At 41.0% G+C, this 57,671-nt stretch carries 42 protein-coding genes and 1 other RNA gene (1 of these 43 running past the window's edge); 28 read left to right on the top strand and 15 right to left on the bottom strand.

The window, feature by feature from the left end:
* Window positions 1–91: the 3' end of a CBU_0592 family membrane protein gene (locus tag F1E73_RS07960; protein ID WP_150451611.1), read on the top strand. 158 nt of this gene lie to the left of the window's left edge; only the last 91 of its 249 coding nucleotides appear in the window; its start codon lies off the left edge, out of view; the stop codon is at window positions 89–91.
* Between the two features lie 18 nt (window positions 92–109).
* Here F1E73_RS07960 and F1E73_RS07955 read toward each other — a convergent pair whose 3' ends face one another.
* Window positions 110–706: a TetR family transcriptional regulator gene (locus tag F1E73_RS07955; RefSeq protein WP_150451610.1), complete on the bottom strand. Its 597-nt coding sequence runs from the start codon at window positions 704–706 to the stop codon at window positions 110–112.
* A 161-nt stretch (window positions 707–867) separates the two neighbouring features.
* Between F1E73_RS07955 and F1E73_RS07950 the strand changes: the two genes are divergently transcribed.
* The 5 genes from F1E73_RS07950 (at window position 868) to F1E73_RS18050 (ending at window position 8,741) form a co-directional block, all read left to right on the top strand.
* A complete protein-coding gene (locus tag F1E73_RS07950) occupies window positions 868–4,002 on the top strand; it encodes a SusC/RagA family TonB-linked outer membrane protein (protein WP_150451609.1) in 3,135 nt (1,044 codons plus the stop codon).
* 74 nt (window positions 4,003–4,076) lie between these two features.
* A complete protein-coding gene (locus F1E73_RS07945; RefSeq protein WP_150451608.1) occupies window positions 4,077–5,588 on the top strand; it encodes a SusD/RagB family nutrient-binding outer membrane lipoprotein in 1,512 nt (503 codons plus the stop codon).
* Between the two features lie 24 nt (window positions 5,589–5,612).
* Window positions 5,613–6,437, top strand: a complete 825-nt coding sequence (locus F1E73_RS07940; protein ID WP_150451607.1) for a hypothetical protein — start codon at window positions 5,613–5,615, stop codon at window positions 6,435–6,437.
* Between the two features lie 148 nt (window positions 6,438–6,585).
* The gene (locus F1E73_RS07935; protein WP_223883390.1) at window positions 6,586–7,689 is read left to right on the top strand and encodes an endonuclease/exonuclease/phosphatase family protein; all 1,104 of its coding nucleotides are present in this window, start codon (window positions 6,586–6,588) and stop codon (window positions 7,687–7,689) included.
* A 380-nt stretch (window positions 7,690–8,069) separates the two neighbouring features.
* On the top strand, window positions 8,070–8,741 hold the full coding sequence (locus tag F1E73_RS18050) for a C40 family peptidase (protein ID WP_150451606.1): 672 nt from the start codon (window positions 8,070–8,072) through the stop codon (window positions 8,739–8,741).
* 367 nt (window positions 8,742–9,108) lie between these two features.
* Here F1E73_RS18050 and ssrA read toward each other — a convergent pair.
* Window positions 9,109–9,505, bottom strand: a transfer-messenger RNA (tmRNA) gene (gene ssrA / locus F1E73_RS07925).
* 361 nt (window positions 9,506–9,866) lie between these two features.
* Between ssrA and F1E73_RS07920 the strand changes: the two genes are divergently transcribed.
* Window positions 9,867–11,081, top strand: coding sequence for an NAD(P)-dependent oxidoreductase (locus F1E73_RS07920; RefSeq protein WP_150451605.1), 1,215 nt, complete (start codon window positions 9,867–9,869; stop codon window positions 11,079–11,081).
* Between the two features lie 424 nt (window positions 11,082–11,505).
* On the opposite strand, the gene F1E73_RS07915 is transcribed toward F1E73_RS07920, so the two are convergent.
* From F1E73_RS07915 to kdsA, 3 genes are all read right to left on the bottom strand, one after another.
* Window positions 11,506–13,080, bottom strand: coding sequence for an FAD-binding oxidoreductase (locus F1E73_RS07915; protein ID WP_150451604.1), 1,575 nt, complete (start codon window positions 13,078–13,080; stop codon window positions 11,506–11,508).
* Between the two features lie 11 nt (window positions 13,081–13,091).
* Entirely contained in the window at window positions 13,092–13,451 is a 360-nt protein-coding gene (locus F1E73_RS07910) for a hypothetical protein (protein ID WP_086476312.1), read from the bottom strand.
* Between the two features lie 253 nt (window positions 13,452–13,704).
* Window positions 13,705–14,526, bottom strand: a complete 822-nt coding sequence (gene kdsA / locus F1E73_RS07905) for a 3-deoxy-8-phosphooctulonate synthase (protein WP_086476311.1) — start codon at window positions 14,524–14,526, stop codon at window positions 13,705–13,707.
* 175 nt (window positions 14,527–14,701) lie between these two features.
* Between kdsA and F1E73_RS07900 the strand changes: the two genes are divergently transcribed.
* A complete protein-coding gene (locus F1E73_RS07900) occupies window positions 14,702–15,190 on the top strand; it encodes a DinB family protein (RefSeq protein ID WP_191088997.1) in 489 nt (162 codons plus the stop codon).
* Window positions 15,191–15,412: 222 nt separating this feature from the next.
* A complete protein-coding gene (typA, locus tag F1E73_RS07895; RefSeq protein WP_086476309.1) occupies window positions 15,413–17,212 on the top strand; it encodes a translational GTPase TypA in 1,800 nt (599 codons plus the stop codon).
* A 91-nt stretch (window positions 17,213–17,303) separates the two neighbouring features.
* Here typA and ppgK read toward each other — a convergent pair whose 3' ends face one another.
* Window positions 17,304–18,056 carry a polyphosphate--glucose phosphotransferase gene (gene ppgK, locus F1E73_RS07890; RefSeq protein WP_086476308.1) on the bottom strand — a complete coding sequence of 251 codons (753 nt, stop codon included), beginning with the start codon at window positions 18,054–18,056 and terminating at the stop codon, window positions 17,304–17,306.
* Window positions 18,057–18,123: 67 nt separating this feature from the next.
* Window positions 18,124–18,939 (bottom strand): NUDIX hydrolase, encoded by an 816-nt coding sequence (locus F1E73_RS07885; protein ID WP_150451602.1) that lies wholly within the window; start codon window positions 18,937–18,939, stop codon window positions 18,124–18,126.
* Window positions 18,940–19,313: 374 nt separating this feature from the next.
* Between F1E73_RS07885 and F1E73_RS07880 the strand changes: the two genes are divergently transcribed.
* Window positions 19,314–22,352, top strand: coding sequence for a ThuA domain-containing protein (locus F1E73_RS07880; protein WP_150451601.1), 3,039 nt, complete (start codon window positions 19,314–19,316; stop codon window positions 22,350–22,352).
* 201 nt (window positions 22,353–22,553) lie between these two features.
* On the opposite strand, the gene F1E73_RS07875 is transcribed toward F1E73_RS07880, so the two are convergent.
* The 4 genes from F1E73_RS07875 to F1E73_RS07860 form a co-directional block, all read right to left on the bottom strand.
* Window positions 22,554–23,315: a LytR/AlgR family response regulator transcription factor gene (locus tag F1E73_RS07875; protein ID WP_086476305.1), complete on the bottom strand. Its 762-nt coding sequence runs from the start codon at window positions 23,313–23,315 to the stop codon at window positions 22,554–22,556.
* Window positions 23,312–24,349 carry a sensor histidine kinase gene (locus F1E73_RS07870; protein ID WP_150451600.1) on the bottom strand — a complete coding sequence of 346 codons (1,038 nt, stop codon included), beginning with the start codon at window positions 24,347–24,349 and terminating at the stop codon, window positions 23,312–23,314. The genes F1E73_RS07875 and F1E73_RS07870 overlap by 4 nt, the downstream gene beginning before the upstream one ends.
* A gap of 211 nt (window positions 24,350–24,560) precedes the next feature.
* Window positions 24,561–25,274 carry a hypothetical protein gene (locus F1E73_RS07865; RefSeq protein ID WP_191088996.1) on the bottom strand — a complete coding sequence of 238 codons (714 nt, stop codon included), beginning with the start codon at window positions 25,272–25,274 and terminating at the stop codon, window positions 24,561–24,563.
* A gap of 544 nt (window positions 25,275–25,818) precedes the next feature.
* A complete protein-coding gene (locus F1E73_RS07860) occupies window positions 25,819–26,502 on the bottom strand; it encodes a cell division ATP-binding protein FtsE (protein ID WP_086476368.1) in 684 nt (227 codons plus the stop codon).
* Between the two features lie 146 nt (window positions 26,503–26,648).
* Here F1E73_RS07860 and F1E73_RS07855 point away from each other — a divergent pair, with 146 nt between their 5' ends.
* The 5 genes from F1E73_RS07855 (at window position 26,649) to F1E73_RS07835 (ending at window position 33,664) form a co-directional block, all read left to right on the top strand.
* Window positions 26,649–29,669 carry a tetratricopeptide repeat protein gene (locus tag F1E73_RS07855; protein ID WP_150451598.1) on the top strand — a complete coding sequence of 1,007 codons (3,021 nt, stop codon included), beginning with the start codon at window positions 26,649–26,651 and terminating at the stop codon, window positions 29,667–29,669.
* 25 nt (window positions 29,670–29,694) lie between these two features.
* On the top strand, window positions 29,695–31,449 hold the full coding sequence (locus F1E73_RS07850) for a TonB-dependent receptor (RefSeq protein ID WP_150451597.1): 1,755 nt from the start codon (window positions 29,695–29,697) through the stop codon (window positions 31,447–31,449).
* 305 nt (window positions 31,450–31,754) lie between these two features.
* Window positions 31,755–32,117, top strand: coding sequence for a hypothetical protein (locus F1E73_RS07845; RefSeq protein ID WP_150451596.1), 363 nt, complete (start codon window positions 31,755–31,757; stop codon window positions 32,115–32,117).
* A gap of 312 nt (window positions 32,118–32,429) precedes the next feature.
* Window positions 32,430–32,621, top strand: a complete 192-nt coding sequence (locus F1E73_RS07840; RefSeq protein ID WP_086476299.1) for a cold-shock protein — start codon at window positions 32,430–32,432, stop codon at window positions 32,619–32,621.
* 434 nt (window positions 32,622–33,055) lie between these two features.
* Complete coding sequence (locus F1E73_RS07835) at window positions 33,056–33,664, top strand: YkgJ family cysteine cluster protein (RefSeq protein WP_150451595.1); 609 nt, start codon at window positions 33,056–33,058, stop codon at window positions 33,662–33,664.
* A gap of 70 nt (window positions 33,665–33,734) precedes the next feature.
* Here F1E73_RS07835 and F1E73_RS07830 read toward each other — a convergent pair whose 3' ends face one another.
* Window positions 33,735–35,372, bottom strand: coding sequence for an ABC-F family ATP-binding cassette domain-containing protein (locus F1E73_RS07830; RefSeq protein WP_086476297.1), 1,638 nt, complete (start codon window positions 35,370–35,372; stop codon window positions 33,735–33,737).
* 275 nt (window positions 35,373–35,647) lie between these two features.
* Between F1E73_RS07830 and F1E73_RS07825 the strand changes: the two genes are divergently transcribed.
* From F1E73_RS07825 to F1E73_RS07805, 5 genes are all read left to right on the top strand, one after another.
* Window positions 35,648–36,517, top strand: coding sequence for a BKACE family enzyme (locus F1E73_RS07825; protein WP_086476296.1), 870 nt, complete (start codon window positions 35,648–35,650; stop codon window positions 36,515–36,517).
* Between the two features lie 11 nt (window positions 36,518–36,528).
* Window positions 36,529–37,179, top strand: coding sequence for a hypothetical protein (locus F1E73_RS07820; protein WP_086476295.1), 651 nt, complete (start codon window positions 36,529–36,531; stop codon window positions 37,177–37,179).
* 509 nt (window positions 37,180–37,688) lie between these two features.
* Window positions 37,689–38,117 carry an SRPBCC family protein gene (locus tag F1E73_RS07815; RefSeq protein WP_150451594.1) on the top strand — a complete coding sequence of 143 codons (429 nt, stop codon included), beginning with the start codon at window positions 37,689–37,691 and terminating at the stop codon, window positions 38,115–38,117.
* A gap of 110 nt (window positions 38,118–38,227) precedes the next feature.
* Window positions 38,228–38,728 (top strand): hypothetical protein, encoded by a 501-nt coding sequence (locus tag F1E73_RS07810; protein WP_140157716.1) that lies wholly within the window; start codon window positions 38,228–38,230, stop codon window positions 38,726–38,728.
* Window positions 38,729–38,920: 192 nt separating this feature from the next.
* Entirely contained in the window at window positions 38,921–39,454 is a 534-nt protein-coding gene (locus tag F1E73_RS07805; protein WP_150451593.1) for a GNAT family N-acetyltransferase, read from the top strand.
* An 11-nt stretch (window positions 39,455–39,465) separates the two neighbouring features.
* Here the strand turns inward: F1E73_RS07805 and F1E73_RS07800 are convergent, their stop codons facing one another.
* Window positions 39,466–40,164, bottom strand: coding sequence for a hypothetical protein (locus F1E73_RS07800; protein WP_150451592.1), 699 nt, complete (start codon window positions 40,162–40,164; stop codon window positions 39,466–39,468).
* A gap of 208 nt (window positions 40,165–40,372) precedes the next feature.
* Between F1E73_RS07800 and F1E73_RS07795 the strand changes: the two genes are divergently transcribed.
* A complete protein-coding gene (locus F1E73_RS07795) occupies window positions 40,373–41,992 on the top strand; it encodes an amidohydrolase (RefSeq protein WP_150451591.1) in 1,620 nt (539 codons plus the stop codon).
* A gap of 25 nt (window positions 41,993–42,017) precedes the next feature.
* Here the strand turns inward: F1E73_RS07795 and F1E73_RS07790 are convergent, their stop codons facing one another.
* Together F1E73_RS07790 and F1E73_RS07785 are read right to left on the bottom strand one after the other, a co-directional pair.
* A complete protein-coding gene (locus F1E73_RS07790; RefSeq protein WP_223883389.1) occupies window positions 42,018–44,192 on the bottom strand; it encodes an FUSC family protein in 2,175 nt (724 codons plus the stop codon).
* Window positions 44,193–44,431: 239 nt separating this feature from the next.
* Entirely contained in the window at window positions 44,432–44,971 is a 540-nt protein-coding gene (locus F1E73_RS07785; RefSeq protein ID WP_150451589.1) for a DUF2911 domain-containing protein, read from the bottom strand.
* A gap of 240 nt (window positions 44,972–45,211) precedes the next feature.
* On the opposite strand from F1E73_RS07785, the gene asnB reads away from it, so the two are divergent.
* The 7 genes from asnB (at window position 45,212) to F1E73_RS07750 (ending at window position 57,407) form a co-directional block, all read left to right on the top strand.
* The gene (gene asnB, locus F1E73_RS07780) at window positions 45,212–46,882 is read left to right on the top strand and encodes an asparagine synthase B (protein ID WP_150451588.1); all 1,671 of its coding nucleotides are present in this window, start codon (window positions 45,212–45,214) and stop codon (window positions 46,880–46,882) included.
* Window positions 46,883–47,435: 553 nt separating this feature from the next.
* Window positions 47,436–49,391 carry a DNA topoisomerase (ATP-hydrolyzing) subunit B gene (gyrB, locus tag F1E73_RS07775; RefSeq protein WP_150451587.1) on the top strand — a complete coding sequence of 652 codons (1,956 nt, stop codon included), beginning with the start codon at window positions 47,436–47,438 and terminating at the stop codon, window positions 49,389–49,391.
* A 73-nt stretch (window positions 49,392–49,464) separates the two neighbouring features.
* Window positions 49,465–50,472: a DUF6588 family protein gene (locus F1E73_RS07770; protein WP_150451586.1), complete on the top strand. Its 1,008-nt coding sequence runs from the start codon at window positions 49,465–49,467 to the stop codon at window positions 50,470–50,472.
* Window positions 50,473–51,877: 1,405 nt separating this feature from the next.
* The gene (locus tag F1E73_RS07765) at window positions 51,878–52,666 is read left to right on the top strand and encodes a hypothetical protein (RefSeq protein ID WP_150451585.1); all 789 of its coding nucleotides are present in this window, start codon (window positions 51,878–51,880) and stop codon (window positions 52,664–52,666) included.
* Between the two features lie 375 nt (window positions 52,667–53,041).
* The gene (locus F1E73_RS07760; protein ID WP_150451584.1) at window positions 53,042–53,425 is read left to right on the top strand and encodes a (deoxy)nucleoside triphosphate pyrophosphohydrolase; all 384 of its coding nucleotides are present in this window, start codon (window positions 53,042–53,044) and stop codon (window positions 53,423–53,425) included.
* Entirely contained in the window at window positions 53,425–56,565 is a 3,141-nt protein-coding gene (locus F1E73_RS07755) for a DUF3427 domain-containing protein (protein WP_150451583.1), read from the top strand. The genes F1E73_RS07760 and F1E73_RS07755 overlap by 1 nt, the downstream gene beginning before the upstream one ends.
* Window positions 56,566–56,792: 227 nt before the next feature.
* A complete protein-coding gene (locus tag F1E73_RS07750) occupies window positions 56,793–57,407 on the top strand; it encodes an HPP family protein (RefSeq protein WP_223883388.1) in 615 nt (204 codons plus the stop codon).
* The last annotated feature ends 264 nt before the right edge of the window (window positions 57,408–57,671 follow it).

The following is a 57,671-nucleotide window of genomic DNA, read 5'->3' as shown; positions in this document are numbered from 1 at the left end:
ATCATGGCCCAATTTATACACCAATCTTATTTGGATGCTAATTGGATTCTACGCAATTTTTCTGATTGTTCGAAAGAAAAAAAAGACCTAAGGCCATTACGTTACCTGCTTATTCCTTGAATCTTAAGATCTCGATGGCAGCATTCTTATATTTCTCTAACTTTCGTTGGTAGTCCGCATCAATGTCTACCAACGAAAGGTAATAATACGCACCCTCTACCAATATAAAAATAATATCCGCTGCTTCCCTCGGATTCTCCACATCTACCTCTCCAGCATCCTTAGCCTCTTGTATGGCCTTAGTTAAAAGAATCCTCAGCTCATCATGAAGCTCTTTGTACGCCGCTTTGATTTTTTCGTTTCTAAATACCAAAGTGAAACAGCCGTAGAAAACCCCATCGTCTACTAAATCGTTCCATTCCCTAGAGAACAGATTATTCACAATCTCCTTTAGGTGGGACTCTTTACTGTTTACTTCACTTTTGGTATTGTATAAAACCGAGTAGCGATCCATAATAAAATCGATCAACCCATAAATAAGTTCTTCCTTGGAACCAAAGTAATGAAGTATCAAACTGGTGTTAATTCCCATTTCCTTGGCCACTTTGGCCAAGGAGGCATTTTCGAGACCTTCTCTTTTCGATACGTTATAAAACGCAGCAATTATCTCTTTTTGTCGTACCTCTTTAAGGCTTTTTCTTCCCATATTACAATATTACATCATTCTGGTTAAACACAAAATTAACCTAAAAATAATTTATTGAATGATTGTTCAATCAATTTATTTTTCTACATTCGTATTTATGAAATTTTAACAAGGAATTAACCAATTCAGAAAACTAAAAGAAATCAACTTTAACGATCGTTATGAAAAAGATTCTAAAAAACTACCTGCCAAAAAACAAAAGGATTGCCCGCTACACTTGGGGATTTCTTATGTTTATAGGGTTTATTCAAATTGCTCAAGCCCAGGATATAAAGGTAACGGGTGTTATTACCGATGTGGATAACAATCAACCCCTGCCTGGAGCTAGTATTATTCAGAAAGGCACCGCTACTGGTGTGGTGTCCAATTTTGATGGTGAGTTTAGTATTACGGTACCTAGTACAGCAGTTTTAGAGATAAGCTATATTGGGTACACTACTCAGGCTATTCCTGTAAACAATAGGACTGTCATTGACGTTGCTTTGGAAGTGCAAGCCGCTGCCTTGGATGAGGTTGTGGTTACCGCGCTTGGAATTAAAAAGCAAGAGAAAGCCTTGGGCTATGCGGTTCAAGAGGTGCAGGGAGATATTTTAGAACGGGCTCCTGAAGGGAATGTGTTAAGTAACCTCACAGGGCAAGTTGCTGGTTTAACAGTTTTTAATAGCACAGAATTTTATGATACTCCCTCTATTAGTCTACGGGGAGAATCTCCATTGGTGGTCATAGATGGGGTGCCGGTCTCTACCGATTTTTGGAACGTTAGCCCCAATGACATCGAGAGTATTACCGTATTAAAAGGTGCTACTGCCTCCGCATTATACGGCTCCAAAGGGTCTGGCGGTGCTATAATGATCACCACCAAAAAGGGCGCTACCGGAAAAGTAAGCGTTAATATTAATTCTGCTACGATGTATAAGGCGGGCTATGTGGCAATTCCAAAGCCTCAATCGGTATATGGAACGGGAGATAATGGCCAATACCGGTACGGCGATGGTGCAGGAGGTGGTGTAAATGATGCAGCCACCTATGTATGGGGGCCTAGAATGGATGTTCGCGATCCTTCAACTCCTAGCGGATGGAAAGAAATTGCGCAGTGGGATAGCCCCATCGACCCTGTAACAGGTGAGCGAATCCCTACACCATGGGTGTCTAGAGGAAAGAATAACCTTAAAAACTTTTTGGGGTCGGAGTATATCACCACCAATAATATAAATGTATCCCAAAGCGGGGAAAAGGGTTCTTTTAGGGTGTCTGCTACGCATGTTTACCAAAAAGGACAGGTTCCCAATACCCAGTTAAACAATGCTACTTTTAATTTGGGGGGAACGTTGGAAATTTCCGATAGACTTAATGTGGATGCGTCTTTAACCTACAACAAACAATACTCCCCAAATATACCGACTTCTGGATATACGGGGAATGGGTATGTTTACAACCTTTTGGTATGGTCCGGAACGGATTTTGATATTCGCGATTTTAAGGATTACTGGCTTACCAAAGATGTACAGCAGAAATATTATCAATATACCTCTTTCTACAACAACCCATACTTTTTAGCACATGAAAACCTACAAGGGTACTACCAAGATGGCTCCTATGGGTATATGACATTGAATTACGATATTATGGAGGGATTAACCTTAACCAGCCGTACCGGTCTAAACTCCCGTAGTGTACAACGTACGGTTAATTTCCCCATCAGTCAAGGTCAAGGTAAGGGAGGGTATTCAGAATCTAGTAATTATGATTTTACGGTAAACTCCGATCTATTATTAAACTACGACAAGGAAATTACCCCAGATTTAGACCTGAATGCTTTTGTGGGAGGAACCCTAAATTATAATATGTATAAAAGTCTTTCTGCTAGTACGGACGGACTGAACGTTCCAGGATTCTACTCCCTTTCCAATTCCGCCAATCCCGTGGGCGCTTCTAATTACCTTAGGGAAAAGCAATTGAACAGTGTTTATGGAAAGTTTAGTCTTGCCTATAAAAGCGGACTCTTTTTAGATCTAACTGGTCGTAACGATTGGTCATCGGCCCTGCCAGAAGAAACCCGATCGTATTTTTATCCTTCTGCGGCCTTTAGTGGTGTAATTTCGGAATTTGTAAATATGCCCGAAGCAATTTCTTTTGCAAAACTTCGTGCTTCCTGGACCCTTTCCAAAAAGGATATAGACCCCTATAGTATCCGTCCGGTTTACTCTGTAAACTCGGATGTTTGGGCAGGACAGAGTACCGCTTCCTATCCAGGGTCTATCCGTGGATCCAATTTAAAGCCCGAAGAAAATAGAACGTATGAGTTTGGTGCCGATTTGCGCTTTTTTAAGAGTAGATTAAAACTAGACATGGCTTACTATAATACTTTAAACTATAACTTCATTACCAATGCTGCAGTATCCGATGCTTCCGGTTTTAGTAGTAAAACCACTAATACGGACGAGCAATATGAAAAGAAGGGCTACGAATTAACCCTAGGGGCGCAAATTATAAAAAAGGAACACTTTGCCTGGGATACGCAGGTTAACGGATCTGTATACCACTGGTATTGGAAACAATTGGATCCTGACTTTTCCCCTCAAAAGGCGTGGGTATATCCCGGAGCGAGAACAGATTATATTGTTGCGTACGACTGGGAAAGAGATCCCAATGGAAATGTAATACACAGCAATGGATTTCCGGTGCGTAGCGACTATGAAAGTGCACTAGGCCATTCCGAACCTAATTTTGTGTGGGGATGGAACAACACTATTAGATATAACAGGTTTAGTCTTTCCTTTTCCTTTGATGGAAGAATTGGAGGGGATATGTATTCCAGAACCAATCAGGCAATGTGGAATTCCGGTTCCCATCCAGAATCTGTAAATCAGTATAGGGAAGCGGCCGCCAATGGTATCAATACCTACGTAGGAGATGGAGTGATCGTTACCAGTGGGGAGGTCACTAGGGATGAAAAAGGGAACATAACCAATGATACCCGAGTATTTGCTCCCAATGCGACCGAAGTAAGCTATATCACCTACATGAAAAGGTACAACCCCTATATTGGGAACCTTTCCTCACAAAATATTTTCGATCAGACCTTTGTAAAACTTAGGGAAGCTACCCTAAACTTTAATGTGCCAGAGCATATTTGCGAACAAATAGGAGCCTCAACTGCAAGTTTTGGTCTTGTGGGCAGAAATCTTTGGCTGTGGACCAAAGAAGTAAAACATGTGGATCCGGATTGGGGTGCAGATAATCTCTCTTCGGCCTCACATAGGAATATTGGCTTTAACCTTAAACTTTCATTCTAACCATTTCAAACTATAGGTTTCTTACTTGGCCCGAGGGTAGGGTAGGAAGCCATAAAAAAATAAAATATAAACAGATGAAAACATATAAAATAACAGCAGTTTTGATGTTCTTTTTGATTTTAGGTTCCTGTACCCAGAATTTTGAGGATATCAATCAAAACCCCAATAGTCCGGAAGATGTAGTACCCAGTATGCTATTGACGAATATTATCCTAAGCACTGCACAGCCCTCTTATGGAAAGAACTTCTTTAATTCTGCCTTGGTATCTCGTCAAATTGTTTGGACGGAAACCATAGAGTCTTACCAATACTACCATTTTGATCGGTCTAGTTTTTACGCTTATGGGTCTATGCGAAATGTGCAGAAAATGGTGCAGGAAGCAGAACGAACTGAAGAGCCCGCATATTTGGCACTGGCCCACTTTTTTAATGCATGGTTTGCTTTTGATATGACTATGGTCTTTGGAGATGTTCCTTTTACCGATGCCATAAAAGGGGAAACCGAAGGAGCGTATTTTCCAAAGTATGATACCCAAGAAGAAGTCTTTGTGGGTATTTTGGATCAATTGGAGCAGGCCAATCAATTGCTAGCCAATACCGAGGGTGAATTGCAAGGGGATATCATATATGGCGGCAATTTAGATTCATGGAGAAAGGTGGTAAACACCTTCGCCCTAAAAGTATTGATCAATCTATCCAACAGGGAAGGGGCAAGCAGTATCAATATTGCACAGAAGTTTAAACAGATTGTGGAAAACCCCAGTCAATATCCCATATTCACCTCTAACGAAGATAATATGCAGCTGGTTTTTAGTGATAAAGGGGGCGAGCGGTATCCATTTTGGAACAGCAGCCATAAGCCTTACCCCAATATGGACGAAATGCTGGTGGAATTTTTAAAGGAAAGACAGGATAAGCGTTTATTTTACTATGCTGCTCCTACAGGAAATGCCGTTAGTCAAGGTTTGGCAACCAATGATTTTGACGCTTATGAAGGGGCGGACGGAACGGCTGAGTTTAATGATATTGTAGCTCAAGAGGCGGCAAAGGATCTTTCCAGGATCCACGAAAGATATTATACGGATTTTAATGCAGAACCCTATGTAAGTTTAGGGTTTGTAGAACTCCAATTTAATTTGGCCGAGGCAGCTTATCGCGGTTGGATTAGTGGCGATGCAGAGAATTATTACAATGCAGGTATCCGTGCATCCATGGAATTTTTAAGAAGTCATGCAAGGAGCTACCCAGATGTAAGCATGGATGATAACTATATAACTACTTACCTGCAAGGGGAAGCGGTAGCCTACAATGCAGCAGAAGGGCTAGAGCAGATTATCACTCAAAAATTTATTGCTAGTTTCTTAAATTCTGGTTGGAGCAATTACTATAACTATCGTCGCACAGGCTTTCCAGCCTTAAAGGTGAATCCGGCTACTTCCCTAAATAAAGGCAATGAGAGTAGTATCCCGCTACGATGGAGGTATCCGCAAAAAGAAGTGGACTATAATACTGAAAATGTAGAGGAAGCCATTAAGAGGCAATATGGAGATGATGATATCAATGGTAGAATGTGGTTACTTAATTAAACTTAAAATCTAAAATCAAACCTTATGAAAACATATCACATTTTTAAATATACCCTTGTACTGCTAGCGTTCTTCTTATTGTCCTGTGATTCTCAAGAGGAGCAAGAAGACATCTTCGTCTATTTCAGTAAATCCGAATTAACCCTAAAACCAGGTAGTGAAAATGCCGTAGAAATACCTGTCAATGTTTTTTCTACCTCAGAAATCCATGATGATATTAATATCTCCTATACTTTGGAGGGAGAGGGAGCTAGTCAAGTAGAGGATCTAACCGGGGGCGCTATCGCTATAAAAAAAGGCTTCAAGGCTTATACCACCTATATTAAATTGGCAGCCGTGAGCGATGAGGATGCAGAGGGCGATACGGCTGTGCAAATAAAGTTGCATAGTGATCATCCCAAAGTGATAATGGGGCTTGGAAATGAGAGTAAAAACAATTCCCTACAATTGACGGTGGTAAATGAAAATGCTTCTTGCCTTGCTAGCTTATGGAAAGGATCTGTTGTTTGTAGAGATGATATCTACCCTAGCTATAGTCCTTCTAGCTGTTCGGGAGAAGTGGTTGGGGAAGATTGTCAAAAATTAAGAATTGAGTTTGACTTTTGGGCAGATGCCAACCTACCTACGGTTTTGGACCTAGAATTAAGTGCTGTGAATACCGGTACAAATACCGGTACGGTAACCTTACTGGAAGATTATAATGTAGAAGGAAGTGGTTATAACATTACTTTTTACAAAGGCGATGCAGGGACCTATGATGTGGAATCTGGGGAACTGAATCTTGTTCTTGGCTTTTCAGGATATGATATCGGAGGAGATGGGAAATACAGATTTACCATTAAAAAATAAGAAAACTGTACTGGGATGCGCCAAAAGCTGCATTTTGGCGCCTCTTAATGGATTTAATAGTAACAAATCCAAAAAATTATAGGTTGGTTAATTTTGGAAGGTAGGGGGAGTAGCTCCTCCTGCCTTTTTTATGGACAATATTTGTAAAATGATGAAACGATATTTATTTAACTATATCCTAATTGCCTCACTTGTCTTCCTAGGATGTAACCCCAAGACCAAGAACAATGAAGAAACGATGGTGAATTCTAAGATGGATTCCGTCTCCGAGGCTTCTTTTAATGGCGAGTTAAGGGTGCTTCAATTTAATATTTGGCAGGAGGGTAATGAAGTGCCAGGCGGGTTTGATGCAATTGTAGACGAAATCTTGAATACCAAAGCGGATTTAGTTGCCTTAAGTGAAGTGAGAAATTATAACGATCGGAGTCTTGCAAAGAGATTGGTAGATGCCTTGGAAGAAAAAGGACAGGTGTATTACTCCCAACACAGCGAGGATTCGGGTATTATCTCTAGGTTTCCCATCCTTTTCCAAGAAGCGCTATATCCGCTAAAGGATGATAGAGGAACCATTACCAAGGCCTTGATTGATGTGGCCGGTACTTCCGTAGCATTTTATAGTGCTCATTTGGATTATACCCATTATGCATGTTACCTCCCAAGAGGATATGATGGCATTAACTGGGGCAAGTTGTCCGAACCCGTGTTGAACGTAGAAAAAATATTGGAACAGAACCTTGCCTCCCAACGGGATGAGGCCGTTGCCCTCTTTGTGGAAGATGCCATGAAGGAAAAAGAAAAAGGCAATTTGGTGATTTTGGGGGGCGATTTTAACGAGCCGTCCCATTTGGATTGGGGAGACGATACTAAGGATTTGTTCGATCACAATGGGGTGGTAGTTCCTTGGCAAAATAGTATCACTCTTTATAACAATGGATTGGTAGACGCTTATCGTGTAAAATATCCAAATCCCGTGACACACCCAGGGATTACCTGGCCTGCCAACAACACTCTGGTTGAAGTGGATAAATTGGCATGGACTCTCGAGGCCGATGATAGGGACCGAATAGATTTTATATACTACTACCCCGATCAGGGGTTGGACCTTAAGGAGGTGTCTTTGCTAGGGCCGGTAGGCAGTATTGCTTATGGGAAAAGAGTCCCTACCAATCCTGGGGAAGATGTAATTAAGGAACCAAAAGGAATTTGGCCTTCGGATCATAAAGGGGTTTTGGCTGTATTCCAAGTTAATTGAGCAAGGAGAGGTGCTACTATGGAATGCTTTATTCGGCCTAAGTTGGGCTAAAAGAATCCAGGAGCAAAACTTCGTAAAGCGTATTTTTTTTCTTAAATTTAGGGATCCCTCCCTTTTTTATTAATCCAAACTTTAAGGTATATGCCCGCATGTACCAATAGGTTGCTGGGGTATTCCAAATAAAAAGTTCGATTTCTTGCTGTCAGCCTAATTGTTAGCGGTATGGTATTTCGGTATTTTACTTTTTAAGAACACCAAGGGACCTATAAGTACTGCGCTACCTTTTTGGGATATGCCTCCCAAAAATTCTGACAATAGGATTGGATGGATTCAAAACGGAACATACATTCCTTCTATACCCCATCTATAATTAAAACGATATGAAAAACTTAATCGAAATATTGTCTCAGGAAATAGGTGTCAAGGAAGTTAAGGGAGCAAAGGCTAATACTCAAATTCTGAAGTATGCCAAGGACTGTGGATTTAAGGAGTACACTTCAGACGAAACGGCCTGGTGTAGTTTGTTCGCGAATTGGGTAGCCCTCCAAGCCGGATTGGAACGGTCCAAGAGGTTGGATGCCCGTTCCTGGTTAAATGTAGGCACCCCTATTGACAATCCGGAACCAGGGGATGTTGTGGTCTTTTGGAGGGAGTCTAGGAATTCATGGAAAGGGCATGTAGGATTTTATACGGGCTTTTCGCACGATAAGCAGCGAGTTTATTGCTTGGGGGGTAACCAAGGAAACCAGGTGTCTTTGAGTGCCTACCCCGCAGAGAGAATCCTTCAATTTAGACGGTTGCGCAGTGTATCGGTTCCCAATTTCAGTAGTAGGAACATCAAAATAGGTGACAGCGGGGAGGATGTGGCAAAGCTGCAGGACGCTTTAAAACAGTTGGGGTATAATTGTGGTACTTCAGACGGTATTTTTGGTCCAATGACGGAGCGCTGCCTTAAGGATTTTCAGTCCAGCAACAAGGAACTTCAAAGGAATGGAGTGATGGATAAGGCAACCAGGGAATATTTAGTTGAAATTATAAAAAATAGAAACTAGTAGTTTAATTTCTAGCCGCTATACCTAGCAAAAAGATACCGAAGATTTTTATTAATCCTACCCATCCCATATAGTGGTAGGTTAGGACAGGAGCTGATGCGTTGGCCTTCGAATCCCGAGGGGGAAACGAAACCGCCGTTAGTAGGTTCACGAATACCGATAAAAAAACAACATAAAAAGTAATGAGTAAAAAACCACCCGTAGGTGGTTTTTTGAAGTGGAGCCGGAGGATTGCATATCCCCAGTAGCTTCTGATCTGCAAGTACAACTGCCTGACTTAGAAAGTCAGGTGTCTAAAAACATAAAAACCCAATCAAGTAAACTTGTTGGGTTTTTATGTTTTGATCCACAACGCAGTTGTGGGTGATTGTGGAGCCGGAGGGATTCGAACCCTCGTCCAAACAAGCAATTAAAAAGCTTTCTACATGCGTAGTTCCTACTTAATTTTCGATGTGCACCTGACTAGGAACCGCCTAATACACACTTAGCTTCTTAAGTTTTGGTGATAGTGCCGAAGCCTCACTACCCTTGTGTTGACTTTGCTGGTGCTTCTGAAAGGGACGCCGTCAACAAGGGCTTCCCAGAAACATCTCGCTTCCCTACCTTGTAGGGACGAGGCTAATCCTACTATGATTCAGATTAAGCGGCAAGAGCGTAATTATTTTCGCCAATTAAAAGTGTGGAAAATGAGATTTACGAGCTGTAGCCCAGCGCTCGGCATGCTTACATTCCAATTGGTCTCGCTGTCAAAACCAGTCGGCCCCTTCAATGAGATTCGTACGCCTTGGCGTACCTTTTTATCGGAACCCTGCACCAAATTAATGCATGGGTCGTTCCAATTCTCATGATATTTATCAAAGAACAAATGACCGGTACCATTCCAATGGCCATTTGGGCGTTTCCCTTCGCTAGAATATACACAATCTTTAGCGACTTTGCAACCTATGCTCCGGGTCGGGCTTTCGGCAGTACAAGCCTGCTTTCGGCAGGCAGGGTACTCGCCTCTATCCCTAACGCGGCTGCAAATATAGTGCAAAAACTATTCCTAAAAAAATTTTGACCTCAGCACCTTAAATGTTATATTTACAACGAATCTCCTTTCAGGAGTTATAAAACTATGATTTGATGAAGTTTGGAATAATTAAAGAGCGAAAAAGTCCTCCCGATAGAAGGGCGGTTTTTTCTCCTGAAACCTGTAAAAAATTATTGGCCAAATATGAAGAGGCCCAACTTGTTGTAGAGCCATCGCCCCTTAGAGCGTTTACAGACGCAGAATATAAGGATGCCGGAATAGAGGTAGCCGATGCAATGGAAGAGTGCGACGTACTTTTAGGGGTAAAAGAAGTGCCCATCCAAAGTTTAATCCCCAACAAAAAATACATTTTCTTTTCCCATACCATTAAAAAACAACCCTATAATAGGGCCTTGTTACAAGCCATTCTGGCAAAGAACATTGAGCTGTACGATCACGAGGTGTTTACCGGTGATAAGGGACAGCGGTTGGTAGCCTTTGGGAAATATGCAGGCATTGTTGGTGCCTATAATGGCATTAGGGCGTATGGACTTAAATTTGACCTGTACCAGCTGCCAAAAGCAGAAACCCTAAAAGACCAAAAGGAGCTGATTGAAGCCTTGAATAGCATTGAGCTTCCCAATATTAAAATCCTACTGACCGGTAGGGGAAGGGTTGGTAATGGAGCGGAAGAAATGCTGAAAGCCATGCAGCTTAAAAAGGTAAATGCCACGGATTTTCTCAGTAAGGAGTTTAATCAACCCGTCTATTGCCAAATAGATGCTTCAAAATATAACAAAAGAACGGATGGCAAGCTGGGGAGTAGGCTCGACTTCTTTGAGAATCCGACCGAGTATAAGTCCAATTTCTTTCGCTTTGCCAGGGTAACCGATTTGTATATAGCCGGACATTTTTATGATGAAGATGCCCCCTATCTCTATACCCGTGATGATGTGGCGAAAGACGACTTTAATATAAAAGTAGTAGCCGATATCAGCTGTGATATTGATGGCCCCATAGCTACTACCATACGGGCGAGTACCATTGAAGATCCTATTTATGGATACGATCCCAAAACTGGGACCGAAGTCGATTTTAAGGATCCAAATGCCATCGCGGTGATGGCGGTAGATAACCTGCCATGCGAATTGCCTAGGGATGCCACCGAGGGCTTTGGGAAGGCATTTCTCAAAAATATTATTCCCGCCTTCTTTAATGGGGACGAGGACGGAATCCTAGAACGGGCACGGATGACCAAAAACGGAAAACTCACCCAAAGGTATGCCTATCTCCAAGATTATGTGGAACCTGTGATCAGTAGTCAGTAATCGGTGAGCAGTGAGTAGTTTTTTTCAGTGATCAATTACTTCAGTAATCAGTAGTCAGGTGTCAGTAGTAGGTAAATAGGATTGGAATTTAGATACACTTTTTACCTATCACACACTGCAAGGAATTAGCAAAAGCTCCTCCCTTTAGAAAATGGGAGGTGGTTTGCCTGAAGGAGCAAAGCGGAGGGATTTTTGATAGTATTTAATACAAAGTATGGAATAATGAGAGGGGCTCAGTTGCTAGTTGGCAGTATGTTGCGTCCCTGATAGAAATTGAACTTCTTATGAATCACTTTACCCTATAACTTCATAACCTCTTAACCAAATACCCATCTTGGTAGAATTGAATGGCCCCGCGATTTATCGCGGGGATTTGGGGGTTTATATAGGCAAGGGCTTTAGCCAAAGCTATAAAACTTTAAAGCTATACAATGGCACCATGGACTTTATCCAAGCCGCATTGTTGTAAGAATCCACTGTTAAAAACCTGCATGGTGGCAGGATTCAATAAACTGTTGCGGGCATCTATCCAAGCATCTACTTGTGAGCTGCCGTACATTTGTTTTAGTCGCGTCTCGTTTAAATTAAAATTGATCTTTCCCCAATGCAAGGTATAGGGAATCTGTTCCTGTTCCAATTTCTTCCATACCGCCTGGTAGTAGTCCCGTGCGGATTGACCGTCTACGCCGTCCATTTCCAAAACGCAGGTTTTTGGGAACTTGGTAAAGCCCAGTGTAGCCTTAGTACCGTTCACATAGCGTAGGGAAAGTCCGCCAGGAAAGGGCTTTTGCTTATTTACCTCCACCAACAGTTCTACTGCCCGTGGGGCATCGGCAATGTCTATGGCCATAGCTGCACTGGCCACCTTACCTCTAAATTTTGTGTAATTAAAAATTTCCCTAACGGTCCCTATACGGGGTGGCTCTGGTTTAAATGCTAATCCAAACATCAAATTCACCATCGCGGGAATGGCCAATCCAGACCCGGGTAGCTTATCTAATACCGTTGAAATAATCCCTAACAGGTCGTCCCCATAGGTGAAATCGTTTCCCCTTTGCAAGGGAGTGTGGGGGAGTTGAAAAGGTTTTTTAAACATATATTTTATAAAGGCCCCCTTGTCCGGATTGTTGGTTTCAAAATTGTGAATATTGAACAATACCTCAAAATGATACATTTCCCCATGCTGTCCCACACCCGGTAGGTTCAGCCCTGAGAAGTTTAAGGTGCTCATGGCTGTCTTAAGGGCGCTGTTATAGGGTAAATTCCCTATTCTATGTTCTGTAAGCAGAAACTGTGGTTCGGTCTCTATTAGTACCCCGTGGATAAATCCAAAACTGCCAAAGCTCACCAATGCCGCGTTAAACAGGGCGTCGTCCTGAACCAATTCCGCATCCAGCCAATTTACAAATTGTGGGGAGGCCACGGGATAGGAGGCTCGTTCTAACCAAATATGTTTGTTAGCCCCCGTAATTATATGAAGTCCTACTACAAAATCGGGCACCGCTCCCACATTAAAGGCAGCCCCATGGGTGCAGGTAGACAGGGCACCGGCTATGGTCTGTCCGTTACTTGCTCCAGACGCTTTTAGGGAGCGTTGTGGATTCTTGGAGGTTAGGCGGGTGTTAATCTCGTGAATAATGGCGCCGCATTGTAAAAAGTAAAGGTCTTCAGGCTTTTTAGCATAGCTTGGGTTCACATAATTGGTAGAAATAGGGAAGGAAAAGTTTAGGCCGGCGGTATCTATCAATCCACCTTCTGTAACTCCTACTTTTGTAAAGGACCAGCCGCTGCCCATGGCCCTAATTTTGTGATTTTTGGCAATCGCATTTTCAATCAACCACTGAAAATTCCTGGTCGTGGCCAAGTATCGTTCCCTATAGGTGGCCGCTGGGGGATTCCAAAGCTTAAAGGAGGTATTTGGTACTAGGTTATGGGTGAAATTCTGGTGCTTGTTGGACCATTGTTGTATGGGAAGTGGATCTATTCCTGTAGGAGTCATTTTGTGGGTGTTTAGTTATCCATATTACCATCACCATCGGTGGGTCTTGCGCATCCATAAGTGACGGTACGGTGATTTACGATGCCCAGTGTGATGGAGCTTAGTAGGAAGTCCGTAAAAGATGTCTTGACTACCACCCAGGAAAGGGCCCCTTCTCGGCAGGGGCAAGGGTTGCCAGCTACCTCGGGATTGGCATCGACCCTTTTTTGCTTTAAACCCCAGTAGTAGCTCCAGCTCGATTCTTTTCTGCATTCCAAGTTTTCCACGCTATCCTGGTAGGGACTTGCCTCTACCCGGGTGCTAACACAGGACGTGCTAATCACCATACTTAGAACCATAAAAATAATACAAGGGATATGGATAGTCTTCATAAGCTTCCGTTGTTAAAGTCGCATGCACCTTTTATTGGGGATTGCAATAGTCAGCTAGGCACCATGGTCTCTTTAAGTTAAGGAATTTAGATTATTCTGGAGTGCTGGTTGTATGGATGGATGGGGAAACCGTATAAATGGTAGAAATGTAGGGGGAGAGGGGTGAAAATTAATAGCCCTATTGCCATTATTATAGGCAATAGGGCTATGAGATAAGTCCTAGGCTTGTAGTCTAATAATAAGCCAAGGAAATTTATTTCAATTCGTTCACTGTTTTCCGAAGGGCCACTAGGTTGGTCAGCAACTTTTCCAAATGATCCAAGTGCAACATATTAGCACCATCACTCTTGGCAGAAGCGGGATCAAAATGGGTTTCCATAAAAATTCCGTCTACCCCAGTAGCAATTCCAGCTCTAGAAATGGTTTCTATCATATCTGGTCTTCCCCCAGTTACCCCTGAAGCCTGATTGGGCTGTTGTAGGGAGTGGGTTACATCCAATACCACGGGTGCAAATTGTTTCATGGTGGGTATGCCGCGGAAGTCTACAATCATGTCCTGATACCCAAACATGGTACCCCTATCGGTCACCATAACCTGACTATTGTTACTGTCCAGTACCTTTTGTGCGGCATGCTTCATGCTTTCCGGACTCATAAACTGTCCCTTTTTAAGGTTGATGGTCTTTCCAGTCTCAGCGGCGGCAACCACCAAATCTGTCTGTCGTACCAAAAAAGCGGGAATCTGAAGAATGTCTACATATTCTGCTGCCATATGGGCATCGGATACTTCATGGATATCCGTAATGGTGGGCACTTTAAAGGTTTCGGAAACTTTTCTAAGAATCTTTAATGCCTTCTCATCGCCTATGCCCGTAAAAGAATCTACCCTACTACGGTTAGCTTTCTTAAAACTCCCCTTAAAAACATAGGGTATTTTTAGTTTATCGGTAATGCTCACCACCTGCTCTGCAATTCGCATGGCCATATCTTCCCCTTCAATGGCACAGGGGCCGCAGAGAAGGAAAAAATTATTGCTTTGGTGGTGTTTTATTTGTGGTATTAACGCTAAATCCATCAGTTATTATTTTGTTGCAAAGATAGGGATTTGATTGCGTTATTTATTCCAAATTCGCCCGGATCGCATTGGAGTGAGAAATGCAGTGGTCTCCTAGGTCTTTTTTAATCCCCATAGGGGCTTTAATCTCACCTAAAAATCGTAAATTAATAGGATAACCTTAAATTATATAATCATGGAAATACATAAATTATTGGTTCCGGAATTAAAACACGAAGTCGCTTTAACAGAAAAGTTCCTAAAGCGTATCCCAAAGGATAAGTTGGACTGGCGACCACACGAAAAATCCATGACGCTTAAACAATTGGGGAGCCATTTGGCGGAAATTCCGAGTTGGGTTATTGGTACCATGGACCAGGATGAAATGTCAATGGATAACTATGTGCCGCCTATTAACGATTCTGTGGACGATATGGTCAATACGCTTAGGGCCACTACCGAAAAGGCCATAGACTCCCTCCGAGTGCCGAATGAAGAATACGATAAAAACTGGAAAATGCTTCAAGGCGGGACAACGGTGATGGAAATGCCCAAGTATCAGGTGTTGAGGGGGATGGTGCTCAACCAAATTCCACACCATAGAGCGCAATTGGGGGTGTACCTCAGATTATTGGGGCAATCCGTTCCTGCAACCTATGGGCCTTCCGCAGATGAACAAGATTAAAAAAGAGTGGTTGTTTTTAAATATTTGACACACAGTGATTTGGGATTAATTTTGCACGAAAAATCTGACTCTAACTCCAAGCTGGAAAATAAGAGGAGAAAGGTGCTTAAACATATTCAGTATCAATCAGATAAGAAAAATAAACCTTTTCTAGTCAGCGGAAAAAAAATGCGTATCTTTGCGCCCGCATTTAATAGAATTAAGTGCAAATAAAAATCATTTATGTCAGCAACAAAAAACATAGCTATTATTGCCCACGTAGACCACGGTAAAACCACCTTGGTAGACAAGATTATGCACCATTGCCAATTGTTCAGGGAAAACCAGATCACTGGCGATCTAATACTAGATAACAACGATCTGGAACGTGAAAGAGGGATAACCATTACCTCTAAAAACGTTGCAGTAAACTACAAAGGGACCAAGATCAATATCATTGATACCCCTGGTCACGCCGATTTTGGTGGTGAAGTAGAGCGTGTATTGAATATGGCCGATGGGGTGCTCCTATTAGTGGATGCCTTTGAAGGCCCAATGCCACAGACAAGATTTGTGCTTCAAAAAGCGATAGACTTAGGTCTTAAGCCTTGTGTAGTAGTAAATAAAGTGGATAAGGAGAACTGTACTCCTGATGAAGTTCATGAAAAAGTATTCGACCTAATGTTCGAACTAGGTGCCGAGGAATGGCAGTTAGATTTTCCAACGGTATATGGTTCTGCAAAGAACAATTGGATGAGTACGGATTGGCAGAAGCCAACTGAAAATTTAGAGCCCTTATTGGATATGGTTATAGAGCATATTCCAACTTTTAAGGCCGAAGAAGGAAATACCCAAATGTTGATCACTTCATTGGATTACTCTTCCTTTACCGGGAGGGTTGCCATCGGTAGACTGCAAAGAGGTGGTTTAAAAGAAGGTCAGCAAGTATCCTTGGTAAAAAGGGACGGAACCATAGTGAAGTCTAAAATAAAGGAGTTATTTACCTTTGAAGGTGTTGGTAGATTAAGAGTGAAGGAAGTAGCTGTTGGGGATATCTGTGCTATCGTAGGCCTAGAAGGTTTCGATATTGGAGATACCGTTGCCGATATAGAAAACCCGGAGAAATTAACTACTATTTCCATTGATGAACCTACTATGAGTATGTTGTTCACCATTAATGATAGTCCCTTCTTTGGAAAAGATGGAAAATATGTTACTTCTAGGCATATCAATGATCGTTTACAACGTGAATTGGAGAAGAACTTAGCACTACGGGTAAATGCAACCGACAGTGCAGATAAGTTCTTGGTTTTTGGTAGAGGGGTATTGCACCTTTCAGTTCTTATAGAAACTATGAGAAGAGAAGGTTATGAGCTTCAAATTGGCCAGCCACAGGTAATTATCAAGGAAATAGATGGAGTTAAATGTGAGCCTATTGAGCAGCTTACGATAGATCTTCCAGAAGGGGTTTCCGGGAAAGCAGTAGAAATGGTATCTATCCGAAAAGGGGAGATGACCAGTATGGAAGCAAGGGGCGACCGTATGCTCTGTGAGTTTATCATTCCATCCCGTGGTATTATTGGCTTAAGAAACCAATTGCTTACCGCTACCGCTGGAGAGGCTATTGTAACGCACCGTTTCTTGGAATATCAACCAATGAAGGGCGAAATTCCACAGAGACAGAATGGATCATTGGTTTCCATGGAGACCGGTAAAGCCATTCCTTACTCTATTGATAAACTACAGGAAAGAGGTAAATTCTTTGTAGATCCAGGTGAAGATATTTACGAAGGTCAGGTGATTGGGGAAAACTCCAGACAAGATGATATGACGGTTAATATCACCAAATCTAAAAAGCACTCTAACGTTCGTTCCGCAGGAGCAGACGATAAGGCAAAGATTGTACCTGCTATTAAGTTTTCTTTGGAAGAGGCTTTAGAATATATCCAGAAGGACGAATATGTAGAGGTTACTCCTAACCATTTGCGTATTAGGAAAATATACTTAACCGAGAATGAGCGTAAGCGTAATAAGATCGACTAAGTAGATAATACTATTCAAAAGTAAAAATCCCCAAAACCATGGTTTTGGGGATTTTTTTATCTCAATGGGATTGGATGCTAAAGCACCACTCCTAAAGTTTAAACTGTTCTTTCTCATAGGCTGCGGCTGCAGCTCCTATAATTCCTGCGTGGTTTCGTAAAAGGGAGGGAACTACAGGGGTGCTTATGGTGATGTACTCCTTAAATTGATCCCAATCTTTGGAGGTGCCTCCGCCCAAAATAATTAGGTCTGGGGAGATAATTAAATCCACGTATTCTAGAAAGGTATTAAAGCGCTTGCCCCATTTTTTATAGCTGAGGTTTTCGCGTTCCTTGGCCGAGGCTGCTGCCCACAATTCTATTTTTTCATATTTCTTATAAGGTATCTGGCCCAATTCGAAGTTGGGGATTAGCTTTCCATTTAAAAAAGCCCCACTCCCTAGTCCAGTGCCTATAGTGATCATTACCACCAAACCTTCTTTTCCTTTGCCTACTCCGTAATTAAGGGCGGCGTAACCAGCAGCGTCCGCATCGTTTACCACGGTTACTGGTAAGCCCGTAGCCTCGCTAAAGAGTTCGTCTACTTTTGTTCCCTGCCATTTTGGGTGCAGGTTTCCGGGGGTTTTGCACACCCCTTTTTTTATTACCGTTGGAAAACCACAACCTATGGGACCTTCATAATTGAAGTGGGAAACAATTTTTGCAACCACCTTTGCCATTGCCTTGGGTTTGCGCGATTTTGGGGTGGGGATCCTAAACCGTTCCGAAACCATTTCACCCGTTTCCATATTCACCAAAGCTCCTTTTATGCCTGAGCCACCGACATCTATTCCGAGGATTTCCATGTATTTGTCTATTGTGTTTTGGGCAAAATAACAAAAAAAATGAATTATAACACTATCGAGTTTCTTCTCAGTGTATGGATTCGCTTTCTTTTAAATGATCCAAAATGAGTTTGTCAACTTCACTCAGCTTATTCCTATCTTCATAGGTGAACCAAAACACTTTCCAATTTGCGGGATTGGGAGCAATAATTCCAGTGTAGTCAGTGGTATAACAGTTCTTTCGTTCCAAGATTATTGGCTTGGGAAAGGATGTCTGTGCTTCAAAAACACCTAAATAGGTAAGACTGGGAATAATCAACTCTATACCCAAAAGTTCTCGCATATGGCTTTGCAATACCTTGGCATCCGAGGTTCTTTTAACTTTGTAGCCTCCTGGAATACTAAAGGCATCAGTTTTTTTATTGTAGAGCACCAATACCCTAAAATCTACAATGCATAGCCAACTAACTAGATCCAAGATCTCCGGTGTGGGTTCTATGTAATAATCTATGGAGTTTAAGGAGTGGTCCCTGTCTATTAGATTTAAAAAATTATCGATAAACCTCCCTAGCCCGGTCAACGTATCTAGCTTATTGTTTCTTCCCAAGGCACTGGAAATGGTCTCGTCCCTATTGCCAAATTTATAACCACCTTTTTTTACCCAGGCCAGGTTTAATAGGTGTTGCATGGCCACATTCCCCAATTGGTCTATGGAGACTGCCATTTTCAATAGGTACTCCCCAATGCCCACCAATCCTTTTTGTAACAGGGAGTGGAAAATGCCGTAAACAAATCCAAAGGGAACCGTAATAATGAACAGCAAAATGGAAATTAAAAATAAAAGAATCCCTATGAGGGGGTTAACGCTCTTATCTGGGGTATGGTGTTGTTTTTTGATGATCATCGGTTGCTGGTTTTTTGGTTTGTTGATGTCTTTTAAGAGAGGTGCCTTAGATTTATTCAATTTTTCTTACCAAGCTGTCTATAGTGGCTTTGGTCTAATTATTATTCCTAATAATAGTGGGACCCAAGGTAGATGTGTTGCCTAGGGAGACTTTTGTCTTCCCAGTAGGTATGCCCAGATGCGATTTTTAAAATAAGAAAGTCTGGGCTTCAAAGAATTGAAATTAATATTATATTTGGTGGGTTTCATAAAAAACACAGTCTTTGCTGTAGTTACAGAAGGGTTTTCCCTAAAATTTCAGTTAAGATACCAAATCTGTTTTAGAACTACAGAAATATCACAATCACCTAAATATTCAACTAAATACCATTTAAATGAAAAACTATTTTGCCTTATTTCTTTCTATTACTGTGCTGCTATTTATGGGGTGCGACAGTAAAAAACGCGAGGGAGCACCCAAAGTCTTGGTGTTTTCCAAAACCATGGGATTTAAGCATTCCTCCATTCCAGCTGGAATCGCGGCCATTCAAAAATTGGGCGAAGAAAACCAGTTTGAGGTGGATACCACAAAAAACGCAGCAATATTTACCGATGAGGGGCTAAAGAAATATTCGGCCATTATTTTTTTAAGTACTACCGGTAATATTTTAGATGCCAAACAGGAAGCGGCATTTGAAAGGTATATACAGGCGGGTGGCGGATTTGTAGGTGTGCATGCTGCCGCCGATACCGAGTACGATTGGAACTGGTATGGGAAATTAGTAGGGGCCTATTTCCATAGTCATCCTCCGGGAGCGCCAGAGGCCGATTTTATTATAAAAGACCCCCAGTTTATGGCAACCAATATGTTTACAGATACCGTTTGGCGCCGATCGGATGAGCTTTATAACTTTAAGAAGATCAATCCGGATATCCAGGTGGTGATGACGGTAGATGAGGGTAGTTACGAAGGGGGGCAAAATGGGGATTTCCACCCTATGAGCTGGTACCATGAATACGATGGAGGGAGAGCTTTTTATACTGCCCTAGGGCATACAGAAGAGAGCTTTTCTGAAGATCTTTTTCTTAAACATCTTTTGGGTGGTATTAACTATGTCATAGGGAAAAATGAAATGCTCAATTACGACAAGGTTACTTCCCAGTACCCCCCAGATGCTGATCGTTTTAGGAAGGTGCCTTTACATGTAGGCGAATTTTTTGAGCCTACGGAAATGGCCATTCTTCCCAATATGGATGTATTGGTATCCCAGAGAAGGGGAGAGGTAATGTTGTACAAACATGCCACTGGAGAATTAAGTCAGGTAGGTTTTTTGGATGTGTATCATAAAACATTGGAAACCCCAGGAGTAAATGCCGAAGAAGGGTTGATGGGCCTGCAAAAGGATCCCGATTTTGCCTATAACCGTTGGATTTATCTTTTTTATAGTCCTGCCGGGGATCACTGGGTAAATAGGCTATCGCGATTTAAATTTGAAAACGATGTACTTCAGATGGATACCGAGCAGATTATCTTGGAAGTGGAGAGTCAACGAGAAATTTGCTGTCATACCGGAGGGTCCATCGCCTTTGGTCCCGATAATTTATTATACCTGTCCACAGGAGATAATAGTACTCCCTTTAATGAAAAAGGCGTAAAATATATAAATAGCGGATTTGCTCCCTTGAACGATCTTCCGGGAAAAGAGCAGTACGACGCTCAGCGTTCCTCTGGGAATACCAATGACCTGCGCGGTAAGATATTGCGAATAAAAGTGAATGAAGATGGGAGCTATAGTATCCCAGAAGGAAACCTGTTTCCTGAGGGAACTCCTAAAACTCGTCCAGAGATTTATACCATGGGGCATAGAAATCCCTATAGAATCTCTGTAGATCCCAAGAAGGGGTATGTGTATTGGGGCGATGTGGGTCCAGATGCGCAAAAGGACAGTTTGCAGACTAGGGGACCTAGAGGTTATGACGAGATGAATCAGGCTAGGGAAGCAGGGAACTTTGGATGGCCTTTTTTTATAGCCGATAATCAGCCGTATCGCAGTTACGACTATGCGACTGGGGAAAATGGGGAGTTTTTCGACCCCGAAAAGCCCATCAATAATTCTAGGAACAATACCGGACTTAAAGAGCTTCCCAAGGCTATGCCCGCCTTTGCTTATTATCCCTATGTAGTCTCCCAAGAGTTTCCACAAATGGGAACCGGAGGAAGAAACGCCATGGCCGGACCGGTGTATTACTCGGATATTTACAACGGGGAAAATGCCTTGCCCGAATACTATGATGGAAAGGTGTTTGTGTACGATTGGATTCGAGGCTGGATGAAAGCCGTTAGCCTGTTCCCCAACGGAGAGTTCAATAAAATGGAGCCCTTTGCAGATCAGATTAAATTAAACAACCTTATAGATATGGAGGTGGCACCGGATGGGAGAATTTACCTGTTGGAATACGGAAGCGGCTGGTTCTCTAAGAACGACAATTCTGCCCTGAGTTATATTGAATACAACGGAGGGAACAGACCGCCCTTGGTAGAAAATATGGAGGTAGACAAGACCTCTGGAGCACTTCCCTTAAAAATTGTTGCCAAAGTAGAAGCTATGGACCGCGAGCAGGATGAAATGACCTACTTATGGAATTTAGGAAATGGGGAAACCAAGGAGACTAGCGAACCCCAAATCACTTATGAGTATACGGAAGCAGGAGACTACTTTGTTTCCGTAGAAGTAAGGGATAGTAAGGGAGCTGCTGCCAAAAGTAATGCCGTCTCCGTAGTGGCAGGTAACTCTAGGCCTGTGGTCGCTATAGCATTAACAAATGGGGATCCTTCCTTCTTTACGCCAGGTGTTCCGGTAAACTATACCGTTTCTGTAAGCGATCCGGATGGATCGGAGATATTGGAAGACAATATATTTGTCTCCGTAGATTATTTGGAGAGTATGGATGAAGTGTCGCTATCCTTGGGCCACCAAGAAGTGTCTGCCGCGGTAACCGGAAAAGCACTTACCCAATCTATGGATTGTAGAACCTGTCATAAGGAATTAGGGAAATCTATTGGTCCCGCCTATACCGACATTGCTGCCAAATATAAGTCGGATAAAAATGCGGCTTCCTACCTCCAAGGAGTTATAATTTCTGGTGGTGGCGGAGTTTGGGGAGAGGTGACCATGCCGGCACATCCCAATATGTCCCAAGACGAAGCGCGACAAATTACCGCCTATATTCAGTCGTTGGCTGATACTGGCCAAAAGCAAAAATCGCTACCTACTTCTGGAACCATTAGACCTTCTAATGAAGATAAGGGAAAGGTGATGGTGATTTCGGCCTCGTATACGGATCAGGGGAATAATAACGTTAAACCGCTTACAGGCACTAATTCGGTAATGTTGAAAAGTAATTCTGATTCTGCCGATGCAGCGCAAGATTAATTCTATTAAGTAAAAGGCTGGCTAAAATTAGTTTTATCCTTAAGTCAATTACCAATACTGGACAACTCAATGGCAACATTGCCGAACAAAGTGGTGGTTGAATTAATAAGTTAATCAGCATTTATTCTTTAAACAGTTCCGGCCCAATAGAACTTAAAAATCTATTGGGCCGGTTGTGTTTTGTGGATGCTTCTGGCAGAATTACTGGTTCATCCAGTTTTTAAACTCGGGTGCTTTGGCTCTACTAACAACTATCCTTTCTTCGGAAGGAGGGGTAACGCTTAGGATGAGCTTACCATTAAAGTATTGCTTAATGCCTGTTATGGCGTCCTTCTTTACAATAAACTGCCTGTTAGCCCTATAGAAAATAGAGGGGTCTAGATCGTTTTCCATATCCTCCAAATTTTGCTCCATGGTATAGGTCTGATTCTCATCTGTCACGGCTTTAACAATGCCGGTTTCTATATATAAATAGGCAATGTTTTCGGTTTTTACGGGAACCAGTTGGTCCCTGTAATGGACCAGATACATAGATTTATAGGTGGTTTTATTAGTGCTTATCAAGTTTAATAAACCTTCCACTTGCTCGGCATAAAGTCCCTTTTCCTTAAATTGGCCTTTGTATTGTGCCAGGCTATCTGCCAGCTCATCCTCGTCTATAGGTTTTAATAGATAGTCTATGCTGTTTAGTTTAAAAGCCTGTAGTGCATATTGATCATAGGCAGTAGTGAAAATAATGGGAGTATCTATTTTTACGGAGTCGAAGATCTCAAAAGAAAGACCATCGGCTAAATGGATATCCATAAATATAAGTTCCGCCTCCTTATTTTTGGAGAAATACGCTACGGATTCCTTCACAGAATCCAAAACGGCCAAAATCTCTATGGAGTCTTCTATGTTTTTTAGAATATAAGCAAGGTGTTCGCTTGCTGCAACCTCGTCTTCTACAATTACAACCTTCATGTCATTTTATTCAATGGGAGTTTAACACGGAAAAATTCATTGTTCCTATCAATCACTATTTGCTGCTTTCTTATCATATAATAGCGTTTGTACAAGTTAAGGAGTCCGCTTCCCGTTCCTTCGGCCAGCGAAGACCTTGCTCTCACCTTGTTTTCTACAAACAGCGAATCATTGTCCGAATATATATGCACCTTTAACGGATTGGAGGTAGAGATCTCATTGTGTTTTACCGCATTTTCTACCAGTAATTGAAGGGCTAAAGGAGGAATTCTTCGCTCCAAGTAGGTCTCATCAATATTGATTTCTATGAGAAAACGGTTGCGATACCGTGTTTTAATTAAATAGGTATAGCTCTCTAAAAATTTAAGCTCCTCTTTTAATAATACCAGATTCCGATCTCCGCTCTGTAAAATATATCGGTACATAAAGGATAGCTTCTTTACAAAAAGGGAAGCCTCCTTGTTATCTCGAATAAGATAATTGAGCGAATTTAAGGAATTAAATAGAAAATGTGGGTTGATCTGATTCTTTAGCGCGGTGAGTTCATTCTCTAGGTTCTGTTGTTTTAAATGTTCGTTTTCCAAGATACTTTGCCGCTGAATAATTTGAAGGCGGAGGATGCGGGAAATAAAGAGGATAATGATATGGACTACAATAAAGATAGAAGTCACAAAGCCCGCTTCCCTTTCGGAAATGGTCTTGTCTACAAAATAGGGATTTATTTTGTTGAACAAGGCGGTGGTAACTAGTAGAATGGCCAAATTCCCTATGAAGCGCAGCCCTAGATCAATAAATCTGCTTTCTTTTGGAATTCTATAGATCCAATTGGTATTGTACTGAAGGGCCACCCATGAAAACAGGAAGAAAAAAATCAGTTTTAAAATAAAATCCTTGAACAGGTCTTGGGTATATAGCTCCTCCGTAAACCAAACCGATTTAAATAGGCTTAAGGTTAAGGGGAGTGTTACCAATATAGCGATTAGTGTCGCTATCTTTAATATCTCCTGTAATTTTACCTGTTTTACACCCTGCATTTTATTATAGTATTAATAACTCCTTTTAACTTCAAAGGTCAGAAATTGGTTTGGTCTATGCTATTTTTAGGAGGAAATTAGAGGGGCTTTTGTGGAAACGGTTATGTTCTTGTCTAAGAATAGGCCGTATCAGCTCATCTAAAAAAATGATAGGCCCCTAGCAAAAATGCCAAAGGCCTACCCCAACCAACTAACCAAAAAACTACCATAATTACTTAGCGTACGGATTAAATCCTTTGGGTAGGTAATCCATTACTTCTTTGCTAAGTTCAATTTCTTCTTCCTCTTTTTCGATGACTAAATCGTTGAGGTCTAACTCCATTCCTGCATAAGCGTTAAAGCCAATAGGAAGGTATTTCGCGGTGTTAAACCCTAGTTCAATGTCTTCTTCTACTTCCACTACCTCAAGATCTGTCAAATTTAGCTCCTTACCAGCATGGGCGTTAAAGCCAATGGGTAGGTATTCTGCAGTGTTAAAATCTAGTTCAATTTCTTCTTGCACTTCTACTACCTCAAGATCGGCCAAGTTTAATTCTTTACTCGCATAAGCGTTAAAGCCAATGGGTAGGTATTCTGCAGTGTTGAAATCTAGTTCAATTTCTTCTTCCACTTCTACTACCTTAAGTTCGGCTAGGTCCAAATCATTACTAGCGTAAGCGTTAAAGCCAATGGGTAGGTATTCTGCGGTATTAAAATCGAGCTCAATTTCCTCCTGAGCTTCTACTACCTTAATCTCTTCTGGACGTAGGTTTGCTGCTCTATTATCGTCTAATAACACGTCCTCAAAAAGACAGGAAGCCTCATTTATATTGAGGAATTGGCCACTGTAATCAGTGGATAATATACATTCACTGGTATCGTTAAAGGAGAGTAGCAATACAGATATCATTCCTACTCCTAATACTGTACTTAATCTTTTCTTCAAACTCATATGCTGTTTAATACTCTTTTTTGTTTTGTTATGCACTCTTTTCTGTATGAATCTTTAATTTTTACAAGTACAAAGATAGCAACCAAATAGACTGTTTTAGGGAGGTTTTGGGTGAAGCGTACAAATTGGCAAGTGAACCGTACTAGACCGAAGGTGAATTGTATAGATGGTTGCGGGTCAAGGGGTTGTGAATGTTTTGTTAAGTGTTTTTTATGGGGAAAAGTAAGGGGTTTATACTGAATTAGAGCAGATATGGGAGGGTGTATCTTATGGGATTTAAGGGGTGTTTATTACGGGGGAAAGTAATGAAAGAACATAGTTTAAGTGAATTTGCCCCAAGAAACAGTGCATAAAACCTATTCAATGCATAGCTTATAGTGGTTAAAAGCTCTTCATTCCTTGTATTTAGCGTCCTTTATATATAGTACCCAGCCTAGCCCTGATCTATTTTTTGGGGAGGCAATGGCTATAATAGCAGCAGCAATCCACTTATAAATAATAGGATTTTCTAGGGATTTGGCAGGGAAGGGGGGATCTGTTAAACCGCCCGTTGGATTACCTCAAACACCTTGTTGCCATCACATTTAAGCGTTTTGGAGGGGTATTTTAAGATCAAAGCATAGTCATGGGTGGCCATTAAAATGGTTCTTCCGGTCTTGTTTATTTCCTGCAAAACCTTCATCACCTCTACGCTGGTCTGTGGGTCCAAATTACCGGTAGGTTCATCGGCTAAAATAAGTTCGGGGTCGTTTAATAGGGCCCGGGCAATGGCAATACGTTGTTGCTCTCCCCCAGATAGCTCATGAGGAAATTTAAAACCTTTGGTCTTCATGCCCACCTTGTCTAGAACCTCTTCTACCTTGGCGTCCATTTCGCTTTGGTCTTTCCAGCCGGTAGCTTTCAGCACAAACAATAGGTTGTTGTTAACCGTACGGTCTGGTAAAAGTTTAAAATCTTGGAATACTACGCCCAGTTTTCGCCTTAGGTATGGAATATCTCGCTCCCTTAGGGTGGTTAAGTCAAAATCTACAATAGTCCCGCTCCCTTGCTTTAGCGGGAGGTCTCCGTAAAGCGTTTTCATAAAACTACTTTTACCGCTTCCGGTCTTCCCAATTAGATATACAAATTCACCTTTGTTAATTTCTAGGCTAATGTCGTTCAATACTAAGTTTTCTCCCTGAAAAACGGCTACGTCCTTCAGTTTCAATATACTCTCACCCATAGTCATAAATGTTGATATAAAAGTAATAAGTTCCTTTGGAATAAGGCCTAAACAACTTGAAAATTGTTTTTCTTTATCATATACTTGAGGATATATTTAATCGTTATCTATGCAAGGACGGTAACTCTTAACGATCAGAGAACATTATGCTAAGAAAAAAAACCGCTGTACTACTTTGCTTTGCCGGCTCCCTATTTTACGGGTACTCCCAAGAGTCGCAAATTTATACCCATGACCAAAGAACCTATCAGGAGGCTTTGGCGCTGTATCATAACAAGCAATATCAGGCAGCACAGACAATTTTTGAATCGGTAAAACGCACTACCAGAGACGAAGAAATAGAGGCCAATAGTGCGTATTATGCGGCCAATGCAGCCATTCGGCTAAATCAGTTGGGGGCGGAAAAGTTGATGGAAGATTTTGTGGAAAATCATCCAACCTCTACCAAACGCAATGCTGCCTTTATGGAGGTGGCCGATTATTTTTTTGAGACAGGAAAATACCCCCATGCCATTACATGGTATGCCAAGGTAGACCAGGAGGGGCTTTCCCGTAGGGAAAAAGAACGTTTCAACTTTAATTATGGCTATGCCCTATACTCTTCAAAAAAGCCAAAAGAGGCCGAAAAGTATTTGGATAGGGTAACCACCTCCCGAACCTATGGCTCCCAAGCCAAATATTATTTGGGATATATCGCCTATCAGCAAGACGATTATGAGGGCGCCAACCTGCGTTTCGATCAAATTACGGATCAAAATCTCATAGATGAGAAACTTTCCTACTATCAGGCAGATATGAACTTTAAACTGGGTAGGTTTGAAGAGGCTATCGCTTTGGCCAAAAAACAATTGTCCAAATCGGACCGAACCGAAGTTTCGGAACTCAATAAAATTATAGGAGAGAGTTATTTCAACCTCAATCAGTACGAAAACGCCATTCCCTACCTAGCCCAATACAAGGGAAAGCAGGGAAAGTGGAGCAATACGGACTACTATTTGCTAGGGTATTCTTATTATAAGCAGGGCGATTATGCCAATGCCAACCAGCAATTCAATAGGATTGTAAGCGGTAAAAATGAGGTTGCCCAGAATGCGTATTACCATTTGGCAGAGTGTTATTTAAACTTAGGAAAGAAGCAAGAGGCCTTAAATGCCTTTAGAAACGCTTCTCAGATGGACTATAATGCCCAAATACAAAAGGATGCTTACCTCAATTATGCGCGCTTAAGTTACGAGGTAGGGAATGCCTATGAACCGGTACCAAAAGTGCTTACCACTTATTTGCAGAAATACCCAAATGATGCCCATAAGGATGAAATTCAAGATCTCTTGGTAGATTCGTATATCACGTCAAAGAACTTTGAAGGGGCGCTGGTGCTTTTAGAGAGTAATCGAAACTATGCCAGCAAGGAAACCTATCAGAAGGTGGCTTTTTATAGAGGGGTAGAGTTGTTTTTGGAAGCTAACTACGAAGGGGCTTCGGAGGCCTTTAGAAAGTCTTTGAATAATGCGGAGAACCAGGTGTTTAGAGCTAAGGCTAGCTACTGGAAGGCCGAGGCCGATTATGCCATGAACCAATTTAACGATGCGGTGGCTGGCTATTTGGCATTTAAACAGAACGCTGCGTCTAGGACTACTCCAGAATATGCGGAGGTAGACTACAACCTGGCCTATGCCTATTTTAAACTACGGAATTTTGAAGGGGCTATTTCGGCCTTCAATACCTATGTAGAGGCTAATGGCGCCGATGTGGAAAAATTGAACGACGCCTATTTGCGTTTGGGGGATAGCTATTTTGTGAGTAGAAAGTACTGGCCCGCCATAGAGACCTATAACAAAGCGATTGCTAGGAATATTCCAGAGCGGGATTATGCTGCATATCAAAAAGCAATGAGTTACGGATTTGTAGATAGGAGGGAAACCAAAATAGAGGAACTAAACAATTTTGTTTCCAATTACCCCAATTCTACTTTAAGGGATGATGCGCTGTTTGAGCTGGCAAATTCTTATGTAAGTGCCAATGACACCAATAAAGGACTGCAGTTGTACGATAGGTTGATAAGGGAATACAAGGGAAGTTCCCTAGTGCCGCAGGCCTTAATGAGACAGGGATTGGTGCATTATAACGCCAGTAGGGGCGAGCAGGCTTTGGAGAAGTTTAAGTTGGTAGTGCGGGATTTTCCAAATTCCCAGGAAGCGTTACAAGCAGTAACCACTGCTAAATTGATCTATGTAGATCTGGGTAGGGTGAACGAATACGCCCAGTGGGTAGATAATCTCGATTTTGTAGAGGTAACCGATGCCGAATTGGATAATGCTACTTTCGAATCTGCCGACAAACAACAATTGGAAGGTAAGCTGGATGCCGCCATTAAAGGGTACGAGGGATACTTAAATCAATTTCCCAATGGCTTAAATGCCTTAAGGGCCAATTTTAACCTGGCACAGCTGTACTTTGGGAAGGGACTAAAAGACAAGGCCCTGGCTCATTTTAAGAAAGTTGCAGAAGGCAAGAACGAATATGCAGAGCAGGCCCTTACTCGGGTTTGTGAGATATATGTGGGCAAAAACAACTATGTGGCTGCCATTCCATATTTGGAAAAATTAGAAGCTACTGCACAGATTCAACAGAACCTTACCTTTGCTCGTTCCAACCTTATGAAGGGATATTTTGAGCAGTCTAACTACAATAAAACCATGGAATATGCTGGGAAGGTGTTGGCCACTTCAAAAATAGACGACCGTATTAAGAGCGATGCCCATATCATGATTGCCAGATCGGCCATTAAGACCAACAATGAAAGTAGGGCAAAGACCGCCTATGCCGAGGTACGGAAAATTGCCAGGGGCGGTTTGGCTGCGGAAGCGCTCTATTACGACGCTTATTTTAAAAATAAGGAAGGTAACTATGAGGCTTCAAACGCGGCAGCTCAAAATTTGGCCAAGGATTATCCTGGGTACAAGGAATGGAGTGCCAAGGGGTTAATTGTCATGGCCAAGAACTTCTACGCCTTGGAAGACGCTTTCCAGGCTACCTATATTCTGGAAAGTGTAATCGCAAACTTTGGAGACTATCCTGCCTTGGTAGAAGAAGCTAAAACGGAATTGGCCCTTATAAAAGCAAAGGAAGCTGAAAGTAATTCCTCAATTAAGTCCGAAGGGAACTAGAAGATTTCCATAAAAAGAACACAACATGCATACATCTATAAAAATAAGTCTGCTGGTATTGGTTGGTTTTTACCAAGCAGTACAAGCACAGGAAGAAGGTAAAAAAGATATAGGGACAGAGACGGTAACGGTGGTAAAGGCTTATGCCCCCACCATTTCCGACGCCTTTAAGATTAAATCGGTCCCCGTATTGAACGACTCGTTGGTTTTACAAAAAAAGCCAATCTCCTATAGCATCTTTTCGGTGCCGGTTGCCTCTACGTTTACCCCTGCCAAGGGAAAGGCTACGGGGATAGAGAAAACGGCTCCGGCCAAATTATTTAATTCATCGGCTTCCATTGGTCTGGGGAATTATAACAATGCATTGGTAGATTTCTATACCAGTAGGGCATTGAGTAGGGACCAAAGGTTCGATGTTTCATTAAATCACCGTTCGTCTAGGGGAGATATTCCCAGTTCTGCCTTGGATAATGAGTACTACAATACTAAATTGAATGGTAAATATTCCAAGTACGATCGTTACCTAAGCTGGGGTGCCCATCTAGGCTTGCAGCATCAAATGTATAATTGGTACGGGATACCCAACGGCTATTATACGGAGGAGTTGGTAAGCGGTATAGATGAGAAACAACACTATTTTGACGTGCACGCGGGTGCCCATATAGAGGTAGAGGATTCCTTCTTTAAAGGGGCAAACCTGATGGTGAGACGCTTCTGGGACGCAACTAATTCTGGGGAGAACAGAGCTGTTCTAAAACCTATTTTGGAAGCGCCCTTGGGGGAGGAAATGCTTACCATTAAAACCCAAGTAGACTATTTAGGGGGGACTTTTAAAAATGCTCCGGTGAGTAATGAAACCAATACTCCTGAAACAAAATACGCCTTTTTACAAATGGGGGTAAATCCAAATCTGAAGATTGAATCGGAAGAATTGACCCTTAACCTAGGGGCTACTTTTGTCTATGGGATGGATTTGGAGAATAATGGTAATAATTTTTACATATACCCCAAATTTACCGGTTCCTATAAGATGATGGACGACCTGGCCATTATCTATGGTGGAATTGAAGGAGGGCTCAATCAAAATTCCTTTTACGGTTTTGTAGAGGAGAATCCCTATGTTTCCCCAACAATGGAAATACAGCCTACAGACCAACAATACGATGGCTATATTGGGGTGAAGGGACAATTATTGCCCAACCTAAGTTATAACCTAAAAGGTTCCTATATGGCCGAGAATAGAAAGCCATTGTTTCTACTGAATCCAGAAAACACGGGTAGGAACGATAAGAAAGGATATTATTATGGAAATAGTTTTCAGGTATTTTACGACGATGTTAGAACCTTGGGAATATTTGGGGAGCTAAATGTGGAAGTAGATCGCAATTTCATAATTGGTATTAATGCAGAGGTGTTTGATTATGATACCGAAACAGGGAATCCTGCATGGAACCTACCTAACTTAACCAGTTCTTTATTTTTAGACTACCAACTAGGGGAGCAGTGGTTTATGGGAGCCAATTTGTTTTTTGTAGGGGAGCGAGACGATTTATATACCGTGGCAACACCGGGTACTTTGCCAGAGAATTTTACAATGACGCCCATTACCTTAAAAAGTTATTTTGATGCCAATGCCCATGTGGGATACCGGATTAATCAGCAGTTCTCCGTATTTGCCAAAGCGCATAATATTGCCAATCAGAACTATATGAGATGGAACAATTATAAGGTACAAGGCTTTCAGTTTTTGGCAGGAGCCACTTATAAATTCGATCTTTAGCTTACTATATTTAATATAGGTTAAGGAAGCAATTTCTTTAATTACCAATTAATAAGGGGGTATCTGGGAAAACCATATATCCCCTATTTTTTTATTGAGTTCTGATAAAGGATAAAATTGCTATGCCCCATTCACCACAGAGAGGGGGCCTTTAGTCCCAAAAACGGGAAAAGCCCCGTATGGTTCGGAGGAAACCTTTTATTTTGACATAAATTCAAGTGTAATTTTAATAATTAAAAAAAATGAAGAATTGTAACCATTTATTTTATGTCGGTTTGTTTCTTTTGATGACCAATACATCGCTTATGGCATCAAACCTTAAGACTTCTGCAAATAGCCTATTTCAGGCCGAATTGGTAGCTGTAGTTCCTAATTCCTTTATAGGTCAATGGGATTATACCGCAGCGGATGCCCCCTATGAATATAGGAGTGGTGTGTTGTTTATTACCAAAGAAAAAGAGGGGTATGGGGTAAAGGTGAAGCTTGGGTACAATACCCTAAAAGCCACCGAAGTAGTATTGGAAAAGAATACCATGAAATTTTCTATTTGGGTGGAAGGCGAAAAGATTGAAGTTTCTTTAGAGATGAAGGGCGATGAATTGATTGGGGAAGCCATCTCCTCCCAGGGGCCCTTGGCATTGAAAGGCACAAGAAGGTCTGCAAAATAGTGGATCCCAATCCCAAAGGGAAGTAGCGGGGTAGGGAGTATAATAAGTCTCTTTTTGAGGTGTTTATAATGGATACGAGTACTTCGGTAGCAGCTGTTGAGGCTGTTTCTGTGAGAGGTGTATTCCTGGAAAATTCATGAGAGTTAGAAGTTTAGAGCCATGCAGCAGTAGAAATATGTGGCTAAGTTAGGTATACTGCGGTGTAAACTGTTCATTTTAGGAGGGTTAAAAAATGTTGAATACAAATGTTTGTGTTTCAAACTTTTGGAGCTATATTTGATTAACATTTTTTTAACCAATTAAATTTTAGTAATGAATAGAGGAACAGTAAAATTTTTCAATGATGCCAAAGGATTCGGGTTTATCACCGAAGAAGGCTCTGAAAAAGAACATTTTGTACACGTCTCCGGTTTAATCGACGAGATTCGCGAAGGCGATGTTGTTGAATTTGAACTTAAGGAAGGAAAAAAAGGATTAAACGCAGTAAATGTTAGAGTCATTTAATATATACTTTTTAATTTCTTGCAAGCTAGAGCCTATTCTATTTCGAATAGGCTTTTTACGTTTAAAAAAGTATTGTAAAACCTGAGGCTATGGATTGTAACTGCCCTATAGGGGTTGTAGGTCCATGTGAAGCAAAGTTTTTTATCTGTAGGGGGTGTGATGGTAATCCAACCTTTGGCATTGGGAGCGAGCATGATATTTTGAAAAATATAAGATTGGATGCGTTCCAGTTGTACTAAAAACACTCCCTTTAGATCTGAAAATTTTGGAGGCTATTAAATAACTGAATCAGTACTTTATCAGTGCCTATTTTATCCGAGGATATTTTGGTAGTTGTTCTGTATTAGGAGCGTAGGAGGTTAAAAAAAAATAGCCAACCAATATTTTTATGTTAACCGCTTTTATTTATGATGTAATTTTATAAAAAAAAATGAATGACCATAGAATATAGAGTTAGGGCAGTAGAAGAGTTGTTTGCTGGATTGGATAAGGAAATAGCAGCTTTTCAAAGCGAAACAGGATTGGGGTGCAGAGCAGGATGTGGCAAATGCTGTACCCATCCAGAGGTGGAGGCATCCCCACTAGAGTTTCTTCCTTGGGCTTTTCACGTATTCCTAAATGGAAAGGCAGAAGCTACTTTGGAAGAATTAAAATTGAACAAAAGTGCTGTTTGTTTCCTATACCGCCCCCTGACTGTTTTGGATCAACACAATGGAAGGTGTGGAGATTATGTTTACCGTGGGTTAATATGTAGGCTTTTTGGGTATGGGGCCAGTAAGGACAAATTTGGAGAACTGCGATTAGCAACTTGTAAGATAATAAAGGAAGGGCAGGCAGAAAACTATAATAATGCGGTGGAGGCCTTAAAAAAGGGATTGTATGTACCTGTCTTCTCGGATTACTATATGAGGCTCAATCAAATAGATTTTAAGCTGGGGAATTCTATTCTTCCTATTAATAAAGCGATGAAGGTTGCCCTTGAGGATGTGCTACAATATTTCGCATATCGGCCATTTCCTAATGGATATACGGATATTGCTTAGAACTTAGCATTATAAGTCTTCTACCGCTATTAAGGGGGTTGGAGCTTTTTTTCTTACCAAAAAATGGATCTTAGGCCTTTAAATCGATTTCCTTTAAGTTTTCAATCCTATTCCGTATTAGAAAGGCATCAATGGTCTCAAAATGTTCTATCACCCTGTTCTCTTTAAACTCAAATACCTTTTGTGATAATCCTTGCAGGAAATCACGGTCGTGAGAAACCAATATTAAGGTGCCGTCAAAAGCTAAAAGCGCTTCTTTTAATACCTCTTTGGATTTAAGATCTAAATGGTTGGTGGGTTCATCCAGGATTAGCAGGTTAACGGGTTCTAACAGTAGTTTTACCATTGCTAACCTGGTTTTTTCTCCCCCAGAGAGAACGCTTACTTTTTTCTCCAGATCATCCCCGCTGAACATAAATCGCCCTAAAATATTTTTAATCTGCGTGCGTATTTCCCCTTCGGCTACCTCGTCTACCGTTTGGAAGATGGTAAGTTCCGGATCTAGTAAAGAGGCCTGGTTCTGGGCAAAATAGCCCACTTTTACATTGTGGCCCAATGTACATTGTCCCTCTACCTCAATCTCTCCCAAAATAGCTTTTATCATAGTAGATTTACCTTCCCCGTTTCGGCCTACAAAAGAAACTTTCTCTCCCCTGCTTATGGAGAAACTGGCATTTTTAAAGACCACCTTATCGCCATAGCTTTTGGAAAGATCCTCTACACGTACAGGGTAGTCCCCAGACCGGACAGAGGGGGGGAATCGCAGTTTTAAGGAAGAAGTGTCTATCTCATCGATTTCTATAAGCTGCAGTTTTTCTAACATGCGTTCCCTAGAGTTCACTTGGTTGGTTTTAGAGTAGGTTCCTTTAAAACGCTCTATAAACGCTTGGTTATCTGCAATGAACTTTTGCTGCTCTTGATAAGCCTTTATTTGGTGACTTCTTCTTTCTTCCCGCAATTGCAGGTAGTGGGAGTAATTGGCCTTATAATCATAGATCCTTCCCATGGTAACCTCAATAGTTCTATTGGTAATATTATCTATAAAGGTTTTATCGTGGGAGATGACCACTACGGCTTTGGCTTTGTTCAATAAGAAATCTTCCAGCCAGATTACGGATTCTATGTCTACGTGGTTGGTTGGCTCGTCTAAAAGGATGAGGTCTGGTTTTTTCAATAAGATTTTTGCCAGTTCTATCCGCATTCTCCACCCACCACTAAATTCGCTGGTAAGTCGGTGAAAATCGGTCCTCTTAAAACCGAGTCCGCGCAAAGCCTTTTCTACTTCCGCCTCATAGTTGATATCCTCTAAGGCATAGAATTTCTCTCCTAGGTCCGACACTTGCTCTATGATTTTCATATAGGAATCCGACTCGTAATCGGTGCGGGTTTCCAACTCCTTGTTTAAGCGCGCCATTTCATCACGCATTTCAAAGATTTCCTTGAAAGCCTTGGAGGCTTCCTCAAAAACAGTACAGCTATCGTCGGTCAGTAAATGCTGTGGTAAATAAGCGATAACGGCATCTTTGGGAAAGCGTATATTTCCCCTGGTGGGTTTTTGCTCCCCTGCGATAATCTTCATCATGGTAGATTTTCCCGCTCCATTCTTACCCATCAAGGCAATTTTATCGTTCTCATTAATTACAAAGGAGACATCACTGAACAAGGTGTCACCACTAAACTCAACCGCTATTGCGTCTACAGAAATCATAATCGGATTTTAAGTGTGCAAAACTAGATAAAATTGGAATACCGTGGCTATTAAATTATGCTATGTGAGTAGGGGCGAAGGAAAAAAACCGTTGTTAATTTAATGGCAATAACTCGCTAGATTGACGTTGGGGTGGGAAATAGATAATAAATCCTATAAGCTTTCGGCAATGCATAATTTGAACGGAATTAAAAGGAGGAATGTCGAATAAAAATATCTTTTATAGCGAGTTATATTTCAATAGGTTATATTTAATTGTGCTTAATTATTGTAGGATGAATGATGAATTAGTAATCAATTTTACCCCCACCGGAATGATACCTACCAAAAGTATGACCCAACATGTTCCGGTAAGTGTTGCGGAAATAGTTGAAGATGTTCTTAGGGCTAATGAGATGGGAATTACCATGGTGCATTTACATGCAAGGGATGAGGTTTCTGGGGTGCCCACCTACAAAAAAGAGGTGTATGGAGAAATAATCGAAGGAATTCGAAAATTTGCGCCATATCTGGTTATTTGTGTTTCTTTAAGTGGACGGAATTTTAGCGAATTGGATTTAAGGGCCGACCCTCTGTCTTTGGAGGGGTTTTTAAAACCAGATTATGGGAGTCTGACACTAAGTTCCCTGAATTTTAATACTACTGCCAGTGTAAATTCCCCATCAACGGTTCAAGGCTTGGCAGCCATTATGAAGGAAAAGGGAATTGTGCCAGAATTGGAAGTATTCGATATCGGAATGATTAATTATTCGAAATATCTGGAAAGAAAAGGACTTATTAAGCCTCCATATTATTTTAATCTACTGTTAGGGAATATTGCCTGTGCCCAAGCAGACTTGTTGCATTTAGGAATAATGGTTAACGATCTTCCTAAGGACTCATTATTTAGTTTGGCAGGAATTGGAAATAATCAATTTAAGATGAATTCCTTGGGGATTGCCATTGGTGCCGGAGTAAGGGTTGGATTGGAAGATAATATATGGTTCGATTCCTCGAGAACCACACTGGCAACCAATTTGGATTTATTAGAAAGAATACATGCAATAGCCAGGGTTAATGATAGGGAAATAATGACGCCACAAGAATTTAGATCAAAAATGAAACTAGAACCGGGAAATGGGAAATACGGTAGAATATATGATTAAGAATATATAATATGCCAATAAAGGAAAGTAGAAAAACATCGCAAGTCAAAAGAATTTCCAGTGTGATTAAAAATGGAATGTTTCTCTATGGATTGAAAAATCGTTTGGCGCTGATTGGAATTGAAATAATGCCCTATTATTGGGTGCAGGAAGAGTTTGAGCCTTGCGCTGAACCAAAAATTAAAGGAGATGTTTCGGAATTTAAGTTAAGAGAACTTAGTCTGGACGAATTGATGTTCGTTAGCAAGGGAATCCAGAATTTGCAAATTGACTTGCTAAAAAAAGAATATGAAGAGTGTTGGATGTGTTTGGGTTTGGAACATAATAATGAAATAGCAGCTTATAATTTGATTACAAATAAGGAAATAAATTTTTTCGATAAAGTGTTTCCTATCAAGAATAATGAAGCCTATCTATCTAGCATGTGGACATTTCATGATTTTAGGGGGAGAAATCTTGCCCCTTATTTAAGATATAAGAGTTATCAATTATTAAAAGAGCACGGAAGAGATACGAAATACAGTATTAGCGAGTATTTTAATAAATCTACCATCAAATTTAAAAACAAGCTTAATTCAAAACATTTAAAACTTTATATTTATATCGGTCTGTTCGGGAAATTTAAAGGAAATTACTTGTTGAAATCCTATACAGGGAAATAATATACCTCACCTGATTTTTGATTGCTACTGTTATTTTGGCTCCCCCGTATTTTAGTTTATGAGCCCTTTTACAACAACCAATTCACACAACATTTTTATAAACCACCTTTCCACCTAAGTCCAATCCAAAGGAGTGGGAAGGGCTATCTAATTTTAAAAATACATCAATAATCCCGTTTAGATTAAGGAATAACTTCGCCTGATTAATCGCAGTTTTTGTTGGAGTTTATTAAAATATACTTCTTAGTTTCTTATGTGTTAGCGCTTCTTCAATTTTAAATTGGTTTTGTATTAGCCTGTGGTTCAGCGAGTCAGTCCATAGTATTAAGTTGGGTTGCTGTGCTCCTTTATCAGGTTAATATCTTTTGATTACATCCACTTGCCCCTTATAATTTCAATAAGTCATGGTAATTAATTGATCGGCAATGTTTTACGGGAGCTTTAAATTTCTTAACTTAGGGAGTTCCTCCTTAAAACTACCAAGTATTCCGCAATTTTTAACGATTCGTATGTCCGAAGTTGTACAAATACGGGAACTCTATACCGCTAGTCCGGAACAGGTTTGGCGGGCGATAACGGAACGGGAAAAGATGAAAGTATGGTATTTCGATATTCCCGACTTTAAGTTGGAGGTGGGGGCAGAGTTTAATTTTTTTGAACCAGGATTTAGGAGAGAGTTTCATCATCGTGCAACCATCACGGAGATTGTTCCTAAAAAGAAATTACAGTATACCTGGACCTATCCTAGTCATAGTATAGGCAAGTCCCTTCTAACATGGGAGATAGTTCCAGAAAATACTGGTACCTCCGTGCTGCTTACCCATGATGGAGTAGATAATTTCTCCGATGGGGGAAAAGACTTTAATCGGGAAAATTATCTCGCTGGTTGGACCGATATTTTAAGTAAATCCTTAAAGCAGTTTTTGGATAGTGAATAATCAGGTTGAATGATACCTAGGGGTAAAACGCCATTAAAAGGTGAGCCCCTTTCAGGTTATTAAAGGGGAGGATCTAGCTTGGGGTGGTACTACGCGTAAAAAAATATACTATGGTCAAATTCATTTCATTTTTATGCCTTCTCACAACACTTCAAAGTGTAGGGCAGCAAATTACCGTGGCTGAAAAGGATAAAAGTCAGGAATTCAATTTTTGGGTGGGTCACTGGGAGGTGTATCAATACGGCACAGACAAACTCGCTGGGGAGAGTCATATAGAACCTATTATAGATAGCCTAGGGCTGTTGGAGCATTACAAAGCACATCATAGCGGATTTAAAGGGAAGAGCCTCAATACGTATAATAGTGCAAAGGGTCGTTGGGAGCAGTATTGGATAGATAATACTGGTTTATCGCTGTTTTTAGTAGGCGGGATGAAAGATGGCAGAATGGAGATGGACGATTTGGAAAGCGGGAATGCCAAAACGGGATACAATAGAATTAGTTGGGAGGAGCAGGAAGATGGAACAGTGAGACAAACGTGGAGCATTAGTAAGGACTCGGGAACAACCTGGACAATAATTTTTGATGGAATCTATAGGCCCAAAAAATAGGCAGCCCCAATTGTAGCTATGGCCGTTTACAAAGGTTCTACATTGGTTTTGTGATTAAATCAAGTGTCAATTCAAATATAAAATACTGCTTTTTTAATAGTAATAACACCTCCTTATAGCTCGTGGGCGTTGGGAATGTAGTTGAATTGGCAAGGGAAATCTATTGTATCTTTGCTGGTTAAATTTATTCCGATGGAGTATATCTTACTATCTACCGTAAACGATCCTTATTTTAAAGAGGCATGGCAATTGTATGAGGCTTCCTTTCCTCAGGAGGAAAGACGTACGCTTAATGTTCAAGAGAAAATAATGGCGAATGATTCCTATAACTTCCAAGTGATGCTATTAGAGAGCCAGGTGGTGGGCTTTCTTCTTTGGTGGGAATTTGAGGAGGTGGTTTTTGTAGAGCATTTTGCCACTAGCCCCAACCTAAGGGGAAAGGGATACGGAAAAACCATTTTACAGGAGTTTTTGGATAGGGAAGAAAAGCCAGTTGTTTTGGAAGTAGAATTGCCAGAACCTGGAATAAAGCTGAGGAGAATAGAATTTTATAAAAGATTGGGTTTTGCACTTAATACTCATCCTTATGTGCAACCGCCCATGCAAAAAGGCTGTGGATCCCTACCATTGTATCTTATGTCTTACCCAAGGGAGTTCTCCCAGGAGTCCGTCACTCATTTCATGGAAGCTTACCATCCTCTTATCTACGATCAAGGGTTATTATAGATTACCCAATTTTATGTGGTTCGGGTTCTTCGCTTTAGCTTGGAAATGCGGTCTGCATAATAGGCTTTTAACTCTATTAAAAAGTCCATGGGCTTGGCATATTCTACCAGCACTTTATAGGTCTGTTTGTTCTTGGCCAGGTGCAATTCTTTATGGAGCTGGTCCAGTTCCAAGGAGAGGAATTCGTATTCGGACTTCGTAATTTTTTCGGGTTGTGGGGTAAGTGGTAATGGCGTGTTTCCGCTAAATATTTGGGCATGGTAGGCCTCCAGGCTTGCTAAGTCACCTTCCTTATAAATTTCAATTAATTGGGTGGTAAGCTCCGTGGCCAATTCCAATTGGTCTCGCTGCAGGGAAAACTTGTCGGGATGTATGTGGAGCATCGCCTCGCGGTACAAACGCTTTTTCTGCTGTTCCTCCTCCTGGATTTTTGCAGTTGGGGGCTTGCTTGTAGCCATCGGAACGGAATTGGCGGGGTCGTAATTTTTTCCTCGTCGTTTTTGCTCCCTCCGTTTTTCCTTCTTGGCTAGTTTCTGCTCTTTGTAAAGGAGTGCTAGCTCCTGCTCCAAAACAATGAGATCCCCTAATTTGGATACTAGTAGCCTTTCAAAATCCAAGGTGCGTTCCCTAACCTCCTGTAGTTCCAGTTTTAAGGCCTTTATTTTCTTTTGTAATGCAGAGAGTTCGGTATGGGGGATAATTGGCTTCATAGAAATTGTATGAGCTGCAAAACTAGTCATTTCCTAGGCGTCTCGTAGGGTATAGGTTTTTAATATTTATCGTTGGCAGGGGTAGTGGCTAACAGAATTAGTGCAGAAGCAAGGTGGCTATGATGGCTCTTATGGGGCTAAATGATAATTTTGAATTACATTAGCTATCATTTGAAATTGTAGATCCATCAGATAAATCCAATATATTATGAGAAAATCGTTGATTTTAGGATTAGTATTATTAGGCTTGGCGTGTGATGCACCCAAAAAGCAGGCCGACTTACTAGTTGTAAATGCCAATATCTATACCGTGGACGATTCCTTTTCCAAGGCATCGGCATTTGCGGTGAAGGATGGGAGGTTTATTGGTGTGGGCAGTACGGAAACCATAAAGCGGCAATACACTGCCAATGAAATAGTGGATGCCGAGGGGAAGACCATCGTGCCTGGATTAATTGATGCTCACTGTCATTTTTATGGGTTAGGCCTTAACCAACAGGTAGTAGATCTTTCGGGGACTAGTAGTTTTCAGGAAATGATAGATAGGGTAACGGAGTTTCAAGACCGCCATCAGAAAGATTTTATTCTGGGTAGGGGATGGGACCAAAACAATTGGGAGGTAAAGGAGTTTCCAACCAAAGAGGTGTTAGATCAGCTGTTTCCAGATACCCCAGTTTCCTTAAGAAGAATAGATGGCCATGCCTTATTGGCTAACCAGAAAGCCTTGGATTTGGCCGGAATTACCAAGGCTACCAAGGTAGAAGGGGGTGAAGTAATATTAAAGAACGGGGAACTAACAGGCGTGTTGGTAGATGGTCCTATGCAGCTGGTAGATGCCATTGTGCCCGCGCCCGATAAGGAGTCTCAAATTATGGCCTTAAAAAAAGCAGAGGAAATATGTTTTGCCAATGGGTTAACCACGGTGAACGATGCAGGACTCAGTAGGGCTACTATAAATCTAATTGATAGTCTGCAACGGGCAGGCGATCTCTCTATTAGGGTATATGCTATGATTAGTGCCACCCAAGAAAATTTGGATTATTACTTACCCAAGGGTACCTATAAGACCGATAAATTAAATGTAGGTTCTTTTAAGGTGTATGGAGACGGGGCCTTAGGATCTAGAGGAGCAGCGTTAAGGGAGCCGTATACCGATCAACCCGGCCATTACGGGGCTATGGTTACCTCGGTAGCTGCCATTAACGATATGGCCAAGCGGATATCCGAGTCAGATTTTCAGATGAATACCCATGCTATAGGCGATTCTGCTAATATTGCAGTGTTTAGGGCCTATAAGAAGGTATTGCAAGACGAGCCAGATCGCCGATGGAAAATAGAACATGCCCAGATTATTTCTCCACAAGATTTTGATTATTTCTCTGGGGGAATTATTCCGTCCGTACAGCCTACCCATGCCACCAGTGATATGTACTGGGCCGGAGATAGACTAGGGGAGGAGCGACTAAAAGGAGCTTATGCCTACAAAACCATGTTGAATAAGGCGGGAACCATTGCCTTGGGAACAGACTTCCCCGTAGAGCAGGTAAACCCCTTTTTAACCTTCTATGCAGCGGTTGGGAGAAAGGATGTAAACAATTACCCAAAAGATGGGTTTCAAATAGAGGAGGCACTTAGTAGGGAGGAAGCGCTAAAAGGGATGACTATCTGGGCGGCTTATTCCAATTTTGAGGAAATGGAAAAAGGGAGTATTGCGGTAGATAAGTTTGCAGACTTTACTATTCTAAGTGACGATATTATGACGGTACCCCTAGCGGAAATACCTCATATTAAAGCAGAAGCTACCTATTTGGATGGGAAAAAGAAATAATACCTGAATCTAGACCTTGGTGTGCCTAGGCGGCGCACCGATGTCTATATTTTTGAGCGGCGACCTCTAGCTTTTCGGTTAAATCCTTGAGCCATATGAGCTGGTTGTAGATTAAATGTGCCTCCTGTAGGTTGTTAAGCATTTCTTCTTCAAGGGCTATCTGTCCCCTTTGTAACTCTGCTTCCCGCTCTTTTATCAAACTTTCATAGGAGGATTTTAGATTTGCTTTGGCGGTGTCTATATTCTCGGGCAGGTTGCTGGGGTGAATGTCAATTTGGTCAATTTCCTTGGCAGAGTTTTCCAGGGTAGTTCCAATATGCTCTACAATTTTTTTAAAGTGTACCGATTCTTCCGTGGTTTTGTGGTGCTGTATAAAGGCACCCAGGGACGCCAAGGTAGAGAGGATGGTGTTGTTGAGTGCTACAATTTCATAAATTAAATCTGAAGACTTTTGTTTGGATTTAGGGTCTTGGGACATTCGTTGGTAGGCGGCATTTAAATTGCTTACCGATAAAAAAGCCTCTTTTCTTGGTACTTTATACTGTACGTCTGCCGTCTCTTTGGTTCGGTATAAATGTCGGATAGCAAATAAGTAGTTGGCGTTGGCACGTATACTTTTGGTTAGAATTTTATCTAGGTTCATTACCTCCCAGTTGGGCCAGAAAAGGTAATTTGCAATGAGTGCCAACACTGCCCCCAAAAAGGTATCTAACACCCGGTATTGAATAATCTCAAAAGCGTTAGGCGTGAGTAGGGAATAAACAAATATAATATTGATGGTAATAAAAGCGGCTGCAGAACGATAGTTTTGCTGAATTAGGGAGAAGGCCACCAGTAAGGACAAGACCGCAAGAACCCCATAAACAATGGTGTTTTGGGTGAGTAGTATAATGAGGGTGGCTATAGCCGCGCCAATTAGGGTGCCAATGGTCCTGTTTATTGATCGTTCTTTGGTGAGTCCGTAATTGGGTCGCATTATCACAATAAGGGTCAGTAAGATCCAGTAGGTGTTTTTTATACCAAGGGCCGTCCCAAAAATATAAGCAATGATAATGGCGGTGGTAAGTCGCAGTGCATGCTTAAAAATGGGCGACTTATAACTTAGGTTTTCCAAGATGATATTAAAACCGTAGTCCTGATCCGTGATAAACTGGTGGGCGTGTTTGCTTTTTATGGAGAGTTGCGATTCTTTCCTAACATTGGTCAATGCCCGCCTAACTGTCCGTATTTTTTGTAATTGTAAGGTCTGGTAATCATAGAGGTTTTTTAAAATGATACCGCCCTCTTGGGCATGGGGCGTTCCCACCTGCTCTACAAAATCTCCAATGGCTTTACTTGCCGTAGTGAGCGCTCGGATCATGGGTTCTTTGGAAGGGATGCCTTGTTTGGTAATCATGCACTCCGCTACCTTTTTAAGGTGGCTGCTAAAGGCGAGGTTTACTTCCTTAAAGGCATCCAATCGTTTTTCATGACCTTTAAATAAGCTGTCTATTTTGGGGTAGTCCAAGCTATTGGCCAAGGCCAGCTCCAAGATGTCTACCATGGAGATAAAGATTAGCAGGTGCTTTTCATCGGAATGGGATTTTTTGCCCCGTTTCGCTTTGGTAAGCAAGAGTTCCCTTAATACCTCGTGTTTTTCGCTGATGTCTGACTGAAGGGTAAACAGCTTCCGTAATAGCTGATCCCTTTTTGTAGTTTCGGTTAGGAGCTTTGCCCGCACTTCCAGATAATCGCCCGTAAGGCTCAGGGTATCGGAAAGTAATTGGTCTTCGTCCTTTCTCGGTATTATTCTATGGGTCAGTAGGGAGACGGAGAGATAAAAAAGTCCGCCCACCCCAATCAATAAAATATGTAGCCATAGGGGAATGCTCGTGACTCCGTGCGCTAGGCTCAGGATCATTGCCAAGAGTCCGGAAAAGGCAACCAGAGAACCCCTAAATCCGTAGACAGCCAAAAGGGAAATGGAAAATGTTAGCACGGAAATTACAGCAAGCAGCAACCAATAGTGGGGATTAGAAAGGCTAACTATAAAGCTAACGCCCATGGTAAGGACGCTACTGATAAGAATGCCGTAGACCTTTCTTTTTAAACTTCCAGGGATGTCGCTAGGGGCGTTTAAGAATACCCCAATGGCTAATGGTATCCCAATTTCTGAGTAACCTAATAATCCAAGGGTGACCAAAGGAAATAATGCCGCCAAAGTAAATTTGAGGGCGCGGAAAAAGTAGGAGCTTCTAAAATACAGGGAAGATAATCGTATGAATTCCTTGACCATAATACAAAAATACGTGCAATAGTTAAGATTTAATAACTATAGGGCGGTTATGCAGGTTTTTCAATTGTGTCCTGTTAGTGGCGTAGTGTTTGGTTGCGGGATATAAAAATAATAAAGACCGAAGCAGGTACTTCGGTCTTTATAATAATGACAAGTAGCTACCCCTAAAATTCTATAGGTAGCGATACCCGTGTATTTCCCCAACCTAGCACTAAGTGAGTCCCCTTTTTCATGTCCTGGTAGGCGATGGAAAAGGCTTCCAATGTTTCGGATCCCTTACTTACTTTTGCAGGTACGCGGAGTAAGTCTTCACTTTCTTGGTAGGAATAGGCACCCCATTGATTTAAGTTCTTGTTCAGGATTACGGTCCACTCCTTTTCACCTGGTATGGTAAACAGGGAGTAGGTTCCAGCTGGAACGGCTTTCCCTGCTACGGTAGCATCTTGGTAGAAGGTTATTTCGGAAGCTTCATTGGCTCCAGTACGCCATACTTTCCCGGCAGGTGCCAATTCGGAGATAGCTCTTCCTTTCAGCTGGGGCCTACTATAGATAACTCTAACCAACTTGTTAGAGACTTTATAATCGGAAGGGTAGGAAGCAATGTCGGCCGGACTTTTGTCCAATCCGCTAAATTTTTGTGCCGTTGCCGCTGAACTAAAGCAAAGGGCAAGCACCATAATGGTAGTTGTAAAAATGTTTTTCATGATTAATGTTTTTGCGATTCTCAAATTTAGGCAGTATTCCATTAATATGAATACTAAAACCTACTTTTTTTAGACAACTTACAAAATGATCCCTTTGCAATGAGAAAGCATTGGTTGATGTTGTTGATTGCAATTAAAGTCGGGATTTTAGTTTTCAATTGTAAGTAAAACCTCCCTATATGTTTTATAATTTATAGTTATGGGGGATATTTGCTTTATTATTGAAATAAAAAATAAGTTATGTGTGGAATTGTTTGTGCTTTTGACGTAAAGGAAAGTACTGAGGCCTTAAGACCTCAGATTTTGGAAATGTCCAAGAAAATTAGACATAGAGGACCGGATTGGAGTGGCATTTATTCCAATGATAAGGCTATTTTGGCGCATGAGCGTTTGGCTATTGTAGATCCTGCATCCGGAAAGCAGCCGTTGTTAAGTGAAGATGGGAAGTTGATCTTGGCCGCCAACGGTGAAATATATAACCATAGGGAGCTGCGCAAGCAGTTTGAGGGTACATATAACTTTCAGACCGAATCTGATTGTGAGGTTATTTTGGCCTTGTACAAAGAAAAGGGAGCCGATTTCTTGGATGAAATGAACGGGATTTTTGGGTTTGCTATTTATGATTCGGAAAAGGACGAGTACTTTATTGCAAGAGACCATATGGGAATTATCCCTTTATATATAGGTTGGGATATCCATGGTACCTTTTATGTGGCTTCGGAACTAAAGGCATTAGAAGGGACTTGTAGTAAGATAGAATTGTTCCCTCCGGGACATTATTTACACAGTAAGGATGGAGAATTAAAAAGATGGTATTCCAGGGATTGGATGGAATACGATGCGGTAAAGGAGAACCAAACCAGTATACAAGAAGTAAAAGAGGCCTTAGAAGCTGCAGTACACAGGCAATTAATGTCCGATGTGCCTTACGGGGTGCTATTGTCTGGCGGATTGGATTCGTCCATTACTTCGGCCATTGCTAAGAAATATGCCCAAAAGCGAGTGGAATCCGGAGATACTAAAGAGGCTTGGTGGCCTCAATTACATTCGTTTTCTGTGGGCTTGGAAGGGTCTCCGGATCTTGCGGCCGCCCAAAAAGTGGCAGATCACATAGGAACGGTACACCATGAGATAAAATTTACCATTCAGGAAGGCTTAGATGCTATTAAGGATGTGGTCTATAAGCTAGAAACCTATGATATTACAACTATTAGAGCTTCTACGCCCATGTATCTTATGGCCAGGGTGATAAAGAGTATGGGAATTAAAATGGTGCTTTCCGGGGAAGGTGCAGATGAACTTTTTGGAGGATACCTCTATTTCCACAAGGCGCCCTCGGCAAAGGATTTCCATGAAGAAACGGTGCGGAAATTGGATAAGCTGCATATGTACGATTGTCTTAGGGCAAACAAATCCTTGGCTGCTTGGGGCATAGAGGGCAGGGTGCCCTTCTTGGATAAGGAGTTTATGGATGTAGCTATGAGGATTAACCCACAGGATAAAATGATTAACGGGGAGCGCATGGAAAAATGGGTGCTTCGCAAGGCTTTTGAGGATATGTTACCCGAAAGTGTGGTTTGGAGACAGAAGGAGCAGTTCTCGGACGGAGTGGGTTACAACTGGATAGATACCCTAAAAGAAATGGTGGAAAATGAGGTGACAGACGAACAATTGGCCAATGCCAAATACAGGTTCCCTATTCAGACGCCAACTTCCAAAGAGGAGTTTTACTACCGTTCCATTTTTGAGGAGCATTTCCCTTCGGATACCGCTGCATTGAGTGTACCGCAGGAAGCTTCGGTGGCGTGTAGTACTAAAATTGCTTTGGAATGGGATGAGGCATTTAAAAACATGAACGACCCATCGGGTAGGGCAGTGGCCAAAGTCCACGCCGATGCCTATGTTAAATAAGAAGCTTGATGTAGGTTTGGGTTGCATCGGAAAGTGATCGTAATTACCTGCCTGCCTTTAGGTAACATAATTCAATTCGGTTAAATTAGTTTTTATTTTAATTAATGCTGGGAAGCGCCCACTTATACCAATTAGCTTTGGGGAAGGGGCGCTTTATTCATTTGTAAAATCTCCCCATCTTTCTACAAGGTTTCCAGGATTCCCCTGCTACGCTTTCAAATCCCTGTGTATATCTGGAGCACCCCATGGTTCCTTCTAAAACTAAATAAAGGCACCTTAGGGGGCTAAACGTTGCCTTAAATTAGAATATATGGGGATTTCTGCTTGTCTTAATTGTTTTTATTAGATCACGCGCTTCACTTTTCCAGAAAGCTCTTAGCGCAGCTTATAGCCCTTATTTTCGCCTTGGAGCCACTAAGTCGTGGAAATCGCATGGTTTTACACATTTTTTGTTGATAACTTGCTAACTAAAACCCAGATGGGCCTTATAGTTTAGGGGGTATTGCTTATATTTGTAGGATTGCTAAAATTATAATGAAATAAGTATAAATTTATGAGCGAAGAAGCAAAAAACGAGGAGCTAAAAAAGAATAATTATTCAGCAGATAGTATTCAGGCTCTAGAGGGAATGGAACACGTTAGGATGCGTCCCTCCATGTATATTGGGGATGTGGGTGTTAGAGGGTTGCATCATTTAGTATATGAGGTAGTGGACAACTCCATTGATGAGGCAATGGGAGGTTACTGCGATGAGATAGAGGTTTCTATAAACGAAGATAATTCTATAACTGCCAAGGATAACGGTAGAGGGATACCGGTAGATATTCACAAGAAGGAAGGCGTTTCTGCATTGGAGGTGGTAATGACCAAGATTGGTGCAGGAGGTAAGTTCGACAAGGATTCCTATAAGGTTTCCGGTGGTCTCCACGGGGTGGGGGTTTCCTGTGTGAATGCCTTGTCGAACCACCTTAAAGCCACCGTTCATAGGGACGGAGTTATTTGGGAGCAGGAATATAGTAAGGGAAAGCCACTATATCCCGTTAAAAGGATTGGGGAAACCGATTACCGGGGAACCATCGTTACCTTTACTCCTGATGATACTATTTTTACCCAGACGGTAGAATATAGCTACGAAACTTTGTCTAACAGAATGCGCGAATTGGCGTTCTTGAACAAAGGGTTGGCCATTACACTTACCGATAAAAGACAGGTAGATGAAAATGGAGAATTTGTTAGTGAGCGATTCTTTTCTGAAGAAGGTCTAAAGGAGTTTATAAAGTTTTTGGACGGCAATAGAGAGCCCATTATAGAGAATGTGATCGCCATGGAAAGCGAGAAAAACGATATTCCAGTTGAGGTGGCCATGATCTATAACACTTCTTATAATGAGAATTTGCATTCCTATGTGAACAACATTAACACCCATGAAGGGGGTACGCACTTATCTGGCTTTAGAAGAGGTCTAACCACTACGCTAAAGCGATATGCAGACCAGTCCGGGATGTTAGATAAATTAAAGTTTGAGGTTCAGGGGGACGACTTTAGGGAAGGGTTAACGGCCATTGTTTCCGTAAAGGTTGCAGAGCCTCAGTTTGAAGGGCAGACCAAGACCAAGTTGGGGAACCGTGAGGTATCCTCTGCCGTGAGTCAGGCTGTTTCCGAAATGCTGACCAATTATTTGGAAGAGCATCCGGACGATGCCAAGACCATTATCCAAAAGGTGATCTTGGCTGCACAGGCAAGGCATGCCGCTACCAAAGCACGGGAAATGGTACAGCGTAAAACCGTGATGAGCATTGGAGGCCTTCCAGGAAAACTATCCGACTGCTCGGAGCAAGATCCTTCCTTGTGTGAAGTATTCCTTGTGGAGGGAGATTCGGCAGGGGGTACCGCCAAACAAGGTAGGGACAGAAACTTTCAGGCTATCTTACCACTGCGAGGTAAGATTTTGAACGTAGAGAAAGCCATGTCTCATAGGGTATTCGAAAATGAGGAAATTAAGAATATTTACACCGCATTGGGGGTAACTATTGGAACTGAAGAAGATAGCAAAGCCCTTAACCTAGAAAAGCTACGTTACCATAAAGTAGTAATCATGTGTGATGCGGATGTGGATGGTAGCCACATTGAAACACTAATTCTTACCTTCTTCTTTAGGTATATGAGGGAGCTAATTGAAGGTGGCCACGTTTATATTGCCACTCCGCCATTATATATGGTTAAAAAAGGTAGTAGAAAACGTTATGCTTGGACCGATGAGGAGCGCGATGAAATTGCCGAGGAATTTGGAGGTGGCGTAGGTATACAACGATATAAAGGTCTGGGGGAGATGAACGCCGAGCAGTTGTGGGATACCACTATGAATCCGGAATTTAGGACCCTAAGACAGATTAATATTGATAATGCAACTGAAACGGATAGGGTATTCTCTATGTTGATGGGGGATGAAGTTCCACCAAGACGTGAATTTATTGAGAAGAATGCCGCTTATGCGAACATAGACGTATAAGATTACAGCATTTCACAACAAAAACTCGCACTATATGTGCGAGTTTTTTATTTTTGGGAAAAAAATAATGGATATGAAATATGTGATTGCGAGTGCATTCTTGTTTTTAGGTTTTGCTGGATTCTCCCAGTCAAACGTAAATGAAGTGTTGGCAGCGGGTGTAAAGGATGCCGAAAAATTTACCGATAACTATCTGGCCCCGGTCTCAGAAGGCGCCTTGTACAGTTTGGCAAATGGGTGGTACAATACGGCCGAATCTAAGCCTTTAGGCGGATTTGAGATTTCGATCATTGGAAATATGACCTCCTTTAAGGACAGTAAAAAGACTTTTTTACTGAACACTGCCGATTATGAGAATTTAAAGTTCCAGGATGGAAGTACTTCCAAAATGGTTTCTACCGCTTTGGGAGATTTAGAAGGGATCGGTGTGTATGTAGAGGGTGAGTTCATGGGATTCACGACCAGGGAAGAGTTTGATCTTCCTACCGGACTCTCCTCGGAGGGGATCAATTTTATCCCAAGCGGATTTTTGCAGGTAGGGGTAGGCCTGGTAAAAGGTTTGGAAGTGAAAGCCCGATTCTTACCTAAGGTAAATACCGATGAGGTGCAGCTTGGGTTGTACGGAATAGGTCTACAACAAGAATTTACTAAGTGGTTGCCTGCAGACAAGGTATTGCCTGTGGCCATATCTGCAGTGATAGGATACACGCATATGGACGGCACCTATGATTTTACCAATACCAATGTAGTGGATGGGGAAAATCAACGCTTGGAGGTGGATATGAATGTGTGGAATTTTCAAGCGATTGCGGCCACTAAACTAAAGATCATTAATTTTTATGGAGGTATTGGGTATGTTTCCGGTACCTCTACCACGGATGTATTAGGAACCTATAGAGTGCAATCGGGGCCATTTCAATCAGAAACTTACGTAGATCCCTTTGCTTTTTCCAATAAAGTAAGCGGCATGGCGGCTACCTTGGGTACTAGACTGAAGCTAGGCTTTTTTAGACTGCATGCAGATTATACCTTTGCAGAGTTCAACAACCTCACCGTAGGGGTAAACTTTGGGTTTAGGTAAACCACATTGTACAAAATAATTTAAAGACCAATCATGGGAAACTGTGGTTGGTTTTTTGTTAGTACTAAGTACTTAGTACTGAGTATGGAGAACGGTGAAGTCTTCAGTGTGCAGTTGCAGTAGTTATTGCAGTGAGCGGTAATCGGTGGACAGAAAGCAGACTTGTACGTCCCTGATATAAGTTGACCACTACTAAGAAGAAAATTTCAAAAGCTCCTCCCTTTGGGTAAAGGGAGGTGGTTTGCCTGAAAGTGCAAAGCGGAGGGATTGAAATAGTATTGATTACAAAGTATAAAGTACTTAGTATTGAGAACGGTGAAGTCTTCAGTGTGCAGTTGCAGTAGTTATTGTAGTGAGCGGTAATCGGTGGATAGATTAGGTTTGTCAGTTGTCGTGCCCGCCCGATAGAACCGTTCTGGCAGGCAGTTGAGGCTTCATTAAATAGAGAAAAGACACCTAAGATTTTCATCCCTTGAAAATCATCTAAGCTGTTAACCCTATAGCACCCTGGCCTATCGAGTGTGATTTCTCAATCGCCCAGAAAAAGGGGGCATTTCTAAATGACAGAAAGTATTTAAATTTCGGCTAATAGGGAGGATTAAATTTGGAATAGTCGTCAGCAGTAAGTAAGCAGGTTGTCGGTGGATAATTCCCAATTATTAAGATAAAAGCTCCATGAAAAAAAAAGAACAAAAGCTCCTCCCTTTTTGAAAGGGAGGTGGTTTGCCTGCAAGCGCAAAGCGGAGGGATCTTTTTTAGTATAAAGTACAAAGTGTTGAGTTTTGAGATTGGTGCACGCCCCTGATATAAGTTGCCCACTTCCTAGTGCGTAGCTTTGATAAAAGATTAATAAAATCCGGTGAAGTATAGACCTTAATAATAGGAATGATTAACTGCTTATTTAAGGATTTCGGTGTCTAAATAATATTTATACAAGCTAAGCTTATTATGAGTATATTGGATAGTGGAATTATGGCCTTCAACAAGTAAGATTTGTTGTATGCTAAGTACTTCAGGAAAATTAAGGGTGCTAACAGATAGACTGTTGGTATTTAAAAAAATAATTAAAAATCACATCATGGCTAAGGGGCAAGACGCAAAGAAGAATGTAAAAAAAAGAACCTGCTAAAACAGCTAAAGAGAAAAAGGCAGAAAAGCGGGAGAAAAAGGCTAAAAAGTGATAATTGGAACCAAAGCGCGTTCCGAGTTATAATGTCGCCGGCTTAGAATGTTAGAAAAGCTAAAAAATGCGCACTATCAAGTGTTCTTATAATAGGATATTTGGTAGAGCGCTTTTTTGTAATATTTTTCTGAACTGTGGTGGATTCCAAGAGGGCACTAATGAGCCTTTAATCATATAGCCTGAACCTTGGTCTATCCACATAAACCAACCAAAAAACTACCTATGAAAATCCTTAAGATTATCGCCTTCCTAGGTGTAATAACCTTATTCACCAGTTGTGAAATAGTTCTGGAAACTAATTTTAACTCCCAGGGCGGTGGCACCTATAGCCTTGGGTTTGATTTATCTGAAATGATGAAGTTGGGGTTGAACTCGGAGGAGGAATCGGGTAACCAGCAAATAGATACCTTGTTGGTTTTCGCCGATTTTATTGAAATGAAGTGGGATAGTATTTCTAAGCTAAGCAAGGAGGGGCAGGAAAAAATAAAGGAATTGGAGCCATTTAGTCTCTATGTGAAATCGGATACGGTGACCAGTACCTTGGAGATGAAACTCAACTATGCGTTTACGGACCAGGCAGATCTACAAGCTTATGGGGAAAAGTTGAAGGGCCAGAAATTTAAGGAGCTCGATATGTTTAGCGGAGCCTTACAAAAGGACTTAAAGTCCGCCCAAGGGGATGAAGAAGCAGATGCGGGAGATAAGAGTCCGTTCCCGGATTTTAACGACTCCTTTATTACCACCTTTAGTAGGGAGGGCTTTACCGTAAGATTAAGTCCGGAAGCCTTGGAAAGACAAGAAAAGGAAAAGGACAGTACCATTACCCCAGACAGTCCCATGGTAGATATGGTACGCTTTAAAAACAGGTGCACCTTCCCGTACAAAATAAAATCCATTAACAATAAAAATGCCCGGGTGCTATCCGATTTTAAAGGCGTGGAAATCTCCGGCAACTTCTATGAGATCACTCACGATCCCAAATTTTTTGACATGGATGTGGTGTTTGAGTAGGTATCTTTTTTATGAGTTACTATGTAAATTAAAACTGCTTAAATCGGTAATTTTTTTTATTAAGTAAGATTTCCAGTTAGATGGAAATGTAATGGATATACATAATTTGGGTATCTTGTTCAGTTGAAGTTTTGAATGTGTTATTAGCAGTAAAAAGCACTACGGCTTTAATGTATGCTGAAGATGCAAGTGGAATAAATTTGATTAAGGTCATGGATGGGAATATCGTCCAAATGACTTAAGAAGCTAGCAAATATTCAAACAGTAAATATTCATTTACGAAAGCATATAAATTATTCATAGATTTCGAAAGGAATAGTGAGGCTTAATCACTTGGAATATTCTAAAACTAAATAAATACAAAGTATTATAATAATGGTTGAAGTAGTTTGTGCTGTAATATTAAAAGATGATAAAATTCTAATCGCGCAACGAAGTGAAGAAATGAAACTGCCTTTGAAATGGGAATTTCCTGGAGGTAAGTTAAATAATGGAGAGGACGAGGAGCGGGCTATCGTACGAGAGATTAAAGAAGAATTAAATATTGAAATACTTCCCCTTAAAAGAATATCTTCTAACATTCACGACTATGGTACATTCAAAATAAAATTAACTGCTTATTTATGTGATTATATTTCAGGTGAAATTAAACTTTTAGAACATAAAGACTTCAAGTTTGTAGGATTTGAAAATTTAAAAAATTATGATTTAGCTGAAGCTGACATACCCTTCATTGAGAAGTTAAAAACATTTGTGTGATGGTTGAAGGTATTTATGAGCAGTTAATAACCAAGATAGTCGCCTCCAAGCTTGAAAGTCTCAGCACAAGTCAATATTATATAAAAGATACTGCAATTGACAAAGAGGAAGCGGCGCAAGTTCTTTCTAAACACCTTAATAGTACAATTGGTTATGCGCTCTCATTAATTAAGGGTGAACATGCAATTGAAAACCAGATAAAGATTGCTAATAAAATTATTGGGGTTTTAAAAGAGGAAGTAGATATGGACCTTATTGAAGGTGACCTTATTGAAATTGAAGGGCGAATTCTAAAAGCGGTTTTCGAAAAAACAGATGCTCATTTTTCGGATTTAGAATTACATCTAAAAGAAATAACTCCATATACAAGGCTAACACACAGTGAGTTGTTTACTGGAGGCAACGTCGGATTGTCTTTAGAAAGTGAATTGAAAAAAGAGATTTTGTCTTCAAACCGAGTGGATTTACTCGTGTCTTTTATTAAATGGAAAGGAATAAGGATTCTTGAAAGGGAACTTAGAGATTTTACAGAAAGAGGTGGGCAGTTAAGGGTAGTCACTACTACGTATATGGGCGCTTCAGATTATAAAGCAATCCAATTATTATCAAGCCTTCCAAATACTGAAGTTAAAATTTCATATAATACAGGTAACGAGAGATTACATGCAAAAGCATATTTCTTTTATCGGAATTCAGGCTTTCACACAGCTTATATTGGTTCTTCAAATTTTTCACGAACTGCGTTAACAGATGGTTTGGAGTGGAATCTTAAAATAACAACTAAGGAGGTTGGATACATCATTGATAAATTTCAAAAAACATTTGAGGCTTACTGGCAAAATGATGAATTCGAATTATTTAATGACAAGATTCATTCTGAAAAACTCATTAGCTCCTTAAAATCCGGGAAAATACCTCAAAAAGGTATTGGCAATTTAGCCTTTTTCGACTTAAAGCCTTATCCCTATCAAAAAGAGATATTGGAAACATTGGAAGTTGAGCGCACTGTTCACAACCGACATAAAAATCTTTTGGTTGCAGCAACTGGAACAGGGAAGACTGTTATTTCGGCTTTTGATTATAAAAAGTTTAAACAAGAAAATAAATCAGCAAAACTTCTATTTGTAGCACATCGAAAAGAAATTTTAACCCAGGCTGCTTCAACCTTTCGAGGGGTTTTAAAAGATAATAATTTTGGTGAATTTTGGGTGGATGGTATGCAACCAGATAAATTCGATTTTGTATTTGCATCCGTGCAAACTTTTAGAAATAGAATCGAAGCACTTTCTTTAAGTTCTACATTTTATGATTTTATCATTATTGATGAAGTGCATCATATCGCTGCTTCAAGTTATCGTCCTATCCTTGATCATTTTAAACCAAAAATTCTTTTAGGGTTGACTGCTACTCCTGAGAGAATGGATAATGAAAATATTTTAGACGATTTCTGTAATAGAATTGCTGCTGAAATTCGATTACCCGAAGCCTTAAACAGAAAGCTTCTATGTCCATTTCAATACTTCGGAATTTCTGATAGCGTAGACTTGTCTAAAGTTAGTTGGGAAAATGGAAGATATGTGCCAAGCGAATTAACAAAATTGTATTTAGCTAATGACAGACGTGTGGGAGAAGTGATTAGCAATGCAGATAAATATTTAAGAGATATTAATGATGTAAGAGCTCTCGGTTTCTGTGTGACTATTGAGCACGCAAAATACATGGCAGAAAAATTCACTTTAGCTAATTTAAAAGCTCATTATCTAACAAGTGAAAACTCAAGAGAAAGAGAAGATATTAGAAGAAAGTTGCGAAATAAAGAAATCAACTATTTATTCGTTGTTGACATTTTTAATGAAGGAGTTGATATTCCTGAAATAGACACCGTGCTTTTCTTAAGACCCACGGAAAGTTTAACAGTTTTTCTTCAGCAGCTAGGAAGAGGACTTAGATTATCTGAGGGCAAAGAATGTTTAACAGTGTTGGATTTTGTTGCTAATGCCAGACCCGAATATAATTTTGAAAATAAATTTAGGGCCTTAATCGGTAAAACGACATCTCCTGTTCTAAAAGAAATTGAGGACAACTTCCCGCACTTACCATTAGGATGCTCTATTGTTCTAGAAAAAAAGGCAAAGAATAGTATTCTGGAAAATATAATTGCTGCAACTAACGTAAATAAAAGGCAGCTAATTCAAAAGATTCGGAATTTTGAACATCAAACAACTTTGCCGCTTACTTTGGCTAATTTCATATCCTTCAACAATCTGAACCTGCAGACAATTTATAAAAGGGGGAGTTGGAGTAGGCTTCTTCATATGGCTGGAAAACACAAAGATTTTGCTAGGCTCAACGAGAAAGAAATTGTATCTACAATTCTTAAAAAATGGCTGTCAACTAATTCCACTAGCTACTTTCGGTTCTTATTAAAGCTGGCAAAAGAGAACTTTAAGCCTGATTTCAGATTATTTAATGAAGAGGAAAAAGTAATGTTGTTGATGTTGCATTACGATGTTTGGAAAGGTTCTGAAGGTTTCGGATCACTAAATGAAAGTGTTGAAGCCATTGGAAAAAATAAAGTGTTGGTTCAGGAAATTATTGAAGTATTAGAGATTCTTCTTGATAAAATTAATTTCAAAGAAATAGATATTGAACTACCATATAAGCAACCTTTAAAATTACATTCAAGGTATACTAGAGACCAAATTTTGGCAGCTTTCGGGCTTAGTACATTTAATAAGAAATCTACTAATAGAGAAGGTGTGGCTGAGAATAAAACACTTAATACCGAAGTACTGTTTATAGACCTTATTAAATCTGAAGAAGACTTCTCGCCTACCACAATGTATAATGATTATGCAATTAGTGAGACGCTTTTCCATTGGCAAAGTCAAAATAAAACAAGAGCTGATAAAGGAAAAGGTTTAACATATATTCATCATCAGAAACTCAATAAAAAGATTTTACTTTTTGTTCGTGAAAAAGCAAAAGATGAGTTTGGAAATACTATGGGGTATGTGTTTGTAGGAGAGGGTAGCATTCAGGATTATTATGGTACTAAACCAATAAGTATAAATTGGCATTTAAGCGAGCCTCTTCCTCAATACCTATGGAAAACATCCGCTAAAATGGCTGTTGGTTAATTAACTGCCTCTCCAAACTACCCACCCCTGTCCCATATTTCACAGTCACCAGCAAATGTGTTTCAAATCGTGGAACAAATGCCTTAGACACTACTACTTACTACCTTTGCAAATTGGTAGGGTAGGGGGAAGTCTGTTTGGAGCTTGTGTTTTATTTATTTGTGGAGACTTTAAATAATAACCAGCAACCCCCTTCCTAAGTAGCAAACATTAACTCTAGGGTATTAGTGATTAAGGAAGTAGCGGGAAAAAGAATTGGACAAAAGTTAAAAAGAAACATACGCATCAGTAGGTACGTTATCTACAAGGAAACCTTAGTAGATTTTAGTGAGCAGTTCTGGTCCTTCATTGGAGCGTTTTTTGGCATTGGACTCATTGCTCTGTTGCAATCCTCTTCACTAAACAAGGTAGATCACATCTTTCTTATCGGCTCTTTTGGCGCTTCCAGTGTGCTTATTTTTGGCGCTATCCAAAGTCCCATGGCACAACCGCGGAACCTCCTAGGCGGACATATCATATCTGCCATAATTGGGGTGACCATCTTTAAGCTATTTCCGGATATTCTATGGATTACGGCTCCTCTTGCCGTAGCCACCTCCATTATTGTTATGCAGATGACCAAAACCCTCCATCCCCCTGGGGGAGCTACTGCGCTTATTGCCGTATCGGGATCGGCAGAATTAAAGGCCTTGGGTTATTTTTATGTGTTGTCCCCAGTGTTGTCTGGAACCTTGATCTTACTGATCGTCGCCTTGATTTTTAACAATATGACCAAGCAACGTTCCTATCCTACCAATCGTAATCTTACCCGAATTTTTAAGACCTGGAAGAGGGATGCTTAATTTGGGAATTTGCTACCTACTATTTCAAGTTATAAGGGCCAGGCACATCCATGTGCCAAGAAAGCTTCTTAGTATTCCCATACTCCCTGTTTCCTGAATCCCCGCGTTAGGGATAGTAGTGAAAAGCCCGCAGCGAGGAACGCGCGAGGACTTGTAGCGGATAGCCCGACCCGTAGGGGAACGCCCAACACCTCCTGTGAAAATATCGCAGTTCATTACTGGTGATTCACCCAGTGATGGGCTTTTTAAGCGCATGTCGTGCTA

This window comes from Arenibacter lacus, assembly GCF_008711145.1.
Classification (GTDB): Bacteria; Bacteroidota; Bacteroidia; order Flavobacteriales; family Flavobacteriaceae; genus Arenibacter; species Arenibacter amylolyticus.
The sequence above is the reverse complement of the archived record's forward strand: the minus strand, read 5'-3'. Positions and strand labels throughout refer to the sequence as shown.

Bases quoted from the DNA above. Each gene is read 5' to 3' on its own strand.
- ppgK (WP_086476308.1), bottom strand. From the start codon at position 18,056: ATGGAAATCCTCGGAATAGATGTCGGTGGCTCAGGCATAAAAGGAGCT.
- F1E73_RS07770 (WP_150451586.1), top strand. From the start codon at position 49,465: ATGAAATATGTGATTGCGAGTGCATTCTTGTTTTTAGGTTTTGCTGGA.
- F1E73_RS07885 (WP_150451602.1), bottom strand. From the start codon at position 18,939: ATGATCATCAAAAAACAACACCATACCCCAGATAAGAGCGTTAACCCC.
- F1E73_RS07755 (WP_150451583.1), top strand. From the start codon at position 53,425: ATGGTTGAAGGTATTTATGAGCAGTTAATAACCAAGATAGTCGCCTCC.
- F1E73_RS07815 (WP_150451594.1), top strand. From the start codon at position 37,689: ATGTCCGAAGTTGTACAAATACGGGAACTCTATACCGCTAGTCCGGAA.
- typA (WP_086476309.1), top strand. From the start codon at position 15,413: ATGTCAGCAACAAAAAACATAGCTATTATTGCCCACGTAGACCACGGT.
- F1E73_RS07830 (WP_086476297.1), bottom strand. From the start codon at position 35,372: ATGATTTCTGTAGACGCAATAGCGGTTGAGTTTAGTGGTGACACCTTG.
- F1E73_RS07845 (WP_150451596.1), top strand. From the start codon at position 31,755: ATGGCATCAAACCTTAAGACTTCTGCAAATAGCCTATTTCAGGCCGAA.
- F1E73_RS07900 (WP_191088997.1), top strand. From the start codon at position 14,702: ATGGAAATACATAAATTATTGGTTCCGGAATTAAAACACGAAGTCGCT.
- F1E73_RS07825 (WP_086476296.1), top strand. From the start codon at position 35,648: ATGAATGATGAATTAGTAATCAATTTTACCCCCACCGGAATGATACCT.
- F1E73_RS07820 (WP_086476295.1), top strand. From the start codon at position 36,529: ATGCCAATAAAGGAAAGTAGAAAAACATCGCAAGTCAAAAGAATTTCC.
- F1E73_RS07805 (WP_150451593.1), top strand. From the start codon at position 38,921: ATGGAGTATATCTTACTATCTACCGTAAACGATCCTTATTTTAAAGAG.
- F1E73_RS07785 (WP_150451589.1), bottom strand. From the start codon at position 44,971: ATGAAAAACATTTTTACAACTACCATTATGGTGCTTGCCCTTTGCTTT.
- F1E73_RS07795 (WP_150451591.1), top strand. From the start codon at position 40,373: ATGAGAAAATCGTTGATTTTAGGATTAGTATTATTAGGCTTGGCGTGT.
- F1E73_RS07765 (WP_150451585.1), top strand. From the start codon at position 51,878: ATGAAAATCCTTAAGATTATCGCCTTCCTAGGTGTAATAACCTTATTC.
- kdsA (WP_086476311.1), bottom strand. From the start codon at position 14,526: ATGGATTTAGCGTTAATACCACAAATAAAACACCACCAAAGCAATAAT.
- F1E73_RS18050 (WP_150451606.1), top strand. From the start codon at position 8,070: ATGAAAAACTTAATCGAAATATTGTCTCAGGAAATAGGTGTCAAGGAA.
- F1E73_RS07880 (WP_150451601.1), top strand. From the start codon at position 19,314: ATGAAAAACTATTTTGCCTTATTTCTTTCTATTACTGTGCTGCTATTT.
- asnB (WP_150451588.1), top strand. From the start codon at position 45,212: ATGTGTGGAATTGTTTGTGCTTTTGACGTAAAGGAAAGTACTGAGGCC.
- F1E73_RS07920 (WP_150451605.1), top strand. From the start codon at position 9,867: ATGAAGTTTGGAATAATTAAAGAGCGAAAAAGTCCTCCCGATAGAAGG.
- F1E73_RS07940 (WP_150451607.1), top strand. From the start codon at position 5,613: ATGAAAACATATCACATTTTTAAATATACCCTTGTACTGCTAGCGTTC.
- F1E73_RS07945 (WP_150451608.1), top strand. From the start codon at position 4,077: ATGAAAACATATAAAATAACAGCAGTTTTGATGTTCTTTTTGATTTTA.
- F1E73_RS07840 (WP_086476299.1), top strand. From the start codon at position 32,430: ATGAATAGAGGAACAGTAAAATTTTTCAATGATGCCAAAGGATTCGGG.
- F1E73_RS07910 (WP_086476312.1), bottom strand. From the start codon at position 13,451: ATGAAGACTATCCATATCCCTTGTATTATTTTTATGGTTCTAAGTATG.
- F1E73_RS07800 (WP_150451592.1), bottom strand. From the start codon at position 40,164: ATGAAGCCAATTATCCCCCATACCGAACTCTCTGCATTACAAAAGAAA.
- F1E73_RS07935 (WP_223883390.1), top strand. From the start codon at position 6,586: ATGATGAAACGATATTTATTTAACTATATCCTAATTGCCTCACTTGTC.
- F1E73_RS07875 (WP_086476305.1), bottom strand. From the start codon at position 23,315: ATGAAGGTTGTAATTGTAGAAGACGAGGTTGCAGCAAGCGAACACCTT.
- F1E73_RS07850 (WP_150451597.1), top strand. From the start codon at position 29,695: ATGCATACATCTATAAAAATAAGTCTGCTGGTATTGGTTGGTTTTTAC.
- F1E73_RS07870 (WP_150451600.1), bottom strand. From the start codon at position 24,349: ATGCAGGGTGTAAAACAGGTAAAATTACAGGAGATATTAAAGATAGCG.
- F1E73_RS07855 (WP_150451598.1), top strand. From the start codon at position 26,649: ATGCTAAGAAAAAAAACCGCTGTACTACTTTGCTTTGCCGGCTCCCTA.
- F1E73_RS07760 (WP_150451584.1), top strand. From the start codon at position 53,042: ATGGTTGAAGTAGTTTGTGCTGTAATATTAAAAGATGATAAAATTCTA.
- gyrB (WP_150451587.1), top strand. From the start codon at position 47,436: ATGAGCGAAGAAGCAAAAAACGAGGAGCTAAAAAAGAATAATTATTCA.
- F1E73_RS07950 (WP_150451609.1), top strand. From the start codon at position 868: ATGAAAAAGATTCTAAAAAACTACCTGCCAAAAAACAAAAGGATTGCC.
- F1E73_RS07835 (WP_150451595.1), top strand. From the start codon at position 33,056: ATGACCATAGAATATAGAGTTAGGGCAGTAGAAGAGTTGTTTGCTGGA.
- F1E73_RS07915 (WP_150451604.1), bottom strand. From the start codon at position 13,080: ATGACTCCTACAGGAATAGATCCACTTCCCATACAACAATGGTCCAAC.
- F1E73_RS07810 (WP_140157716.1), top strand. From the start codon at position 38,228: ATGGTCAAATTCATTTCATTTTTATGCCTTCTCACAACACTTCAAAGT.
- F1E73_RS07860 (WP_086476368.1), bottom strand. From the start codon at position 26,502: ATGGGTGAGAGTATATTGAAACTGAAGGACGTAGCCGTTTTTCAGGGA.
- F1E73_RS07955 (WP_150451610.1), bottom strand. From the start codon at position 706: ATGGGAAGAAAAAGCCTTAAAGAGGTACGACAAAAAGAGATAATTGCT.